Annotated in this window: 40 protein-coding genes and 1 pseudogene; 29 read left to right on the top strand and 12 right to left on the bottom strand. The window is 51.5% G+C overall.

All coding sequences use genetic code 11. The annotated features are described in order from the left end of the window. Nucleotides 1-201 precede the first annotated feature (201 nt). Nucleotides 202-498, bottom strand: a complete 297-nt coding sequence (locus AB5Z09_RS17695) for a hypothetical protein (protein WP_368195867.1) — start codon at nt 496-498, stop codon at nt 202-204. A gap of 18 nt (nt 499-516) precedes the next feature. After that, nucleotides 517-930 carry a hypothetical protein gene (locus AB5Z09_RS17690; protein WP_368195866.1) on the bottom strand — a complete coding sequence of 138 codons (414 nt, stop codon included), beginning with the start codon at nt 928-930 and terminating at the stop codon, nt 517-519. Between the two features lie 190 nt (nt 931-1120). Here AB5Z09_RS17690 and tesB point away from each other — a divergent pair, with 190 nt between their 5' ends. Then, on the top strand, nt 1121-1987 hold the full coding sequence (gene tesB / locus AB5Z09_RS17685) for an acyl-CoA thioesterase II (RefSeq protein WP_167564773.1): 867 nt from the start codon (nt 1121-1123) through the stop codon (nt 1985-1987). A 78-nt stretch (nt 1988-2065) separates the two neighbouring features. Here tesB and aceK read toward each other — a convergent pair whose 3' ends face one another. After that, on the bottom strand, nt 2066-3793 hold the full coding sequence (gene aceK, locus AB5Z09_RS17680; RefSeq protein WP_111901738.1) for a bifunctional isocitrate dehydrogenase kinase/phosphatase: 1728 nt from the start codon (nt 3791-3793) through the stop codon (nt 2066-2068). Nucleotides 3794-3999: 206 nt separating this feature from the next. Between aceK and AB5Z09_RS17675 the strand changes: the two genes are divergently transcribed. The 4 genes from AB5Z09_RS17675 to thrC all read left to right on the top strand — a co-directional run bounded on the left by AB5Z09_RS17675 (nt 4000) and on the right by thrC (nt 9719). Continuing rightward, on the top strand, nt 4000-4707 hold the full coding sequence (locus AB5Z09_RS17675; RefSeq protein WP_368195865.1) for a tRNA/rRNA methyltransferase: 708 nt from the start codon (nt 4000-4002) through the stop codon (nt 4705-4707). Between the two features lie 250 nt (nt 4708-4957). Then, entirely contained in the window at nt 4958-7450 is a 2493-nt protein-coding gene (gene thrA / locus AB5Z09_RS17670; RefSeq protein ID WP_368195864.1) for a bifunctional aspartate kinase/homoserine dehydrogenase I, read from the top strand. A gap of 2 nt (nt 7451-7452) precedes the next feature. Beyond that, nucleotides 7453-8448: a homoserine kinase gene (thrB, locus tag AB5Z09_RS17665; RefSeq protein ID WP_368195863.1), complete on the top strand. Its 996-nt coding sequence runs from the start codon at nt 7453-7455 to the stop codon at nt 8446-8448. Then, nucleotides 8445-9719 carry a threonine synthase gene (gene thrC, locus AB5Z09_RS17660; protein ID WP_368195862.1) on the top strand — a complete coding sequence of 425 codons (1275 nt, stop codon included), beginning with the start codon at nt 8445-8447 and terminating at the stop codon, nt 9717-9719. Before thrB ends, thrC begins: the two co-directional genes overlap by 4 nt. A gap of 187 nt (nt 9720-9906) precedes the next feature. Here thrC and AB5Z09_RS17655 read toward each other — a convergent pair whose 3' ends face one another. After that, complete coding sequence (locus AB5Z09_RS17655; protein ID WP_368195861.1) at nt 9907-12222, bottom strand: glycoside hydrolase family 3 N-terminal domain-containing protein; 2316 nt, start codon at nt 12220-12222, stop codon at nt 9907-9909. Nucleotides 12223-12771: 549 nt separating this feature from the next. On the opposite strand from AB5Z09_RS17655, the gene AB5Z09_RS17650 reads away from it, so the two are divergent. Beyond that, nucleotides 12772-13149 carry a hypothetical protein gene (locus tag AB5Z09_RS17650; protein WP_368195860.1) on the top strand — a complete coding sequence of 126 codons (378 nt, stop codon included), beginning with the start codon at nt 12772-12774 and terminating at the stop codon, nt 13147-13149. 227 nt (nt 13150-13376) lie between these two features. Beyond that, entirely contained in the window at nt 13377-13958 is a 582-nt protein-coding gene (locus tag AB5Z09_RS17645; RefSeq protein ID WP_368195859.1) for a DUF1349 domain-containing protein, read from the top strand. A gap of 107 nt (nt 13959-14065) precedes the next feature. Here the strand turns inward: AB5Z09_RS17645 and rimO are convergent, their stop codons facing one another. After that, entirely contained in the window at nt 14066-15394 is a 1329-nt protein-coding gene (rimO, locus tag AB5Z09_RS17640) for a 30S ribosomal protein S12 methylthiotransferase RimO (RefSeq protein WP_368195858.1), read from the bottom strand. A gap of 292 nt (nt 15395-15686) precedes the next feature. Here rimO and AB5Z09_RS17635 point away from each other — a divergent pair, with 292 nt between their 5' ends. Beyond that, nucleotides 15687-16811 carry an HD-GYP domain-containing protein gene (locus AB5Z09_RS17635; RefSeq protein ID WP_368195857.1) on the top strand — a complete coding sequence of 375 codons (1125 nt, stop codon included), beginning with the start codon at nt 15687-15689 and terminating at the stop codon, nt 16809-16811. A 165-nt stretch (nt 16812-16976) separates the two neighbouring features. Here AB5Z09_RS17635 and AB5Z09_RS17630 read toward each other — a convergent pair whose 3' ends face one another. The 6 genes from AB5Z09_RS17630 to AB5Z09_RS17605 form a co-directional block, all read right to left on the bottom strand. Further along, entirely contained in the window at nt 16977-17162 is a 186-nt protein-coding gene (locus AB5Z09_RS17630; RefSeq protein WP_005338109.1) for a hypothetical protein, read from the bottom strand. A 42-nt stretch (nt 17163-17204) separates the two neighbouring features. Further along, nucleotides 17205-17786 carry a NifB/NifX family molybdenum-iron cluster-binding protein gene (locus tag AB5Z09_RS17625; protein ID WP_368195856.1) on the bottom strand — a complete coding sequence of 194 codons (582 nt, stop codon included), beginning with the start codon at nt 17784-17786 and terminating at the stop codon, nt 17205-17207. Further along, nucleotides 17783-18097 carry a DUF134 domain-containing protein gene (locus AB5Z09_RS17620; RefSeq protein WP_368195855.1) on the bottom strand — a complete coding sequence of 105 codons (315 nt, stop codon included), beginning with the start codon at nt 18095-18097 and terminating at the stop codon, nt 17783-17785. The genes AB5Z09_RS17625 and AB5Z09_RS17620 overlap by 4 nt, the downstream gene beginning before the upstream one ends. Before the next feature lie 223 nt (nt 18098-18320). Further along, nucleotides 18321-19502, bottom strand: a complete 1182-nt coding sequence (locus tag AB5Z09_RS17615) for a dicarboxylate/amino acid:cation symporter (protein ID WP_005359180.1) — start codon at nt 19500-19502, stop codon at nt 18321-18323. A gap of 192 nt (nt 19503-19694) precedes the next feature. Further along, nucleotides 19695-20246 (bottom strand): hypothetical protein, encoded by a 552-nt coding sequence (locus AB5Z09_RS17610; protein WP_368195854.1) that lies wholly within the window; start codon nt 20244-20246, stop codon nt 19695-19697. A 105-nt stretch (nt 20247-20351) separates the two neighbouring features. After that, nucleotides 20352-20990: a TetR family transcriptional regulator gene (locus AB5Z09_RS17605; RefSeq protein ID WP_279485872.1), complete on the bottom strand. Its 639-nt coding sequence runs from the start codon at nt 20988-20990 to the stop codon at nt 20352-20354. Nucleotides 20991-21130: 140 nt separating this feature from the next. Between AB5Z09_RS17605 and AB5Z09_RS17600 the strand changes: the two genes are divergently transcribed. The 21 genes and pseudogenes from AB5Z09_RS17600 to AB5Z09_RS17500 form a co-directional block, all read left to right on the top strand. Beyond that, nucleotides 21131-22324, top strand: coding sequence for an efflux RND transporter periplasmic adaptor subunit (locus AB5Z09_RS17600; protein ID WP_021231193.1), 1194 nt, complete (start codon nt 21131-21133; stop codon nt 22322-22324). A 17-nt stretch (nt 22325-22341) separates the two neighbouring features. Continuing rightward, complete coding sequence (locus AB5Z09_RS17595) at nt 22342-25491, top strand: efflux RND transporter permease subunit (RefSeq protein ID WP_058059856.1); 3150 nt, start codon at nt 22342-22344, stop codon at nt 25489-25491. A gap of 575 nt (nt 25492-26066) precedes the next feature. Next, nucleotides 26067-27173: a dTDP-glucose 4,6-dehydratase gene (gene rfbB / locus AB5Z09_RS17590; protein ID WP_368195853.1), complete on the top strand. Its 1107-nt coding sequence runs from the start codon at nt 26067-26069 to the stop codon at nt 27171-27173. Beyond that, the gene (gene rfbD / locus AB5Z09_RS17585) at nt 27173-28060 is read left to right on the top strand and encodes a dTDP-4-dehydrorhamnose reductase (RefSeq protein WP_139406178.1); all 888 of its coding nucleotides are present in this window, start codon (nt 27173-27175) and stop codon (nt 28058-28060) included. Before rfbB ends, rfbD begins: the two co-directional genes overlap by 1 nt. Before the next feature lie 113 nt (nt 28061-28173). After that, nucleotides 28174-29052 carry a glucose-1-phosphate thymidylyltransferase RfbA gene (rfbA, locus tag AB5Z09_RS17580; RefSeq protein ID WP_368195852.1) on the top strand — a complete coding sequence of 293 codons (879 nt, stop codon included), beginning with the start codon at nt 28174-28176 and terminating at the stop codon, nt 29050-29052. Between the two features lie 60 nt (nt 29053-29112). Further along, entirely contained in the window at nt 29113-29658 is a 546-nt protein-coding gene (gene rfbC / locus AB5Z09_RS17575) for a dTDP-4-dehydrorhamnose 3,5-epimerase (RefSeq protein ID WP_194495876.1), read from the top strand. A gap of 38 nt (nt 29659-29696) precedes the next feature. Then, the gene (locus tag AB5Z09_RS17570; protein WP_368195851.1) at nt 29697-31100 is read left to right on the top strand and encodes a mannose-1-phosphate guanylyltransferase/mannose-6-phosphate isomerase; all 1404 of its coding nucleotides are present in this window, start codon (nt 29697-29699) and stop codon (nt 31098-31100) included. 21 nt (nt 31101-31121) lie between these two features. Continuing rightward, complete coding sequence (locus AB5Z09_RS17565; RefSeq protein WP_368195850.1) at nt 31122-32483, top strand: phosphomannomutase CpsG; 1362 nt, start codon at nt 31122-31124, stop codon at nt 32481-32483. Between the two features lie 4 nt (nt 32484-32487). After that, nucleotides 32488-33285: an ABC transporter permease gene (locus AB5Z09_RS17560; protein ID WP_368195849.1), complete on the top strand. Its 798-nt coding sequence runs from the start codon at nt 32488-32490 to the stop codon at nt 33283-33285. Further along, a complete protein-coding gene (locus tag AB5Z09_RS17555; RefSeq protein ID WP_368195848.1) occupies nt 33285-34592 on the top strand; it encodes an ABC transporter ATP-binding protein in 1308 nt (435 codons plus the stop codon). The genes AB5Z09_RS17560 and AB5Z09_RS17555 overlap by 1 nt, the downstream gene beginning before the upstream one ends. Before the next feature lie 2 nt (nt 34593-34594). Beyond that, nucleotides 34595-36772 carry a methyltransferase domain-containing protein gene (locus tag AB5Z09_RS17550; RefSeq protein WP_368195847.1) on the top strand — a complete coding sequence of 726 codons (2178 nt, stop codon included), beginning with the start codon at nt 34595-34597 and terminating at the stop codon, nt 36770-36772. Beyond that, complete coding sequence (locus AB5Z09_RS17545) at nt 36772-40521, top strand: glycosyltransferase (RefSeq protein WP_368195846.1); 3750 nt, start codon at nt 36772-36774, stop codon at nt 40519-40521. The genes AB5Z09_RS17550 and AB5Z09_RS17545 overlap by 1 nt, the downstream gene beginning before the upstream one ends. Before the next feature lie 25 nt (nt 40522-40546). Continuing rightward, nucleotides 40547-41584 carry a GDP-mannose 4,6-dehydratase gene (gene gmd / locus AB5Z09_RS17540; RefSeq protein ID WP_368195845.1) on the top strand — a complete coding sequence of 346 codons (1038 nt, stop codon included), beginning with the start codon at nt 40547-40549 and terminating at the stop codon, nt 41582-41584. A 60-nt stretch (nt 41585-41644) separates the two neighbouring features. Further along, nucleotides 41645-43687 (top strand): DUF6311 domain-containing protein, encoded by a 2043-nt coding sequence (locus tag AB5Z09_RS17535; RefSeq protein ID WP_368195844.1) that lies wholly within the window; start codon nt 41645-41647, stop codon nt 43685-43687. Nucleotides 43688-43732: 45 nt separating this feature from the next. Beyond that, nucleotides 43733-44623 (top strand): GDP-mannose 4,6-dehydratase, encoded by an 891-nt coding sequence (locus AB5Z09_RS17530; RefSeq protein ID WP_368195843.1) that lies wholly within the window; start codon nt 43733-43735, stop codon nt 44621-44623. Beyond that, nucleotides 44620-45762: a glycosyltransferase family 4 protein gene (locus AB5Z09_RS17525; protein ID WP_368195842.1), complete on the top strand. Its 1143-nt coding sequence runs from the start codon at nt 44620-44622 to the stop codon at nt 45760-45762. The genes AB5Z09_RS17530 and AB5Z09_RS17525 overlap by 4 nt, the downstream gene beginning before the upstream one ends. Continuing rightward, nucleotides 45762-46886: a glycosyltransferase family 4 protein gene (locus AB5Z09_RS17520; protein ID WP_368195841.1), complete on the top strand. Its 1125-nt coding sequence runs from the start codon at nt 45762-45764 to the stop codon at nt 46884-46886. The genes AB5Z09_RS17525 and AB5Z09_RS17520 overlap by 1 nt, the downstream gene beginning before the upstream one ends. A gap of 19 nt (nt 46887-46905) precedes the next feature. Beyond that, nucleotides 46906-47856: an NAD-dependent epimerase/dehydratase family protein gene (locus AB5Z09_RS17515; protein WP_368195868.1), complete on the top strand. Its 951-nt coding sequence runs from the start codon at nt 46906-46908 to the stop codon at nt 47854-47856. Continuing rightward, nucleotides 47856-48881, top strand: coding sequence for a glycosyltransferase family 4 protein (locus AB5Z09_RS17510; protein WP_368195840.1), 1026 nt, complete (start codon nt 47856-47858; stop codon nt 48879-48881). The genes AB5Z09_RS17515 and AB5Z09_RS17510 overlap by 1 nt, the downstream gene beginning before the upstream one ends. Continuing rightward, on the top strand, nt 48878-50863 hold the full coding sequence (locus AB5Z09_RS17505) for a polysaccharide biosynthesis protein (protein ID WP_368195839.1): 1986 nt from the start codon (nt 48878-48880) through the stop codon (nt 50861-50863). Before AB5Z09_RS17510 ends, AB5Z09_RS17505 begins: the two co-directional genes overlap by 4 nt. Before the next feature lie 306 nt (nt 50864-51169). Next, a pseudogene (locus tag AB5Z09_RS17500) lies at nt 51170-51946 on the top strand (IS5-like element IS5 family transposase); the annotation flags it as partial. Between the two features lie 32 nt (nt 51947-51978). On the opposite strand, the gene AB5Z09_RS17495 reads toward AB5Z09_RS17500, so the two are convergent. Next, the gene (locus tag AB5Z09_RS17495) at nt 51979-52926 is read right to left on the bottom strand and encodes an IS30-like element ISAeca1 family transposase (RefSeq protein ID WP_012564931.1); all 948 of its coding nucleotides are present in this window, start codon (nt 52924-52926) and stop codon (nt 51979-51981) included. Between the last annotated feature and the right edge of the window lie 105 nt (nt 52927-53031).

The raw sequence follows: 53031 nt of genomic DNA, 5'->3' as shown, positions 1-53031 counted from the left end.
CAAGCCGCAAGCCTCTACCCGCAACTCCGGTACCGGCAGCAAGTAAGCCGACAACCCGTTGCGAACTGCGCGCCGTCAAATAGCGCACAGTCGGCCAAGCAAAGGCCCGCACCAACTGGTGCGGGCCTTTTTCATCTCTAGCGGGTGACCTCCAGCTGCCGGCTGGCTCCGGTCATATGGCAATGATTGCTCTCACACTCCTCAGTTGGCTGGTGTCATCCACTCTTTGTTGAAGTCGCGGATAAACATCTCTCCCTCTTCATTGCGGGCGGTGACCAGATAGAAGGTGACGTTCTGGCGAAACAACGAGAGGCGGTAGAGGGCGGCGTTGTCCTCCTCCGAGAGGTTCTTTTTCGAGGTGTCGTTGATGGGCACCAGATCGACTTTGCCCTTTTTCAGCAGTTCGACACACTGGTTGAGGCGGTTGGTGGTTCTGACGACCAGCTTCTGCTCGATGGTCACCCGCTCGATAGCATCGGAGAACCACCCCTTGGGCACGCAGGCGGTTTTCTGCTGCTAGGGCGGGGATTCCAGCCCCTTCTTGTCGGGCGTGGTGTACCAGGACTGGATATCGAAGGCGATGGGGGTACTGAACAGCAGGCTGTTGCTGCGCTCGTTGGTCCAGGTAAAGGGGAAGGCGGCGATAGCGTTGCCTAGCTCGATGTTTTTAAGTCCTCTCGGCCAGGGCTGGTAGGAGACCCTCAGATCCGGGTGGCCTGCCGCTTTGAGAGTGGTGAGCACCTTGCTTGCCAGCTCGCCGCCATTGGCCAGCGTCGCTGAAGAGTAGGGGGGCAATTCGCCGGTGATAATTACCGCGCTCTGCACAGTGGCGGCCGGGAGCAGCGAAAGAGCAAACAGGGTGGCACGAAGGCGAAGGGACGAGCGGAGTCGATAAATGGCAGAGGGCGTTACCGGATAACGGATGTGCATGGCGGGTGACCTCACCTCTATCGATTGCTGACAGCGTAGCGGTTCTGGCAAGGAAAAAACAGACTCGATAAATGCTGCTGGTCGCGGTGTATGGCCCTTGAAGTTCCCTTTGGCGGGCGGAAGGGGTTGTGGCGGTTGCTCTGCTCCGGTGAGCTTGTTAGCCTGTGCGGCTCTGATAGAGGAGTGAACGATGAGCAAGGTACTTGATGAGCTGCTGGCGTTGCTGGCGCTGGAAAAAATCGAGGAGGGCCTGTTTCGGGGCCAGAGCCAGGATCTCGGTCTGCGGGCCGTGTTTGGCGGACAGGTAATGGGGCAGGCCTTGTCAGCCGCCAAGCAGACGGTCGAGACCGGCCGTCAGGTTCACAGTTTTCACTCCTACTTCCTGCGTCCGGGGGATGTGACCCGTCCCATCGTCTATGACGTGGAGAATATCCGCGACGGCCAGACCGTCTCCACCCGCCGGGTCAAGGCGATTCAGGGCGGCAAGCCCATCTTCTATCTCAACGCCTCGTTTCAGGTGCCGGCCGATGGTTTCGAGCATCAGGCGCAGATGCCCACCGGCATCACTCCGCCGGAGGAGCTCAAGAGCGAGCTCGAGCTGGTGCGCCCCTACGAGAACCTGATCCCGGCCTCCCTGCGCGATAAAATCCTCTGCGAGCAGCCCATCGAGATGCGCCCGGTGACCCTGGTCGATCCTATTCGTCCGACGGTGCAGGATCCGGTGCGCCACGTCTGGTTCAAGGTCAACGGTCAGATGCCGGACGATCTGCGGGTGCACAAATACCTGCTGGCCTACGCCTCCGACTTCAACTTCCTGCTCACCTCGCTGCAGCCCCACGGGGTGTCCTACTGGGAGCCGGATATGCAGGTGGCGACCATCGATCACTCCATGTGGTTCCACCGGGATTTCCGCTTCGACGACTGGCTGCTCTACGTGGTAGACAGCCCGAGCGCCAGCAGCGGTCGCGGTCTGGTACGCGGTCAGTTCTTCACCCGCGATGGAGTGCTGGTGGCGAGCACCATGCAGGAGGGGGTGATCCGCCGTCGCGGCAGTTAAGGCGCAAAGCGGATAGCAAAACGGGGTGGCTTGGGCCACCCCGTTTTCGTAGCTGCGATGTGCGCGGACTCTGTGGGATCAGCCGCCGCGCTGGTATTTGAAGCGCTTCTTGCGCCGGTAGGGATAGACATCCTCGAACACCCCCACCTTGATGTTGCTCTGCAGCATCTTCCAGTAGTTGGCGTCGAACATCTCCTTGTGCAGTTGCAACATGATCTCCCGCACCTGCGGTTTTTGCAGCAGGAAGGTGGCGAACTCTTCCGGGAAGATGTCGTTGGGGGCCACCGAGTACCAGGGTTCGGCGCTCCACTCATCCTCGGGGTAGCGCGGCGGCGGGATCTGGCGGAAGTTGCACTCCGTCATGTAGCAGATCTCGTCGTAGTCGTAGAAGACCACCCGGCCGTGACGGGTGACGCCAAAGTTCTTGAACAGCATGTCCCCCGGGAAGATGTTGGCCGCCGCCAGCTGCTTGATGGCGTTGCCGTACTCCTCCAGCGCGAGGCGGGTCTGCTGCTCGTCCGCCTTGTCCAGATAAAGGTTGAGGGGGATCATTTTGCGCTCGGTATAGAGGTGCTTGATCACCAGCTTGTCGTCTGTGATGGTGAGCGCCGACGGTGCCACCGTCTTGAGCTCGGCAAGGAGTTCGGGCGAGATGCGATCCAGCGGAAACTCGAAGTTGGTGAACTCCTGGGTATCGGCCATCCGGCCAACCCGGTCGTGCTGTTTAACCAGCCGGTATTTTGCCTTCACCTGCTCATGGCTCACATCCTTGGGGGGCGTGAACTCGTCTTTTATCACCTTGAACACCACATCGTAGGAGGGGAGGGTGAACACGCTCATCACCATCCCCTTGATGCCGGGCGCGATGATGAACTGATCCCGGCTCTGGGCCAGATGGTGACGGTAGTGGCGATAGAGCTCGGTCTTGCCGTGCTTCTGGCAGCCGATGGCGTTGTAGATCTCGTAATCGGGCTTGTGGGGCATGATCTGGCGTAGGAAGGCGACAAACAGCGCCGGTTCACGGGCATAGACCATAAAGTAGGCGCGGGCGAAGCCAAAGACGATGGAGGCGAGATCCGGCTCGAAGATGACGGTATCCACATAGATGCTATGGCCTGTGCTGAGCAGGGGCAGGATAAAGGGGAATACCTGCTCCCGGGCCCGGATCAGCCCCACCAGATAGGCCCCCTTGTTGCGGTAGAACACCTCTTTGAGCAGCTCGATGGCAAACGGCTCGTCATGGAGGATTTGCGGGCCGTTCTCGGCAAGATGGCGGTGGATGTCGACAATATCACGCTGCTTGTCCTCGTAGGGGAGGGTGAAGCTGTAATCCCCCAAAAGCTGGCTCAACGTCTGTGGCAGGTGGGCTAGATCGGTGCGATAGATGCGCAGCAGGGCGCTCAGGTCCGGTTTTTCGCCACGGCTGACAAAGGGGTGGATATAGAGGTTCTCGTCGCGGATATTGCGATGGCGAAAGATCCGGCGATAGACGGAGTTGAAGAAGGACTCCGCCACCTCGAAGTTGTCACAACGGGGCAGCAGATCGCTGAAGGCGCTTTTGACCCGTTTGAGCAGCTCCTGAGTGGCGTGGTGCTCCCCCATCATCTGGCGGATGGAGCTGGCGGTGGCCCCCACATGGTGGTCATAGAGGCGAATTCGCTCGCGCCCGGCGAGCTGCACCCCCAGCCAGTCACTGTTCTCGAAGCGGCTCTTGCTGCCCTGGGTTATCTCGAGAAACCGGCTGTAAAACGACTCGAAGCGTTGCAAGATAGTCTCGGCGACGGCCTGTTCCAATGGCTGCTGCATCTCTCTCTTCCTTGTGATCTGTCGGGCCGATAGCGCGAAGGATTGGGTGTAATTTGTTCACACGTCTGGCCACTATCGCAACATTCAAACGTCTGTTCAAGTGGCAATTTTCGGGGATAAACGGTAGATTGCGCCCCTGTTTTGGTGATGGTTTAGCGACTGTTTGCTGTCTGTTTGAGAGGCCGTCCGGCCTGTGAGGAAACCCGATGAAGCTCTATTTTGTCCTGGTGGCACCTGCCCGTCCTGCGAACGTGGGGGCGGCGGCCCGCGCCATGAAAACCATGGGATTCGATGCCATGCGACTGGTGGCGAGCCGGGTACACGAAGAGGAGGAGGCGAGCTGGGTAGCTCACGGCGCTCAGGAGATCCTGACTCAGGCCGAGGCGTTCGACACCCTGCCCGAGGCGCTGGCGGACATGGATCTGGTGATCGCCACCACTGCCCGTGAGCGCGGTCGCTACCAGCACTACCTCACCCCGGGGGAGATCCGCGAGCAGATCCGCAGCAAGCCTTCACTCAACAAGGTGGCCATCGTCTTTGGCTGCGAGGAGTCGGGGCTTTCCAACGAGCAGCTGGCCGAGGTCGATCTCATCAGCTATCTGCCCCTCAAGGTGAGCTACCCGTCCCTCAATCTGGGGCAGGCGATCATGCTCTACGCCTACGAGATGAGTCAGCTGATGGATGAGCTGAATACCGACGGCGCCGCTGCGGTAGCAGAAAATTTTGATAACGCCGGGCAGGTTCGGGTGCTGAAAAGCAAAACAGCAGAATTGCTGGGTGAACTCGGAGTTTCGCAGGATGAAAAACTGCATCAATGGGTGATGGACCGGGTGCCCATGCTGCCGCAGCGGGATTTGAACATGCTCCACCTGCTCTGCAAAGACCTTGCGCGCAAACTTGGCAAAGAGGTTTAAGTTGACAGCCCAAGGCCAGCCGCGGTATTGCTAAAAGCCAGCTTCGTCAACGAGTGTTCGTCATGCAGTTATTCACCAACGTCATCACCACCACCATTATTACCGGTACCACCACAGGTGGCACTGGGGCCGGTTGATGCGCTGACGAACAAGCACAGAAATCAAAAAAGGCCCGTACCCACCCAGTACGGGCCTTTTTGTTGGATTGGTTTTTAGATTGAATTTCATAGATTTACAGGGAGAGAAAGCGATGAGAGTGTTGAAATTTGGCGGGTCTTCACTGGCCGATGCAGAACGTTTTTTACGGGTGGCCGATATCGCGGTCAACACCCACGGCCAATCTCAGGTAGCCCTGGTGCTCTCTGCCCCTGCCAAGGTGACCAATCATCTGGTTGCGCTGGTGGAACAGACCAGTCGCGGCATGGATGCCAGTTCCACCCTGTTTGAAGTCAACGGTATCTTCTCCCGACTGCTGGCCGGGTTGAAGGCGGCCTATCCGGCGCTCGATGACAAGGCGCTGCTGGCCCGCCTCACCGCCGAGCTGGATCAGGTGGAGCGGCTGATGCAGGGCATTCGTCTGCTGGGCCTCTGCCCGGACAACGTGCAGGCGCGCATTCTGAGCCGTGGCGAGAACCTCTCCATCGCCTTTATGCACGAACTGCTGCGGGTGCGCGGTCTGGATCTGGAGCTGATCGTACCGGAAGAGCTGTTGGTGACCGACGGCGGCTATCTGGAAGCCCATGTCGATATCGAAGCCTCCCGCCTGCGCTTTGCCGCCAAGGGGCTGCGTCCAGCTGTAGAGGGGCAGGGCCCCTCTGGAAAAGAGTCATGTCTTTACCTGATGCCGGGCTTTACCGGTGGCAGCGACAAGGGTGAGACCGTGCTGCTGGGTCGCAACGGTTCCGACTACTCCGCAGCCGTATTGGCCGCCTGCGTCGATGCCGAGTGCTGCGAGATCTGGACTGACGTCGAAGGCTGCTACAGCTGCGATCCCCGTCTGGTGCCGGATGCCTATCTGCTGAAAACCCTCTCCTACAAGGAGGCGATGGAGCTCTCCTACTTCGGCGCCAAGGTGCTGCACCCGAAAACCATCGCGCCGGTGGCCCAGTTCCATATTCCCTGCCTCATCAAGAACAGCTTCAACCCGCAAGGGCCGGGCACCCTGATCGGCCCCGAGAGCGGCGACGATGACCTGAAAGTGAAGGCCATCTCGGATCTCTCCGGCATGTGCATGTTCAACGTCTCCGGTCCCGGCATGAAGGGGATGGTCGGCATGGCCGGTCGCATCTTCTCCGCCGTCTCCCGCGCCGGGGTCAGTATCGTGCTGATCACCCAGTCATCTTCCGAGTACAGCGTCAGCTTCTGTATCCACAGCTACGACAGTGAGAAGACCCGCAAGGTGCTGGAGCGTGAGTTCGAGCTGGAATTCAAAAACCAGCTGCTGGAGCCGCTGGATATCATCAGCGATCTGGCGATCATCTCCCTGATCGGTGACGGCATGCGCACCAGCAAGGGGATGGCGGCCCGCTTCTTCACCTCGCTGGCGCAAGCCTCCATCAACATCGTCGCCATTGCGCAGGGCTCTAGCGAGCGCTCTATCTCGGCGGTGGTGCGGGATCGCAAGGTGGCGGAAGCCATCAAGGCGTGCCACCAGAACTTCTTTGGCAGCCAGCAGTTTATCGATCTCTTTGTGGTCGGAGTCGGCGGCGTCGGTGCCGCGCTGGTGGATCAGATTGCCCGCCAGCAACCGGTACTGGCCGAGCAGGGCACTGGCCTGCGGGTAGTGGGCATCGCCAACAGCCGCCAGATGGCGGTCAACAAGGATGGCCTGAACCTCGCCAACTGGCGCGAACAGCTGGTGGAAGCCCGCGACAGCTTCTCGCTGGAAGGGGTGAAAAAGCTGGTGGAAGATAGCCACATCATCAACCCGGTGATCGTTGACTGCACCTCCTCCGAGGCGGTTGCCGTCCAGTATGCCGACTTCCTCGCCGCCGGTTTCCATGTGGTGACTCCGAACAAGAAGGCCAACACCGGCTCGCTCGATTACTACAAGGCGCTGCGTCGCACTGCCCGCCAGACTCGCCGCAAGTTCCTGTACGAGACTAACGTCGGCGCAGGTCTGCCGGTTATCGAGAACCTGCAAAATCTGATCAAGGCCGGTGACAAGCTGCGTGCTTTCGACGGGATTCTGTCCGGTTCCCTCTCCTTTATCTTCGGCAAGCTGGATGAAGGGATGGCGTTCTCTGAAGCCACCAAGATCGCTCGCAGCAACGGCTTTACCGAGCCGGATCCCCGCGACGATCTCAACGGCATGGATGTGGCGCGCAAGCTGCTCATTCTGGCTCGCGAGGCGGGCATGGCGCTGGAGCTCTCCGATGTGGAAGTCGAGCAGGCGCTGCCGCCCGGCTTTGATGTGAGCGGCGACGTGGAAGCCTTTATGGCCCGCCTGCCCGAAGCCGACGGCTGGTTCCGCGACCAGTTCGCCGCCGCCCAGCGTGAAGGCAAGGTTCTGCGCTATGTGGGTTCCATCGAGGGTGGCAAGTGCAAGGTGGCCATCAAGGCGGTCGGTGGCGACGAGCCGCTGTTCAAGGTCAAAGACGGGGAAAACGCGCTCGCCTTCTTCTCCACCTACTACCAGCCGATCCCGCTGGTGCTGCGCGGCTACGGTGCCGGTACCGAAGTGACCGCGGCGGGCGTCTTTGCCGACGTGCTGCGCACCCAGAACTGGAAGCAGGAGTTGTAAGCATGAGTTCAGACATGTACCCCTCTTATATGACTGAAGGCGGCAGCGTAGTCGCCTACGCCCCCGCCTCCAGCGCCAACCTGAGCGTGGGATTCGATGTACTGGGGGCGGCGCTCGCCCCCGTTGATGGCTCTCTGCTCGGTGATCGGGTGCAGGTAAAAGCCGCTGACGTGCCTTTTGCCCTGTCCTCTGTGGGCCGTTACGCCCACAAGCTGCCGGATGATCCGAAAAAGAATATCCTCCATGACTGCTGGGTCGCCTATGGCGAGGCGCTGGAAAAGCGCGGCCTTAAACTCAAGCCCCTCGAAATGGTGCTGGAGAAGAACCTGCCGGTGGGCTCGGGTCTGGGTTCCAGCGCCTGTAGCGTGGTGGCGGCCCTTGAAGGGCTCAATGCCTTCCACGGCGAGCCGCTTGATGAGCACGACATGCTGCTGCTGATGGGGGAGATGGAAGGCAAGATCTCCGGCTCCGTTCACTACGACAACGTGGCCCCCTGTTATCTGGGCGGCATGCAGCTGGTGCTGGAAGAGCACGGCGTTATCAGCCAGGGCATTCCGGTGTTCGATCAGTGGTACTGGGTGGTCTGCTATCCGGGTACCGTGGTCTCTACCGCCGCGGCCCGCGCCATTCTGCCGGCCCAATATCGTCGTCAGGATTGTCTCACCTATGGTCGCCGTCTGGCTGCCTTTGTCCACGCCAGCTACACCGGGCAGGAGCCGCTGGCGGCGAGCGTATTAAAAGACGTGATTGCCGAACCCTACCGCGCGGCGCTGATCGAAGGCTTTGCCGAGGTGCGGGCGCAGGCGGCCCAGAACGGGGCGCTGGCCACCGGCATCTCCGGCTCCGGCCCCACCGTGTTTGTGGTGATGAAGGAGTTGGCGCAGGCCGAGCGGATGAAGGATTGGATGGAAGCACATTTCGTGCAGAACGAAGATGGATTTGCCCGGGTCTGCAAACTGGACATGGCCGGGGCACGGGTAACAGGAAGCGAGCTATGAATCTCTACAACATCAAGGACAACAGCGAACAGGTGAGCTTCGCGCAGGCGGTGCGTCAGGGCTTGGGTCGCGAACAGGGGCTCTTCTTCCCCGAACAACTCGAACCGCTCGCCGATGTGGATGCCCTGCTCGATCTGCCGCTGGCCGAACGCTCTGCCCGCATCCTGAGCCACCTGCTGGGGGACGAAGTGCATGCCGCCAAGGTGAGCGAGCTTGTTAACGCCGCCTTCACCTTCCCGGCGCCGCTGGTGAAACTCAAAGACGGTACTTATGCCCTTGAGCTGTTCCACGGCCCGACCCTGGCGTTCAAGGATTTCGGCGGCCGCTTTATGGCCCAGTGCCTCGCGGCGTTTCGCACCAACGACAAGATCACCATCCTCACCGCCACCTCCGGCGACACCGGCGCCGCCGTGGCCCACGCCTTCTATGGGCTGGAGGGGATCGAGGTGGTGATCCTCTATCCCAAGGGCAAGATCAGCCCCTTGCAGGAGAAGCTCTTCTGCACCCTCGGCGGCAATATCCGCACCATCGCCATCGATGGCGACTTCGATGCCTGTCAGGCGCTGGTAAAACAGGCCTTTGACGACGAGGCGCTGAAAAAGGCCATTGGCCTCAACTCCGCCAACTCCATCAATATCAGCCGCCTGCTGGCGCAGGTTTGCTACTACTTCGAAGCGGTGGCCCAGCTGCCGAAAGCCGACCGCGCCAAGGCGGTGATCAGCGTGCCGTCCGGCAACTTTGGCAACCTCACCGCAGGTCTTATCGCCAAGGCGCTGGGGCTGCCGGTGAAGCGCTTTATCGCCGCTACCAACGCCAACGACACCGTGCCGCGCTACCTGAAAACCGGTCAGTGGGAGCCACACCAGACAGTGGCAACCCTGTCGAACGCCATGGATGTCAGCCGCCCCAACAACTGGCCGCGGGTAGAAGAGCTCTGCCGCCGCAAGGGCTGGGCACTGGAGACCTTAGGCTCCGGCATGCGTGACGATGCCGAGACCCGCGATGCCCTTAAACGGCTGCACCAGCTGGATTACCTGTGCGAACCCCACGGCGCCATTGCCTGGGATCTGCTGGGGGAACAGCTGGCTGAGGACGAAGTGGGAGTGTTCCTCTGCACCGCCCATCCTGCCAAGTTCAAGGAGTCAGTAGACGAGATCCTGAATCTGGATGTGCCGCTGCCCGGCCCGCTGGCCAAGCACGCCGAGCTGCCGCTGCTCTCCGTTAATTTGCCTGCGGAGTTTGCCCGGTTAAGGGCGTTTTTGGTGGGGTAAGCCGCTGAGCTGAGATAACCGATAGAAATAAAAATCCCCCGGTAATGGGGGATTTTTGTTCTAATTATCTAGTGAGGTACTGTATGGAGGTGATTGGGAGAGTAATAGTAAAATTCCAATATTGATACAGCTTACTTAGAAGAATGTGAAGATATTAAGTGTTATTTCATAAAGTGAAAGCGTGTATCTATATTTCTATGCCGTTTTTATTAAATATGAATTTCGAGATTATTTTGACGAACTGAACATTTGCATACATTTTACTATAGTAATATGTGACCATTAATAATGGCACGATATAAATTAAGTATGATAATGTTGACTTAATAGCTTCTTGGGGAACGGAAGAAAATTGATTTCTGATTATTGAGGATATCCATCTAGTGATGGAAATGAAATAGATAAATAAAATGATAATGGGGGTGATGATTACAATCGTATCGCTGCTTATTGCGTCTCTTTTATCCACTTCACTCGAAAGAAACTTTATTTTCTCCTCTGCATGTTTCAGTCGCAACTTATACCCATCTAGTTCATGGCTAAGTTTTTTTTCATCATTTGTTTTATATATGACAATTGGTCTGCTTTTAATTCCACTCATTTGTGGAGGAATTGTGTTGACTGCATCATGAATGCCTCTATCACCTAGTGACATAGGCAGGTGAGTATACTCTTTTGCTTCTATTTCATGCTTTATTATTTTAATGTCAGACTTGTATGAAAGTGGGTCCTTTGTGAAATTGCCATATACCCAAATACTGTTCATAAGCTTTACATTCAAAATACTAGGTGTGTCATGTAGAAAGACGACTATCCTATCAAGCAAATGTGGGGCCTTTATTCGCACGTGATCTAATAAATTTCGATGATCTAGGCTATCTACACTCATTATTATTAATTGATGACTTTCAAGTTGCTTTATGAACTTATCTTTTTCGTTTTGAAAATCTTTCTTGTTATAGTTTTTCTTAATTTTGTACGTTGAAAATGATAGTTCACCACCGAGTTCATTAGAATATGTGGCGATAGCATCTTCTGTTCCTATTAATATTTTCTTAGGAAGATCTAAATTATATAATGGGTTATTACCTTTTCCCTTGCTTATTAGAATTACTCCATTGTCATATGTGGATGTTAGATATCTGGTCAGCGTAGATAACTCGCTTTCAGTATCCAATACCTCTATTGCCTCATAGTCTAAAGGATACATTGATTTCATTTTTGAGATATCATTTTTTAAAATGAGGATTTTATTAAGGCTGTTTTTTAATTGCTCCTCATACCTATTGTCACTGGTAATTAAATCTTCTATTAATGAAATGCTAGCTTTTATATCTGCACAGGTTAAATCACTATGTTTTTTCGTTCCTATGCCAGTGATGTGGGAAAAAAGTAATTGGTCATGTCCTGCTTTAAATGCATTTAATGAGGACAAAGCATAAGAAAACTTGACAAATCTTTCTTGTATATATTGTTTAGATGATATCATGTTAGATAAATCATCCGTTATTATAATTTTATTGGATAATCTAGGGACATTTTTAATATGCTTTTCTATGAATTTTTTATTGTATGTGACTGGGGTGTATGCATCTTCATTTTTTACTGTCAAATGAGAGGTCATTATCCCTCTAAACTTATCCCCTAAATCACTGAATGATTTCAACTCTTCTTTAATCGCTGATGAGGATGCAGAATAAACAGATGGTTCTTTATGTGCATTTGCATAAACATGGCTATATGAAGGAAAGTGTTTTGTAAAAGCAAGGATATTACCTTCACTTAGTCCATCCAGATAGGCTTGAGCATATGGAATCATTATTGCTCTATTTTCAGAAAAGGCCCTGAGTGATATTGAGGAGTTTGGAAAGCCTTGTGTAGAATGTTCGAGGTCCAGTACTGGGCCAAAAATTACGTCGACCCCAATGGATTTTAATTGATAGCCAGCTAATCGACCTGCTAAATAAGCGTATCTAGTGTCGCCAGTTGACGCGAGAACTAATGGGTTAGGTAGAGTTGTTAATGGGTATTTTATTGATGAAAATTCATACCCCTCAAAGTCAGCATACAAGATTACAGGGTAAGATGTATTTTTACTGGCTCTATGAACGATATTTTGAATGAAGTTGCTTGTATATCTAAATGCAATATCTTTATCATTTTCTTTCTTTAATTCAAATGATGGTAGGTTGTAATTATTTATCATTACACCACCAATGCCAATATTGGATAACAACTCTTTGAATTCGGCGCTATCAATATGGTTTTTATAGTCAGCAGGAACACCAACAACAAATAACTGTGCGATGGCCTTTTTGTAACCATATTTTTTAATGAAATCTTCAGCCAAATCCTCTGCGAATAGTTTTGCTGGGGTTAATAACAATAAAAGGACGAGTGTTTTTATATTCATTATATAATATCTAGTCGGAGTGAAGATAAACGATAAAATATCGTGGAGTGATGTATCCGATGTTATGGATACGCCTTGATAAGTAGACATTATGTCTTCCACGAAGGGGGGGCTTGTTAAACAAAATCTGGGACACCCACCTTTTTGGGTGGGGCGTAACGCCATCAAAACCCACGCTACCGCCCGTGGATTACAGCTTCCAATATGCTCCATTAACCAGCGGGGGCAGCAGCCCATCGCAGATGAATAGGCATCGGATGGCTATGATAGGCCAATCGAATCTGGTCGTGCCAGTCAAAAAATGACGTAACTATCAGAAAAATCGCCTTTTTTGCGCTGGCTCAACAAATCGCACGAACCGCAGGCAGGATTCCCATGGCCCTTGATTTTATTGGGGTTGGTGGGTGTGGCGTGGAAGAGTGGGATTGGCTTGCCGTTGCGGAGGGACTGGCTGGGCGCAATCCTGCTCTGCCAATCGGCGCTATAGTGCGGGCGATGGTTGCCCTCTGCTCCGCTCCCAAGCTGGCGAGGCGGGGGATCTGCGGCAACAATCAGCTGTTGCAATCACAACCATTTGCAACACATCGTCATGCCAATATGACCATGCAAACACATCACCAGATAGTGAGGAGATCTCCCATGAAGCGTACCATCCTGTTCGGCCTGCTCTGCGGCAGCGTGCTGCTGGCCAACCCGGTTTTTGCCAACGACGCAGCCCAGTTACAGTGCGAGGCGCAGGCCGCGGCCAAAAAGCTTAACGGCGCCGCCAAGACCAGCTTTATCGGCAAGTGTGTGAAAGATGCCGCTGGCGCCGCAACTGGCGAGTGCGAGAAGGCGGCCGCCGACAAGAAGCTGGCTGGAGCGGCCAAGAACAGCTTTATCCAGAAGTGCGTGAAGACGGGCGCGGCGGTGGATCCGGCGGCCAAGTGCGAGAAGGCGGCGGCCGACAAGAAGCTGGCTGGCGCGGCCAAGAACAGCTTTGTCCAGAAGTGCGTGAGGGATAGCGCCGCCAAGTAAGGCATTTTCTCATCCGGTGTGTTTGCGGGGGGCCATCAGGCCCCCCGCGCTTTTTGGGGCGCACTGATGGCGCAACGCACAAGCCTTGTATCGGGGCGGCAATAGCGACACTATTGACTCCTTTTATGGGTTCCGCAAAGGTGCAGCCATGACCAGTCGTGACCGGACGAGGCGTTGGCGAGCCCTGTTTGTGCGGGATTACGCGGGATAAAAGGGAGCAAAGCAGGATGATGGAAGGAATGGAATGGCGCTGGCTCAATGAACCGGCAGAGTGGCACCAGACAGAGGGCGGTTTGCAGGTGGTGACAGACCAGCAGACCGATTTTTGGCGCAGCACCTGGTATGGCTTCGAGCGCCACAGCGGCCATGTCTATGGTTGTGATGTTTCAGGGGAATTTACCTTTCAGGTCTGCGTCGAGGGGGAGTTCACCACCCTCTACGATCAGGCGGGGCTGATGCTGCTGCAAGACGACGCGCACTGGCTCAAGGCGGGGATCGAGTACAACGACGATCAGCCGATGATCGGCAGCGTACTGACCAATCCGCGCTCTGACTGGGCCACCGGCATTTTCCCCGGCAATCCGCGCCGCTTCTGGCTGCGGCTGACCCGGCTGGCGGACTGTCTGCGCCTGCAATACTCCACCGATGGCAAGGTGTGGCCGTTGCTGCGTCTAGCCCCGTTTCCGCCAAGCGAACGTTGCTTTATCGGGGTGATGTGCTGCACACCGGAGCGGCAGGGACTGGCGGTGCGTTTCTCTGATTTGCGCCTCACAGCGCCCCTTGGCAAGGCACTGCACGACCTCGGCTAGCGGTTTATCGCCAGTAGTTGTTAAACAAAAAGCGCCATCAGGCGCTTTTTGTTTAGTTACGTTGAACGCTATCGGCTCAACGCGCGGCGTGTTTACCCATGGCAGGGTTAGCCAATCAGGCTGGCCCACAGGTCATATTCGTCGGATTCGTCGATCCGCACCTTGACCATGTCCCCCGGCTTGAGGCCGGTTTCGCCGTTGAGGTAGACCAGACCATCGATCTCCGGTGCATCGGCGAAGGAGCGGCCAGTGGCGCCCTCTTCGTCCACTTCGTCGATGATAACGGTCATCTCCTGACCCACTTTGCGGGCCAGCTTGCGGATGGAGACCTGCTGTTGCAGCTCCATAAAGCGCTGGAAGCGCTCTTCCTGTACGGCTTCCGGTACCGGGTCCGGCAGCTCGTTGGCCAGCGCCCCTTCGACCGGGCTGTATTTGAAGCAGCCGACGCGATCCAGCTCCGCCTTGTCGATAAAGTCCAGCAGCATCTGGAAATCTTCCTCGGTCTCGCCCGGGAAGCCGACGATAAAGGTGGAACGCAGGGTGATCTGCGGGCAGATCTCGCGCCACTTCTGGATCCGCTCCAGGGTGCGCTCGACGGTACCCGGGCGCTTCATCAGTTTGAGGATGCGCGGGCTGGCGTGCTGCAGCGGAATATCGAGGTAGGGCAGTACCTTGCCATCGCGCATCAGCGGGATGACGTCATCTACGTGCGGGTAGGGGTAGACGTAGTGCAGACGTACCCAGATATCGAGCTTGGCCAGCTCTTCGCACAGGGCGACCATGCTGGTCTTGACCGGCATACCGTCGTAGAAACCGGTGCGGTGCTTCACATCGACGCCGTAGGCGGAGGTATCCTGGGAGATCACCAGCAGCTCCTTCACGCCCGCCTCTTTCAGGCGCTTGGCTTCTGCCAGCACGTCGCCGATGGGGCGGCTCACCAGATCCCCGCGCATGGAGGGGATGATGCAGAAGGTGCAGCGGTGGTTGCACCCTTCGGAAATCTTCAGATAGGCATAGTGGCGCGGGGTCAGCTTGACGCCGTGGGCCGGAACCAGACTGGTGAAGGGGTTGTGCTGCGGCTTCTCCACATATTTGTGGACGTGACCCAGCACCTCTTCATAGGCGTGGGGGCCGGTGATCTCGAGCACCTTGGGGTGGATCTCGCGGATCTGGTTCTCTTTGGCGCCGAGGCAACCGGTGACGATCACCTTGCCGTTCTCGGCCAGCGCTTCGCCGATCGCTTCCAGCGACTCTTGCACCGCGCTGTCGATAAAGCCGCAGGTGTTGACGACGACCAGCTCGGCATCGTCATAGCTGGGCACCACATCGTACCCTTCGGTACGCAGCTGGGTCAGGATGCGTTCTGAATCGACCAGGTTTTTGGGGCAACCCAAGGAGACGAATCCTACTTTGGGGGCCTGTTTTGTGTTGGACATCGCTCAATCACTCTTAGGTGGCTTCTCTTTAAGGGCGCGGATTTTACCTAAATGGCTAACCAAAAACTATACAGCCAGCATGGCAGAACCGAACAATATCTCCGACCAGGCAAGATTGGGCCGCACCAGCAGCCGCTGATGGCTCGCCCTTGGTAGGGCTATTGCCTCTGCCATGCGGGTTGGTTGTGGGGAAGTTGCTTTGTTGATTTTTCTGTCAATTTTGACGCTGTGGCGTGGAGATCGTCAAAGGGAGTCACTATACTTCCATCACGGGGTCCCGTTGGAGAAGGCGATGGAAAGTTCATTTGGCGAAAAAATGCAGAGCGTACATGCCACGCTCAGGCAGCGCTTTGACAAGCTGAGTCGGGTGGCCATCGCGATTTACGATCCCCATACCGATCAGCTCAAGACCTTTGCCCACAGCACCGAGGGGCCCTCGCCACTGGTGCAGTATGAGGTGAAGCTGAGCGATGTTCCCTCCCTGAGTTATCTGGCGGAGCACAAGCAGCCCAGGGTGCTCGGCAATCTTGATGCCCTGCGTGGCTCTGCGTCGGAGCACAGCCGCAAGGTACTGGAGGCCGGTTATGCCTCCAGCTATACCGAGCCGCTGCTGTTCAACAGCAAGCTGTTTGGTTTTCTGTTTTGCGATGCCATGGAGCCGGGATATTTCGAGGAGCCGATCCGCAGCGAGCTGTCGGCCTATGCCCAGGCGCTCTCGGCCATCATTGCGGTGGAGTTTTTCTCTATCCAGACCCTTGGCGGCGCGCTGACCACGGCGCGGGAGTTCAGCCGTTATCGGGATGAGGAGACCGCCAACCATCTGCACCGGATGTCGGCCTACTCCCGGCTGATTGCCAAGACGCTGGCCCCGACTTGCGGGCTGAGCGATGAGGAGGTTGAGTTTATCTACCTCTTCTCCGAGCTGCACGACATCGGCAAGATCGCGGTGCCGGATGCCATTTTGCTCAAGCCGGGCAAGCTGACGCCGGAAGAGTTCGAGATCATGAAGATCCACCCAGGCAAGGGGCGGGAGATGATCAGTCTGATGATCAACGAGTTTGGTCTCGATGGCATTCACCACACCGATATGCTGACCAATATCATCGCCAGCCATCACGAACGCTTTGACGGCACCGGCTATCCGCTGGGGCTGGCGGGGGAGGCGATCCCGCTGGCGGCGCGCATCGTGACGGTGGCCGATGTGTTTGATGCCCTGACCAGCGAGCGCCCCTACAAGAAGGCCTGGCCGTTCGAGACGGCGTTTGCCTATCTGGAGGAGCATGCCGGCAGCCAGTTTGATCCCGCCTGTGTCGCCGCAGCCCTGCACAACAAGGCCGAGTTTTATGCCATCTATCAGCAGTATCAGGATCCGGCCTGCTCTGCGAGCGAGGCGGCCAGCGGCGCAGAGCCGGGTTGAGCGCGTGTGATGAGCGTAAGGGGGAAAGAGGCGGTTCAAGCATGACGAGGAATAAATAGAGAGGGGGCACCAGCAGGTGCCCCCTCTCTATTTATGCGCCTTTCTATTTCATGCTCCCTTATTTTACCGACCTTCTATCTGCGGCTAGGGCGGCTTGCGGTCAGGTTACTTTTTGGGCGTCGGCTCGCTGATTTGATAGAGGTGATCCGCGCAGGCGCTGGAGCAGCCACAGGGGCGCACCTCTTTATCTTCCCGCTTCTGGGCAAGCTGGTATTGGCGCCACCAGATGATGGTGCCCATGGCCAGGATCAGTACGAACGAGGCGAGCAGGCTCAACAACCAGATGGACATGATCTCTTCTCCTTGATGGTGATGACATGCACAGCGATGGCATCAGTGATGATGGCAGCAACCGCCCTGCTGGTTGGCACCTTCACTGCCGTGGCAACAAGTATGGCCTTGCAGTGGGCTCTCTGCCTGATTGCCACTACTGGCGCAACAGTGATCGGAGCCACTGTTGCAACCACCGTGACAATTCGCATGGCTGTGGTCTGCGCCGACGGGCTGGATGGCACGGATCGCAGATTTGCTCTGATGACGGCGAGACGGACGCCCCTGACTGGCCTCGGTGAGAGGTTGCAGATTGGCGGGGGCCAGCAGAGCGGGCAGCGGCAGGCGGGCAGAGCGGCACTGCAGCACCCGGATATTGACCGCCAGCAGGCGACCCAGCATCCGCTCGCCGATATTGCGCACCACCACCTGACCCACCTGATGATGGGTGAGGGCGTCGAGCAGCGCTTGCTTGCCGTGGCAGCCTTCGGCGGCGGCCGGGTTAGCCAGGGTGGCGATAACGTTCCCTTCGGGGTTAAGAATTTGCAGCTGCTCGGCACGGGTAAAGTGGCCAGCCAGCAACCCCTGACTCAGCATCAGGGCGCTGTTGCTGGGGCTGGTGGTCATGGTTGTGACAGCATTCATGTCGGCTCTTCTCCACTGGTTTGGTGGTCGGGCTCGGCGGGTTGCATCATCAATGCCTTGCCCAGACTCAGACACTCCACCACCTTGTAGCGCCCTTTTTTCAGGATATTGCCCAGGGTCTGGCGGGAGACCCCCATCACCAGGGCGGCCTCCTGCTGCTGCATTCCTTGAAGGTCGACGAGGCGCAGTGCCTCGAACTCGTCAGGGGCCAGCGTGACCTGTTCCAGCTGATGTATGGGGCGGCCGTTGGGTTTGAAGCAGCTGTTGGCGGGGCGGCCACAGATCTGGCGGGCAATCTTGGGTCTTGGCATGGTGGCTCCTAATTGGCATAAGCCATTTATACGCTCATATGTAGCATATGCCAATAATTTTGTCGGGTGTAGAGAGCTGCGCGAATGCTGTTTACGGCAGAGGGGGGTAAAGAGAGGGAGGAGGAATACGCACAAACACTGTGAAGGTGGCAGAAACGACGCAGGCCCGAACATGGTTCGGGCCTGCGGTTTTGCAGAGGATGGTCGGGCTATCCCGGCGAGCTTACGCCTGTTCGGCCTCGGCCACGGGGGCTGCGCTCTCGCTACCGTTGGCGAAGCGATCCGCCCACAGGGCAATCACGCCGTCACCGGTGACGTTGCAGGCGGTGCCGAAGCTGTCCTGCGCCAGATAGAGGGCGATCATCAGGGCGATAGAGGCTTCACCGAAACCGAGCATGGAGGTGAGCAGGCCCAGCGCCGACATCACGCCACCACCCGGGGCGCCCGGGGCGGCGATCATGATCACCCCCAGCATCATGATGAAGGGGAGCATGGTCTCGATGCCCGGAATGGCCAGATGCTCGGAGAGGAACATCACCGCGGTGGCACAGGTGACCAGGGTAATGGTGGAGCCACAGAGGTGAATGGTGGCACACAGCGGCACGGTGAAGTTGGCGATACCGTCGCTCACGCCGTTGTTCTTGCTCGATTGCAGAGCGACCGGAATGGTGGCGGCGCTCGACATGGTCCCCAGCGCGGTGAAGTAGGCGGGCAGCATGTTCTTGATGAGCTGCGCCGGTGAGCGGCCAAGGGCCAGACCTGTACCCACGAACAGTACGGAGAGCCAGATCCAGTGCATCAGGATCGCCATCACCAGCACCACGCCGAAAGTTTTCAGGGTAGCGAATACGGTGCCTTCTACCGTCATCTCGACAAAGACGCCCGCGATATAGAACGGCAGCAGCGGGATGATCACCTTGGCCAGCAGGCGGTCGATGATGTCACGACCCTGATCGGCGACCCGGCGCAGATCGGTGGCCTGGGTGGCGCTGATGCCAATGCCGAACACGAAGGCGGCGGCCAGAGCCGACATCACGCCAAACAGCGGCGGGATCTCCAGATTGACGTAGGAGGCCAGCTTGATAGCCGTGGCCGTGGTGGGCTCGGCGGCGGTGGTGAACTGCGGGATCAGGTGGCTCGCCACGGTAAAGGCGAACAGCCCCGCCAGAATGGTGGAGCAGTAAGAGAGGGCCACGGTTTTGCCCAGCAGCTTGCCGGAGTTTTTCGGCAGGCTGGCGATGCCGCTCATGATAAAGAACAGAATGATGAGCGGAATGGTGAAGGTGATGAGCTGACCTATCACTGTCTTGGCCGTAAACAGCACGCGCGCCACCCACTCAGGGGCGTAGAGACCGAGCAAGAGACCGGCAAGGATGCCAGCAATGAGTTTCAGGACAAGTTTCATAAGGAAATCCGGAGTTGGTTGTATTGTCTGTTTTGTTATTAAATTTTGATATTAATCACACTTTTTAACACGTAAGCCGTGTTATGTCTGCCTTTTCTGCGTTAACGCCGAGTTAAATATTGTCGAAGGTCAAGATCGCCGACTAGCTGTCGACTTGGCGTTGAACTGGAAAATTCGTGATGAATTAGCCCGTTAGGTGGCCTGATGATCGCCACGCAGCAACATGACGTACTGGGTGGCGTGTTGACCTGTGCATGATGGCGTGTTGGTCGAGGCGGTTTCCATCGGCGCCAGTTGCAGCGCTATCCCGGATGTGGTGACCAGTTGTTGTAGCTCATCGTGACTAATCTTGCCGCTTGGCGGCAGGGGGAAGCAGAGCGGAGCACCCGCTTTGAGCAGGGTCGCCAGCTGTTGCAACTGGGGAACAAGGGTGGCCACGTCGCTATCAAGCGGGCGGCTCAGCCAGATGCCATCGTAAGGGAGCACCGAGTGCATCTTTGCCAGCGGGCAGACCCGCACCGCTTGCCCGGATTGCTGTGAGGCAACTCTGGCGTCGGCCAGCACAGCTTCACAGGCAGTGACTATATACCCTTCTGCACGCAGCCAGCACAGATCCTCCCCCATACCGCATTGACCATTGAGCAGGTGAGCACCGGGTTTGAGACTTGCCACAAAGGCAGTTCGAACGTGGGCGTGCTGGTCGTTAAATGGCCGGGAAGCGGGGATGGCGTCAGAGTGTGGCACAGGGGTTACCTCAAGCAGGGGGCGCACAGGGTAACAAATCGGGGCCTGACTGCCAAAGCGCGCGGTCAGGCCCCGATTTGGATGGGTGGGAGTTGCCGGAGCCGGTTAGTGGCCGCAGGCTGGCCCGTGGGGCTGGGCCAGCATGGTGAACATGCTCTCTATCAGGAAGGCGGATTCGCCCTGCAGGTCTATCCGCCCCGGAAAGTGGAGCCAGTTGATGATGTAGCCATCCAGAGTGCAGTGGAGCAGGGTGGCGGCGCGCTGCAGGTTGAGGTTGGCGGGCAGTTGGCCCCGCCGTACCGCATTGGCCAGGGTGGTCTCCAGGTCCCGAAAGAAGTTGGCGGACTGGCTGCGGATATGCTCGCGCAGTGAGATGGCTTCCCCCTCCAGCGATTCGAGATTGAACAGGATGGTAAACATCTGCCGCTGGGCCGGATTGTGAATGAAGCTGTGGAGCACCCCTTCGAAGAAGAGGCGCAGTTGCCCCAGCGGATCCGGCTCATCTGGATTGAGGCAGGCATCGAGCTGGTGGGCGAGGGGGCTGCAGAGCTCCTGCCAGAGCGAAATGAAGAGTTCATCCTTGTTCTTGAAGTGCCAATAGATGGCCCCGCGGGTCAGGTCTGCCGCCCTGGCGATGTCGGTCAGGCTGGTCTTGGCCAGGCCCTGGGAGCAGAACAGATCTAGCGCCGTGCTCATGATGTGGCAGCGGGTTTGCTGCGCCTCTTCTTTGGTTCGTCTGGCCATCGAAATTTGTGCCTCATGCAAGCAAAAAGTCACTTACATACATTTATGAATGTATGTATATTGCCTCATCTTTCGACTATTTACCAACAGGGCCCATGTAGCCCTGATTGTTCATTGACTGGCAAAGGCTCAGGTGTTTCATGCATAAACATATTCTTGCTCGTTCAGTTGGTCTTGCCTTGCTGGCTACAGGCTTGCTGGCAGGTTGTGGTGACAAGGGGGGCGCACCCCAGGGACAGGGCGGCATGCCCCCCGCGGCGGTCAACGTGGTGACCCTGCAGAGCGGCCCGTTGATGTTGACCACCGAGTTGACCGGTCGCAGCGCCCCGTTACGGGTGGCCGAAGTGCGTCCGCAGGTGAGCGGCATCATCCTCAAGCGCCTCTTTACCGAGGGAAGCGATGTGAAGGCGGGCGATCTGCTCTATCAGATCGACCCGGCTGTCTATCAGGCGGCAGTTGCCAGCGCCAAGGCCAATCTGGCCAAGGCCGAGGCCAACGAGCAGAGTGCCCGCCTCAAGGCGCAGCGCTATCAGGAGCTGCTCAAGGTCAAATCCATCAGCCGTCAGGACTATGACGACGCCGACGCCAGCTGGAAGCAGGCCAAGGCGGAGATCATGGCGAGTAAGGCAGCTTTGCGTACTGCCGAGATCAATCTCGGTTACACCCGCATCACTGCCCCCATCAGTGGCCGCATCGGTAAATCCGCGGTGACCGAGGGGGCGCTGGTGACTGCCCAGCAGGCTGACAGCCTGACCGCCATTCAGCAGCTCGATCCCATGTATGTGGATGTGCGTCAGTCCACCGCCGATCTGCTGCGCCTCAAGCGACTGGTCGCCGAGGGCAAGCTGACCCAGGACGAGCAGAAAGGGGCCAAGGTGACCTTCCAGCTGGAAGATGGCTCCACTTACGGCGAAGAGGGCTCGTTGCAGTTCTCCGATGTGACCGTGGATGAGACCTCCGGCATGGTGACCCTGCGGGTGATTGTGCCCAACCCTCACCAGCTGCTGCTGCCCGGCATGTTTATGCGCGCCACCCTGCAAGAGGGTGAGAGGGCGCAAGGGCTGCTGGTGCCGCAAACTGCCGTGACTCGCACTCCCAACGGCGGCGCCACCGTGATGGTGGTAACCGCTGACAACAAGGTGGAGCTGCGCAACGTGCAACTGAGCCGGGTCGTCGGCAGCAACTGGGTGGTGGAGTCAGGGCTCACCTCCGGCGAGCGGGTGATCGTGGCTGGCTTGCAGAAAGTACGACCGGGCGCCGTGGTCAATCCCGCCGAGCAGGGTGCTGATGCACCGTCTGCTCAAGCTGCGTCCAACACCCCGGCCAACAAGTAGGATGGAGTAGTCGCTTCATGGCTCGATTTTTTATAGACAGACCCATTTTTGCCTGGGTGATCGCGCTGGTGATCATGCTGGCGGGTAGCCTGGCCATCATCAAATTGCCGGTCGCCCAGTACCCGAGTATTGCGCCGCCCGCTGTCGGTATTTCTGCCAGCTATCCGGGCGCATCCGCCAAAACGGTGGAAGACTCGGTGACTCAGATCATCGAACAGAACATGACCGGGCTGGATCACTTGCTCTACATGTCCTCCCAGTCTGACTCCGCGGGGCGGGTGTCGGTGACCCTCACCTTCCAGCCGGGGACCGATCCCGACATTGCCCAGGTGCAGGTGCAGAACAAGCTGCAACAAGCGATGTCGCTGCTGCCGCAAGAGGTGCAGCAGCAGGGGATCCGGGTACAGAAGACCTCCAGCAGCTTCCTGATGGTCGCGGCCTTCATCTCCAGCGATGGCTCGATGAACAACGACGATCTGGCGGACTATGTGGTCTCCAATATCAAGGAGCCCCTGAGCCGTCTGGACGGGGTAGGGGACATCACCTTGTTCGGCAGCCAGTACTCCATGCGGGTGTGGCTCGATCCCAACAAGCTCAACCGGGTGCAGATGACTCCTGGTGATGTGCAGGCAGCCATCAAGGCGCAGAACGCCCAGGTCGCGTTCGGCAAGCTGGGTGGTACTCCGTCGGTGGAAGATCAGCAGTTCACCGCCACCATCATGGGGCAGACCCGTCTCTCTACCGTGGAGCAGTTCAACGATATCCTGCTGCGGGTGAATCAGGATGGCTCCAAGGTGCGGCTGAAAGATGTGGCCCGGGTCGAGCTGGCGGGCGAAAGCTATGACGCCGATGCGCTCTACAACGGCCAGTCTACCGCCGCGGTCGCCATCAAGCTGGCCACCGGTGCCAACGCGCTGGATACTGCCGAGAAGGTGCGAGCCAAGCTCAATGAGCTGTCGGATTACTTCCCGGCCAATATGGAGATCGTCTACCCCTACGACACCACGCCGTTTGTGAAGATCTCCATCGAGGAGGTGGTGCAGACCCTGATCGAGGCGATCTTCCTGGTGTTCTGCGTCATGTATCTGTTCTTGCAGAACTTCCGCGCCACCCTGATCCCGACCATCGCGGTGCCTGTGGTGCTGCTCGGTACCTTCGGGGTGATGGCGGCGTTCGGCTTCTCCATCAACACCCTCACCATGTTCGGTATGGTGCTGGCCATCGGCCTGCTGGTGGATGACGCCATCGTGGTGGTGGAGAACGTGGAGCGTCTGATGAGTGAGGAGGATCTCTCCCCGCTGGAAGCGACCCGCAAGTCGATGACCCAGATCACCGGCGCGCTGGTGGGGATTGCCCTGGTGCTCTCCGCCGTGTTCGTGCCGATGGCCTTCTTCGGCGGCTCGACCGGCGCCATCTATCGCCAGTTCTCATTGACCATCGTCTCGGCCATGGTGCTGTCGGTGCTGGTGGCGTTGATCCTGACACCGGCCCTTTGTGCCACCCTGCTCAAACCGATGAAACATGGCGAGTTTGGTGCCAAGCGCGGCTTCTTTGGCTGGTTCAACCGCGCCTTTGATGCGGGTACCAATCGCTATCAGAGCGGCGTGCGCAAGGTGATCAAGCAGGGTGTGCGCTACAGCCTGATCTACGGCGCCATGCTGGCGGTGTTGGCCGTGCTCTTTATGCGGATGCCCACCTCCTTCCTGCCGGAAGAGGATCAGGGAGTCATCATGTCCATGGTGCAACTGCCGGTGGGGGCCACCAAGCAGCGTACCGAGGTGGTGCTGGCGGACATGCGCGACTACTTCCTGAAAAACGAGAAGGATAACGTTGACTCTGTACTGACCGTATCCGGCTTCAGCTTCGCCGGTAGTGGCCAGAACGCGGGGATGGCCTTTATCAAGCTCAAGGACTGGAGCGAGCGCAAGAGCCCGGATCGCAGCGCCAATGCCATTATCGGCCGCGCCATGGGCTATCTGTTCAGCATCAAGGAGGCGCAAGTGTTCGCCTTCAACCTGCCTCCGATCCCGGAGCTGGGGACGGCGACCGGTTTTGACTTCTTCCTGCAGGATCGCGGTGGTATCGGTCACGACAAGCTGATGGCGGCGCGTAACCAGCTGCTCGGTATGGCGGCGCAGGATCCCACCCTGGTGCGGGTACGCCCGAACGGGATGGAAGATACGCCGCAACTCGACATCAAGATTGACTACGAGAAGGCGCTGGCGCAGGGGCTCTCCATCGCGGATATCAACAACACCCTGGCCACTGCCTGGGGCTCGTCCTACGTCAATGACTTCGTTGATCGTGGCCGGATCAAGAAGGTCTACATGCAGGCGGATGCCCCCTTCCGGATGAACCCGGAAGATCTGAAACTCTGGTATGTGCGCAACAGTGCCGGTCAGATGGTGCCCTTCTCCGCCTTTGCCAGCACCGAGTGGAGCTTCGGCTCACCCCGTCTTGAGCGTTACAACGGTGTACCGGCGATGGAGATCGTCGGTGAGGCGGCGCCCGGCAAGAGTACCGGTGATGCGATGGCCGCCATCGAACAGATGGTGAAACAGCTGCCGGAAGGGGTGGGCATCGAGTGGACCGGGCTCTCCTTCCAGGAGCGTCAGGCCGGTTCACAGGCACCCGCGCTCTACGCCATCTCCTTGCTGGTGGTGTTCCTCTGTCTGGCGGCCCTCTACGAGAGCTGGAGCATTCCGTTCTCGGTGATGTTGGTGGTGCCGCTCGGGGTACTGGGGGCCATTGTGGCTGCCACCCTGCGCGGGCTGGAGAACGACGTCTACTTCCAGGTCGGCCTGCTCACCACCATAGGTCTGTCGGCGAAGAACGCTATTTTGATCGTGGAATTTGCCAAAGAGCTCTACGACAAAGGGATGGGCTTGGGTGAAGCCGTGGTGGAGGCGGCGCGCCTGCGTCTGCGTCCGATCCTGATGACCTCGCTCGCCTTTATCCTCGGGGTGCTGCCGCTGGTGATCAGCTCCGGCGCGGGCGCCAGCAGCCGTAACGCCATCGGTACCGGCGTGATGGGGGGGATGATCAGTGCCACCGTGCTGGCCATCTTCTTCGTACCGCTCTTCTTCGTGCTGGTGATGCGTTACTTCACCAGCCACAAGAGTAAAGAGGCGCGCATGGCTGCAGCAGTTGAGTCAAAAGGTGACTGATGGCATGCAGGTTTAGCTAATTTGAACAGAGTTCAATAAATCGCCAGCCAGCTTTGGTCTGGCTGACAATCAGACAGGGCAACCCCATGGGTTGCCCTGTTTTTTTGTTCAAAAGAGCAACAGACGAAACTAAGTAACAACTTGAAGCTGATGCAATGAAACAGGCATTGTTCATTGAATGGCCTCAATTTGCTCCCTATCAAAACACTTTTAGCTGTTCATCTTCGGGGGAAACGGGATAGAATTCGGCATCAAATCGGGCTGACTCGGTGTGGCAAGCAGTTTCAATTAGCAACTGTTTACTTTATCCACACCGCCAAAAACACAATAATGCTGGAGGACATGATGACCAACAGCGTGAGCAATGTGGTGAAAAGCAGCAAACTGGGGGCTGTAACTCAGTGCGGTAGCCATAGCCTTTATCGATAACTGCATGAGTTTTGAGCGTTGCGATATATGTATCTCATTATTGCTAATATTTATGCTTCTCATTAAGTTCCAAGTCGTATTATCCCCGATTAGTTAGTTCTACCCTATTTAATTGAACTCCAACTTATCGTAAGAGCATAATTAATATGAAATTTCTCGTTACTGGTGGCGCAGGCTTTATCGGCTCTGCTGTGGTGCGCCATATCATCCGTGATACCCAGGATGCCGTTATCAATCTCGATAAACTCACCTATGCCGGCAATCTGGAATCCCTAGCCGATGTATCGTCAAGTGAGCGTTATGTGTTTGAGCAGGTGGATATCTGCAATCGCGCCGAGCTGGATCGGGTGTTTGCCCTGCACCAGCCGGATGCCGTGATGCATCTGGCCGCCGAGAGCCATGTGGATCGCTCCATCACAGGCCCGGCTGACTTTATCGAGACCAATATTGTCGGCACCTATATGTTGCTGGAAGCGGCTCGCGCTTACTGGAACGGTCTGGATGATGTGCGCAAGGCGGCTTTCCGCTTCCACCATATCTCCACTGACGAGGTATATGGTGATCTGCCTCATCCGGATGAAGTAGCCGTCGGTGAACCATTGCCGCTCTTTACCGAGACCACCCCCTACGCCCCCAGCAGCCCCTATTCCGCCTCCAAGGCCTCCAGCGACCATCTGGTGCGCGCCTGGCGCCGTACTTACGGCCTGCCAACCATCGTCACCAACTGCTCCAATAACTACGGCCCGTACCACTTCCCCGAGAAGCTGATCCCGCTGGTCATTCTTAACGCGCTGGATGGCAAGCCGTTGCCGGTCTATGGCAAGGGTGACCAGATCCGTGACTGGCTCTATGTGGAAGACCACGCGCGCGCGCTCTACAAGGTGGTGACCACTGGCTTGGTCGGAGAGACCTACAACATTGGCGGTCACAACGAGAAGCAGAATCTGGAGGTGGTATACACCATCTGCGATTTGCTGGACGAGATGGTGCCGAAAGCGGGCTCTTATCGCGATCAAATCACCTATGTGGCGGATCGCCCTGGTCACGATCGCCGCTATGCCATCGATGCGACCAAGATGGGCAGTGAGCTTGCTTGGCAACCGCAAGAGACCTTTGAATCCGGTATTCGCAAAACCGTGCAGTGGTATCTGGATAACCAGCAGTGGGTCAACAACGTCAAGAGCGGTGCCTACCAATCCTGGATTGAGCAACACTATTCCGCGATTGAACAGAAAGATGGGGAGCGTGCCTGATGCATATTCTGCTGTTTGGCAAAAACGGCCAGGTAGGCTGGGAGCTGCAGCGTGCACTGGCCCCCCTCGGGCGCATCACTGCCGTTGATTTTGACTCCAGCGATTATTGTGGCGATTTCAGCAACCCGGCAGGGGTGGCCGATACGGTACGTCTGGTCAAGCCGGACGTGATTGTCAACGCCGCGGCCCATACCGCAGTCGACAAGGCGGAGAGCGAGCGGGAGTTTGCCGAGCTGCTCAACGCGACCAGTGTAGCGGCGATCGCCAAAGAAGCGGAAGCATTGGGTGCCTGGTTGGTGCATTACTCCACCGACTATGTGTTCGATGGTAGCGGCGAGCGTCCGTGGGTGGAAACCGATGCAACTGCACCGCTCAACGTCTACGGTGAAACCAAGCTGGCGGGTGAGCAAGGTGCGTCCCTCTGCACCCGTCATCTGATCTTCCGTACCAGCTGGGTCTATGCCGCCCGCGGCGCCAACTTTGCCAAGACCATGTTGCGCTTTGGCAAAGAGCGTAGCGAGATGTCAGTCATCAATGACCAGTTCGGCGCACCGACCGGTGCCGAGTTACTGGCTGATTGCACCGCCCATGCGATCCGTGTTGCGCAGAGTAAACCCGAGGTCGCCGGGCTGTACCATCTGATTGCCTCTGGTACAACAACATGGTTTGACTACGCCCAGCTGGTGTTTGCCAAAGCCAGAGAAGCCGGCGTTGAACTGGCTGTGACACAGCTCAATGCGGTGCCGACCAGTGCCTTCCCGACCCCGGCCAAACGCCCCCATAACTCCCGCCTTGATACCGGTAAATTCCAGCGCACCTTCGATCTGGTGCTGCCGGACTGGACCGTCGGTGTGGAGCGGATGTTGACCGAGATCCTGGGCAAATAAATCACTGGTCAGGGATGTGTTGAGCGTATCCTTGGCTGGCAAGGGATAAAACAGAAAGGTGTGGCTTCAAGCAACCCTTTTCTTTTGCATTTTTAAAATAAGAAACAAGCATCATGGCCAAACGTAAAGGCATTATTCTGGCTGGTGGCTCAGGCACCAGCCTCTATCCAGTCACCATGGCGGTAAGCAAGCAGTTGCTGCCCATTTATGACAAGCCGATGATCTACTACCCGCTCAGCACCCTGATGCTAGCCGGTATTCGAGATATTTTGATCATTAGCACGCCGCAAGATACTCCTCGCTTTAAGCAATTGCTGGGTGATGGCAGCCAGTGGGGCTTGAGTTTGCAGTACAAGGTACAACCAAGTCCGGACGGGTTGGCACAAGCCTTTATTCTGGGTGAAGAGTTTATCGGGTCAGACCCCTGTGCACTGGTGTTGGGCGACAACATCTTCTACGGCCACGACCTGCAGAAACAGTTGGAGGCGGCAGCGGTCAAAGAGAGTGGCGCCACTGTCTTTACCTACCACGTGCACGACCCCGAGCGCTATGGAGTGGTGGAATTTGATAAAAAAGGAACCGCGATCTCTCTGGAAGAGAAGCCGTTGGAGCCCAAGAGCAACTATGCGGTCACCGGCCTCTATTTCTACGACAACAGCGTGGTGGATATCGCCAAGAGCCTGAAGCCGTCGCCCCGTGGTGAGCTGGAAATTACGGATGTGAACCGCATCTACCTGGAGCAAGGCAATCTGTCGGTGGCCATGATGGGTCGTGGTTATGCTTGGCTGGATACCGGTACCCATGAAAGCATGGTAGATGCGAGCAACTTTATTCAGACCATCGAGACGCGTCAGGGGTTGAAAGTCGCTTGTCCTGAAGAGATCGCCTATCGCAAGAAATTCATTACTGCCGACCAGGTCCGTGTTCTTGCTGCACCGTTGGCAAAGAATGCGTATGGCCAATATTTGCTAAGAATGGTTGCCAAAGCCTGATGTGATTGGGGGGAGGGAAGTTGCTCCCCCATAAAAATTGAATCAAATGTGGATAGACAGATGAATGTAATCAAGACTGCGATTCCTGATGTGCTTATTTTTGAGCCCAAAGTATTTGGTGATGAGCGTGGTTTTTTCTTTGAGAGTTTCAACCACAAGCTGTTTGAAGAGGCGGTAGGATATCCGGTTAAATTTGTGCAGGATAATCATTCCAAATCGTCGAAAGGGGTATTGCGTGGCTTGCATTATCAATTGCCTCCCCATGCTCAGGGAAAGCTGGTGCGATGTGTAGTGGGAGAGGTATTTGATGTGGTAGTGGATATTCGTGAAAGTTCGCCAACCTTTGGAAAATGGGACGGTGTTCATCTATCAGCTGAGAATAAGCGGCAATTGTGGATCCCGAAAGGGTTTGCCCATGGCTTTATAACTAAAACAGAAACAGCAGAAGTTTTATATAAAGCAACGAATTATTATAGATCTGACTTTGAACACACAATATGTTGGAATGATCAGCAACTAGGAATAGAGTGGGAGTGTGATATGCTCCCTATATTATCTCTTAAAGATAAAAATGCGAAGCCATTTATGGTAGCTAAACATTTCTAAAAATAACATTAACACATTAAATATATTATGGTGTATCTATGACTGTCTTAATTCCTGCAATTATGTGTGGTGGAAGCGGTTCAAGGTTGTGGCCTGTTTCGCGTGAACAACATCCCAAGCCATTCATTAAACTATCGGATAATCAAAGTTTTTTACAAAAAGCTTTTTTACGTGGTGCAAAATTAGCCGATATTAGTGATATTTTAACAGTTACAAATAGAGAATTGTATTTCAAAACACTGGATTCATTCAAAGAGGTCAACGAAAGTTCTATTCAAACCTCATTTATTCTTGAGCCGTATGGGCGTAATACAGCCGCCGCAGTGGCCTCTGCTGCTATTTATGCGTGTGATACATATGGTGATGATGCGATCGTGCTGGTGTTAGCTGCGGATCACTTGATCACTGAGCAGGCTGCTTTTGCTGATGCCGTTGCCTGTGCGATTGATTTAGCTAAAAAAGGGCGTTTGGTAACATTCGGTATAAAACCTAATACTCCCGAAACCGGTTATGGTTACATTGAAGCGCAAGGTTCTGATGTCCTGCGTTTTGTTGAAAAACCAACGTTGAGTAAAGCCAAAGAGTATCTGGAAAGTGGGCGATTTTTTTGGAATTCTGGTATGTTTTGCTTCAAAGCGAGTACGATGATCGCAGAAATGGAAGTGCACTGTCCAGAGGTGATTGCTGCCACAAAATCCTGCCTCAATAAATCTGAAGTAATTCAGAATAAAAAGGTCAAACATATCGATTTGGATGCCGACACATTTAGTCACGTTCCTGATATTTCTATTGATTATGCAGTGATGGAAAAATCGCAAAACGTGTCGGTGGTACCCTGTGATATTGGTTGGAGTGATATCGGTTCCTGGTCAGCGATTAGTGACCTACACCAGCCAGATGATAATGGAAATACAGTCCAAGGCCATGCTATTTTACAGAGTACCAAAAATTGTTATGTTACAAGTGAAGAACGAGTCATTGGTGCTGTAGGTGTAGAAAATTTGGTGATTGTTGACACTGCTGATGCATTACTGGTGGCTAATAAAAACAATAGCCAAGATGTTAAAGTGATTTATAATCAACTTAAAAAAATCAATCACGATGCATTCAAGACTCACCGTACGGTTTACTGCCCCTGGGGGCGTTATACGCTTCTTGAAATTGGCGAGCGTTTTAAAATTAAACGTCTAGAAGTTAAACCAGGCGCGAGCCTGACGATGCAAATGCATCATCATCGAAATGAACACTGGGTCGTTTTATCTGGTGTTGCAGAAGTAAATTATGATGGTCAAGAAGAGCTATTGACAGCAAATCAATCTACCTATATTCCTGCAGGCCATCGTCATCAGTTAAAAAATCCTGGTTTGATAGACTTAGTCATGCTTGAGGTGCAAACCGGTGATTATCTTGGCGAAGATGATATTATCGATTTTAAAAAATAACAGTTATTGAGAGACATAATAATGAATTTAACCTGTTTTAAAGCGTACGATATTCGTGGGAAATTAGGCGAAGAACTCAACACCGACATTGCCTACCGCATAGGTCGTGCGGCAGCACAACATTTGAATGCAAAAACAATGGCAATCGGTGGCGATGTCAGACTCACCAGTGAAGAGTTGAAACAGGCCTTGGCCAAAGGGATCATGGATGCTGGCTGTGATGTGATTGACCTAGGCATGACGGGTACAGAAGAGACCTATTTCGCAGCGTTTACGCTAGATATTGATGGTGCTATTGAGGTGACAGCCAGTCATAACCCAATGGACTATAACGGTATGAAATTGGTAGGGCGGGGCGCATCCCCAATTAGTGGTGATAGTGGTTTGAATGATATCCGAGCATTGGCTGAATCGGGGGAGTTTTCTGCCACGCCACAACTCGGCTCTCTGACCAAATTGTCGATTCTCGATGATTATGTTGAACATTTGTTGACTTATATTGAGCCATCGAAATTGCGACCACTAAAATTGGTTGTGAATGCCGGTAATGGTGCCGCGGGCCATGTTATCGATGCTATTGAGCAGCGATTTAATACACTTAATGTCCCCGTCGAATTCATAAAAATCCATCACGAAGAAGATGGCAACTTCCCTAATGGTATTCCTAATCCATTGCTACCAGAGAATCGTTCCGCAACAGCAGATGCGGTAAAGGAGCATGGCGCAGATATGGGGATAGCGTGGGATGGCGATTTTGACCGCTGTTTCCTGTTTGATGAGAATGGCGAGTTTATCGAAGGATACTACATCGTTGGATTGTTGGCTGAGGCATTTTTGGCCAGTCATCCTGGTGAGAAAATAATTCATGATCCACGACTGACTTGGAATACTATCGATGTGGTCAAACAGGCGAGTGGCGTTCCTGTGCTGAGTAAAACCGGCCATGCCTTTATCAAGGAACGTATGCGCTTGGAAAATGCTATATATGGTGGTGAAATGAGTGCGCATCACTATTTCCGTGATTTTGGTTATTGTGATAGTGGTATGATCCCCTGGTTATTGGTCGCTCAATTGTTGACAGTCAAGCAAGCCTGCTTGTCGAGCTTGGTCAATGAACGTGTGGCTGCTTATCCATGTAGCGGTGAGATTAATTACCGAGTTAGTGACTCGGCTAAGGTTATCTCGCGTATTGAAGCTAAATATGCACCGCAAGCCTTGGCGGTTGATCGCACTGATGGATTGAGTATTGAACTGAATGATTGGCGTTTGAATGTACGTACTTCAAACACAGAACCATTATTACGTTTAAATATCGAGAGCCGAGCTGATGAAGCAAAAGTATGGCAAGCTGTAACTGAAGTAGAAGCATTGATCAAGGAATAATTTGATGTCAGTTGCGATGGTAAAAGCGCTGTGGACTTACCGAGGATTTATCCTCGGTAATGTCAAACGCGAATTTCAAGTCAAGTATCAAAACACATTATTGGGTGCTGCGTGGAACATCATCAACCCACTGGCGATGATCATTGTTTATACGGTGATTTTTTCAAATGTGATGCGCGCCAAGTTGCCAGGCGTGGATCACACCTTTGCCTATAGTATTTACTTGTGTGCCGGGGTATTAACGTGGGGGTTGTTTGCCGAGATTGTAGGCCGTAGCCAGAATGTGTTTTTAGAAAATGCCAATTTATTGAAAAAAATTAGCTTCCCACGTTTGTGTTTGCCGGTTACGGTAATTTTGAATGCGTTGCTAAATTTTTCAATTGTGTTTGGTTTGTTTTCGCTTTTTTTATTAGTGGTGGGGATGTTCCCCGGTGTGCAGTATTTAGCGTTGTTACCCGTTTTGGCGATCTTGATTTTGTTTGCCATTGGTTTGGGCATGACACTGGGTGTGCTAAATGTTTTTTTTCGTGATATTGGCCAGTTTTTTGGTATCGCCTTGCAGTTCTGGTTCTGGCTTACCCCGATAGTTTACCCCGCGGATATTTTGCCTGAGGCGATTAAGCCCTATATGGCGCTGAACCCGGTGGCACCGATAGTCGCTGCTTGCCAGCAGATCTTGGTGCAGGGGGCTTGGCCGCAGTGGCAAAGTTTGTGGCCAGTGGCGTTAATCGGTGCCTTCTTGACGATGCTCGGTTTTTCTTTATTCCGCAAACATGCGGGTGAAATGGTGGATGAACTGTAATGGGGATGATCAAGGTTAATCAGTTGGGTAAGGCGTATAAGCAATACCCGACGCGCTGGGCGCGTTTGGCGGAGTGGATGTTGCCGGGCAAAAAGCCCAGGCACAGTTTGAAGTGGGTCATGCAAGATGTGAGTTTTTCTATTCAGCCTGGTGAGTCGGTCGGCATTATGGGAGTCAATGGTGCAGGTAAAAGCACTCTGCTTAAGATGATAACCGGCACCACTCAGCCAACAACTGGCAATATTGAAACAACAGGGCGGGTTGCAGCTATGTTAGAGCTAGGGATGGGGTTCCATCCCGATTTTACTGGCCGACAGAATGTGTTCATGGCTGGGCAGCTGCTTGGTTATTCAATAAATGACTTGCATAACCTTATGCCAGAAATAGAAGCTTTTGCTGAAATTGGTAATTATATAGATCAGCCACTGCGCATGTACTCTAGTGGTATGCAAATGCGCTTGGCCTTCAGTTTGGCTACAGCACGTCGGCCAGATATATTGATTGTAGATGAAGCTCTTTCTGTTGGTGATGCATATTTTCAGGCAAAGTGCTACCAGCGAATTAATCAATATAAGGAAGCAGGGACTACTTTGCTTCTTGTTTCACATAGCGCTGGCGATATAGTTAAGCATTGCGAACGAGCCATTTTGCTTAAAAATGGTCATGTTGAACTCGATGGTGCTTCTCGCGATGTTAGTAATCGCTATCTTGACGAGATGTTTGGTAAAAAAATAAATAATACTGTAAGCGACAATAAAAACCCTGACTCATTGATGTCGCGGGATTTTTCTGAAGGTGTAGCTGATATATTTAGTACTAGACCAGGATATCGCAAGGAGGAGCATCGTTGGGGAAAAGGAGGAGCAGAGATCATTGATTATCTTATAATCGCAGATAATCAATGTTATCCTCCTAGAATCGAGGGGAATGAGAAAACTGACTTTTATTTTAAAGTAAAATTTGATGCTGATTTTAAAAGTGTGGTGCCTGGTCTTTTAATAAAGACAATTGAGGGGGTTTTCTTATATGGAACCAATTCTTTTATTTCGACTCAAGGAAGTGAGTATATTTATGCTTCGGAAGGTGAGGTGAAAACGTTTCGTTTTTCATTGCCATTAACTCTCAATGAGGGGCATTACCTTATATCATTTGGAATTTCATCGGGTGATCCATTAAAAGAACTGGTGCCATTAGATCGTCGATATGATTCTATTTTGTTGTATGTTGGAAAAATAGTCCAGTTTTGGGGGATTGTAGACCTAGAAGCTTCATTTGCCTGCGTCCAAAATTTAACAGAGGAAAAATGATCATGATTGAGGAACTGGTATCCGCATTGCCGGAAGTGTATCAGCCCATCTATCGCCACCAGGAGCTTTCTGGACAAGTTTCTCGATCGTGCGAAGATCGCCTTAAACATATTTTTCGCGTTCATGATGCCTTGCGAAATTTGCTTGGTCGGCCAATAAGAGTAATTGACCTTGGCTGTGCGCAGGGTTTTTTTAGTCTCAATCTAGCTAAGCGTGGTGCAGTTGTTCATGGTGTCGATTTTCTCGACAAAAATGTGGCTGTATGCAGAGCGCTGGCTGAAGAAAATCCCGATCTGAATACAAATTTTGAAACAGGTCGTATTGAAAATGTCATCGATACTTTAGAACCCAATAAATACGATCTGGTGCTTGGTCTAAGTGTTTTCCATCATATTGTTCATGAACATGGTGTTAGTTCCGTAAAAGAAATGCTCAATCGTTTAGCAAGTCAATGTGGTGTTTTAATCCTTGAATTGGCATTGCGTGAGGAGCCTTTATATTGGGGGCCGAGTCAGCCAGAGACACCGATGGTGTTGTTAGACGATTTAGCATTTGTGCATAAGATTGCAAGCCATTCAACTCATCTTGCTGATCTACCTAGACCATTTTTTATCGCTAGTAATCGCTATTGGGTAATTGATACCGTAGCTGATGAGTTCTATCGTTGGTCAGAAAACCCACATGCGTTGGCTGGTGGTTGTCATGCAGGTAGTCGGCGTTATTTTTTTGGTCAAAATTATATTCTTAAAAAATATTCATTTAATAATGATAATGCTGTTATCAATAAGGCAGAGTTTAAAAATGAGGTCAATTTTTTTAAGAATCCGCCACCAGATTTTCATACGCCTAGGGCCATTTTTTCGGAGGGAAATGAGCAACTTGAGCAAGAAGCATTAATTGCTATAGAAAAACTACCTGGTCGTTTGCTGCTTGAACTTTTGCAGGAAGGGCAAGATTTGGATAGTTATGCGATTATAATATCAGTGCTTGATAAACTTGTAATTCTAGAGAATGCTGGCTTTTATCATAATGATGTTCGCACATGGAATATACTCGTATCAGATAGCGGAGAAATCAATTTAATTGACTTTGGTTCAATCTCTAAAATAGCTGAGGATTGTGTATGGCCAAAAAATATTTTCCTTTCATTTTTTATATTTATTCGAGAGCTCTTAACTGGTGTTGTTGATAATCCTGTTCCACTAAGAACAATATCAATCAGTCCTTTCAGATTGCCTAGCCCTTATGATAATGTTGCGTTAAAGTTATGGAACCGCCCACTTAATGAGTGGTCTTTTAAATTATTACGTAAAGCATTAATCGATATTAATCCAAATGATGCATATGAATCATTGGTTGATCCACATGATGCTTGGATGAAAGCAATTGAAGAGGCAATACAGGTACAAAAAAAAGAACATAATTATGTGAATAATGTAAACATCCACTTCCAAAAAATAGTATTGGAAACACAAGAAAAGGCAAGGGAATTGCAGGAGCAGTTAATAAGTAAACAAGATCAAATACGGGAATTGCTGGAGCAGCTAATAAGTAAACAAGATCAAACTCGGGAATTGCAAGAGCAGCTAATAAGTGAACAAGAGCAAACACGGGAATTGCAAGAGCAGCTAATAGGTGAACAAGAGCAAACACGGGAATTGCAAGAGCAGCTAATAAGTGAACAAGAGCAAACACGGGAATTGCAAGTGCGGCTAATAAGTGAACAAGAGCAAGCACGAGAAGCGCAAGAGCAGGTGCGTGAATCGCAAGCGTTTGCAGAAGAATTTCATCAGCGCTTATTAGCGGTCTATGCCAGCACTTCTTGGCGGCTAACTCGGCCGATACGTGGTATAAAACGCGTACTAGGCGGCGATATGTCATTTTTCAAGCAGGCATTCGCGGTTTTAGTTTTAAAAATAAAAATACTTATGCGACCTTGGCTAATCAACGCGATTCATTATATTAATCGCAAGCCGTCAGTCGCATTGCATTTGAAGAGTAATCTGGCACGTTTCCCTTGGTTAAAACAGCGGTTGATGCGGATTGTTATCAATCAGCAACCCTGCAGTAAAATTTCAGTTGCAGTGCCAACCGAAATTTCAAATTTAACACCCAGAGCCCAACAAATATATAAAGAACTGCAACGGGCGATTGAATTAAAAAATAAAGGTGGAAAATAATGCGTATTGTTATTGATATGCAGGGGGCGCAAAGCGAAAGCCGCTTTAGAGGGATTGGACGTTACACCATGGACTTCGCGCGTGCGGTGGTGCGTAACCGTGGTGAGCATGAAGTTATTTTGGCGCTATCCGGTCTGTTGCCGGATTCGATCGAGCCGATTCGCGCAGCTTTTAATGACATCTTGCCGCAAGAAAATATTCGGGTGTGGTATGCGCCGGGACCAGTCAAGGAAGTCGAGCCAGCTAATGGCACTCGACGAGAGGTGGCCGAACTGGTGCGCGAGGCATTTCTGGCAAGTCTTTGTCCAGATGTAATTCATGTCACAAGTCTGTTCGAAGGCTACGTGGATGATGCGGTGACAAGCATCGGAAGGCTCGATTCTCGCACTCCGGTAAGTGTCAGCCTTTACGACCTGATTCCGTTGCTCAATCCAGACCAGTACCTGAAACCGAACCAGAATTACGCAACCTATTACGATCGAAAACTTAAATCGCTAAAACAAGCTGCTGTGTATTTAGCCATCTCGGCACATGCAAGGCAGGAGGGTTTGGATTGTCTCGGTGTGGACGCAGAACGCTTTGAAAACATTTCGACAGCGATTGCGCCGGAGTTTCAGGTGGTCGAGATAGATGCTTCGACTTCCGCCACGCTATGCAACAGACTAGGTCTTAACCGTCCGTTCGTCCTATATACGGGCGGCGCTGACGAGCGCAAGAACCTCCCTCGCCTGATCGAAGCCTGGGCAAAGTTACCTGCTGTTCTGCGGGAATCTCACCAGTTGCTTTTGGCCGGTAAAATGCCGGACGGAAATGTCGAGGATCTACAGCACATCGCCAAGCGAAACGGCCTGCAAAATGACGAACTGCTCTTTAGTGGCTATGTCAGTGATGACGAGCTAGTCCAGCTTTATAATCTGTGCAAACTCTACGTATTCCCGTCTTGGCACGAAGGATTCGGTTTGCCTGCATTGGAGGCAATGGCTTGCGGCGCACCTGTCATCGGTTCTAATACCTCCAGCTTACCTGAAGTTATCGGTTGGCCAGACGCTCTTTTTGACCCCTTCGATGTTGCTTCCATATCTAACAAGATGGCTCAATCTCTCGGTGACGAAGCATTCTGTGTTCGACTCAGGGATAACGGTTTTCAACAAGCTAAAAAATTCTCTTGGGAAAAAACGGCCAAACTGGCCATTGCTGCATGGGAAGGCTTGAAGAAAAATAATTTGAAGCAATCTTTTTTGCCATCAAACTATAGTAAAAAGCCTCGGCTTGCATTTGTTTCCCCTATGCCACCAGAACGAACGGGAATAGCTGACTACAGCGCAGAGCTACTTACTGTATTAGCTGACTATTATGACATTGAATTGATTGTTGACCAACATGACGTTGAACTAACGTTTGCAGACACTTTTAATGTTCGAGATGTTAAGTGGCTTATCGACAATGTCCAATCTATTGATCGAGTTATTTATCAGATGGGAAACTCACCATTTCATAAGCATATGCTAGAGCTTATGAAATGTATTCCAGGGGTTGTCGTTTTGCATGATTTTTACTCCAGTGGATTGATCTCTTGGTCTGAACAGCATTGGGGAATATATAATGCGTGGTCAAAAGGACTGTACTTGTCGCATGGATACCAAGCGGTATATGAAAAGATTTTCTCTCCAGAATTAACCAAGCTCAAATACCCAACTAATTGGGAAGTAATACAGCATGCGCTAGGGATTATTGTTCATTCTGAATATAGCAAAACTTTAGCAAAAACATGGTATGGCATTCATTTTGATGAAAGATGGAGTGTTATCCCTCTTTTGAGGTCTTCAAGTGAAGACATTAATAAATTGGATGCTCGAAATCAGTTGAGCATCAATTCAGATGATTTTGTTGTGTGTAGTTTTGGTTTTATCGATTCCACAAAACTTAGCCATAGGTTGCTTGATGCATGGTTAAAGAGTTCACTTTGTAAAAAAAGTAACTGCTTTCTCATTTTTGTAGGAGATAACCATGGCGGAGATTATGGAGAAGAATTAAATAAAAAAATAAAATCAAGCCAACTATCATCTAATATCAAAATTACTGGGTTTGCTTCTAAATTTGATTTTGAACACTACCTTAGTGCGGCAGATGTAGCAGTACAGTTGAGGACTCATTCTCGTGGGGAGACTTCTGCCGCTGTGCTTGATAGTATGAATCATGAATTACCGGTGATTGTTAATGCAAATGGTTCTATGGCTGAACTAGAATCTAAATCTGTTTATTTATTACCTGACGAATTTACGGATGAGGATTTAGTCTCAGCCCTTGAGGATCTATGGGCTGATAATGAGCGCCGATCTGAAATGGGTAAGCGTGCTAAGTCTGTGATTAGAGAGAAACATGATCCGATAAAGTGTGCTAGGTTATATGCGGATGCAATTGAACAATTTTATTTAAAACAGGAAGGTTCACTTTCTACTTTAATAAATCACCTAAGCTGTCATGATGGATTAGATTCACTCGAACTGATGGACTTATCTGATGCATTAGCAAAGAATTATCCCTTAGCTTCCTCCAAAAAACGTCTTTTCTTGGATATAACAGCTACGCATACTAATGATCTTAAAACCGGAATAGAACGAGTTGTTAGATCCCTAGTGCAAACACTTCTTAGAGAAAACATAGACAATTATCGAGTTGAACCAGTATACCTATCTAGAATAAGTGGTCAATGGCGGTATGTATATGCAAGAAAGTATACTTGCAGATTATTAAATATACCAGAAGACACATTAGAAGATGAAGTTATAGATGCATGCGCAGGTGATATTATACTTGGTTTGGATCTATCTGGTTCAGCAATCATAGATAGTTCAGATGCTGGGTATATTCAAAGCCTTAGGGAACTTGGTGTTTTATTCTATTTTATTGTGTATGATCTTATTCCTGTTAGATTACCTGAAGTATTTCCACCTGATGCAAGTATAAACCATGCAAAATGGTTGGAAAGAGTATCATTATTGGATGGTGTAATTGGTATATCGAAACATGTTTCCGAAGATTTTTCGAAGTGGGTCAGCGAAAATGGATTGCATTATGGTAGAAAGCGATCATTTAAGTTAGACTATTTTCATCTTGGAGCTGATATAGAAAACTCCGTTCCGTCTAAAGGTCTACCTTCGAATTATTCAGACGTAATAGAACGGATGAAAGAACGTGTTTCATTCTTGATGGTTGGAACTATAGAACCTCGCAAAGCATATGCCGATATACTTAAAGCTTTCGAAGATCTATGGAATGCTGGTACTGATGTAAATTTAGTTATAGTTGGTAAAGAAGGTTGGATCGGGTTACCTGATGAAATGAGAAGAGATATCCCTAGGACTATAGCTAAACTGAAAGGTCACCCAGAGAATGGCAATAGACTGTTCTTTCTTGATGGTATTAGCGATGAGTTTTTGAATTTAATTTACTCCAGTTGTGATTGTTTGGTTGCAGCTTCGTATGACGAAGGTTTTGGTTTGCCCCTGATCGAAGCCGCTCAGAAAAAGTTGCCAATCATGGCGCGAGACATTCCGGTGTTCCGAGAGGTGGCTGGTGAATATGCAGAATATTTTAATGCGGATACGCCAGGACAACTTGCACAAGCTATCCAAATTTGGTTGTTAAGATATGAGCAGGGTATAATTCGTTCATCTGAAAATATGCCTTGGCTAACTTGGCAGCAAAGTGCACAACAATTATTAAGTAAAATTTTGCCATCAACTTAAATGGCGTTGTTAAGAGGACGTTAAATTGAATAGAAATGCAATTATCACCGGTATCACAGGGCAAGACGGCGCTTATCTGGCCGAGTTATTGTTAGAAAAAGGCTATACCGTTTATGGTACCTATCGTCGCACCAGTTCAGTGAACTTTTGGCGGATTGAAGAGTTGGGCATTGCCAAGCACCCTAACCTGCATTTGGTTGAATATGATCTGACTGATTTGTCTGCCAGCATTCGCTTGTTGCAAACCACCCACGCGACCGAGGTGTATAACCTGGCAGCACAAAGCTTTGTGGGGGTTTCTTTTGACCAACCCGCGACTACGGCCGAGATAACCGGTATTGGCCCGCTCAATTTACTGGAAGCTATTCGTATCGTTAACCCGAAGATCCGTTTCTACCAGGCATCAACCTCTGAGATGTTCGGCAAAGTGCAGGCTATCCCACAGGTGGAAGATACGCCCTTCTACCCGCGCAGTCCTTATGGGGTTGCCAAGCTGTATGCTCACTGGATCACCATTAACTATCGTGAGAGCTATGGTATTTTCGGTTGCAGCGGTATTTTGTTTAACCACGAATCGCCACTGCGTGGTCAGGAGTTTGTAACTCGTAAGATCACCGACTCAGTTGCCAAGATCAAACTCGGCAAGCTGGATGTGCTCGAGTTGGGCAATCTCGATGCCAAGCGCGATTGGGGCTTTGCCAAAGAGTACGTTGAAGGTATGTGGCGTATGCTGCAAGCTGACGAGCCAGATACCTTTGTGCTGGCCACCAACCGCACCGAAACCGTGCGAGATTTTGTTGCTATGGCATTTAAAGCGGCGGGTTTTACTCTGCGCTTTGAGGGTGAAGCGGAACAGGAAGTGGGCATTGACGTTGCTACTGGCAAGGTGTTGGTAAAGGTTAACCCGAAGTTCTATCGCCCAGCTGAAGTTGAATTGCTAATTGGCAATCCAGCCAAAGCCAAAGAAGTGTTAGGTTGGGAGCCCAAAACCACGCTGGAGGAATTGTGCCAGATGATGGTAAATGAAGATCTGCGCCGCAATCAACAGGGATTTAGCTTCTAATATATTTGGTCGATGAGTTTTTTCTCATCGACCATTTTTATTATTTTAAGGTAGAAAATAGTGTATTCATATTTCAATAAAATGATGTTATCCGAGCGTGGAGCATTTCTTTCTTATAGTATTGCAATATTAATTTCAATTTTTATTGTTTTTAATTTGTATACTCTAGATTTTGTTTTAGGTGATAGCACATATTTTACATCGGGCGATGCCGCTCAGCATGCTGCTGGCGCATTATTTTATTTGCATGACAGTTGGCACTTTCCGCTTTTATTAACAAGAAATATGAATTGGCCAGAAGGTATAAATATTGCCTATATGGATAGCATTCCGTTAGCGGGTCTTTTTTTTAAATTATTAAAATATTTTTTGCCTGCAAATTTTCATTATATTGGCTTGTGGCATGTTATTGTGTTTTTGTCACAAGCGATCGCTGTTACTTATCTGTTTAGAGCGCTAAATTTCAAAAGTATCTTTTCGATTGTCATTGCTGTTATCTTCTGTTTGGTTAGCCCCCCATTATTATTTAGATTGGGGCATACAGCACTGATGACTCATAGCTTATTAATATTCTCCTTTTCATTTTATATTAATTATATTAAAGGGTGCTGGAGCGAAACATCACTTATTTCTGCTTTTTCATCCATATTGGTTCTGGGATTGCTCATTCACCCATATTTTGTACCGATGATATATCCTATTTTCATCGCTGCAATATGGAGAGGGCGCAATGTAAAATATGGTTTTTTAAATAAAGTTTACAAATCAATAATTCCTGTTGTGATATTTTTATTTTTTTCCTGGTTTTTTGGCTATATAGGTACGGGCATAAGCGCTAGTACTGGTGGATTTGGAATATATTCATTTAATCTTTCTTCACCATTTTGTGGTGGACGTTTAATTCAGTGTGATTTTCCAAGCCAGCAATATGAAGGGTTTTCATATTTTGGACTGGGATTGATTTTTTTGTTATTTTATTCACTCTTAGTGCATTTTACAAAATGCATGGTCTTAATAAGAAATAATATTTTGTTTTCAATTATTATGTTGTTGTTTGTGTTGTATGCAGCATCCAATAATGTTTATATTGAAAACCATAATGTTCTAAGTTATCCACTGCCAAATTTCTTTGATAAAATAACGAGTGTTTTTAGGGCGAGTGGACGTTTTATATGGCCACCATTCTATGCTGTTCTTTTTTTATCTCTTTTTGTCGTTTTAAAAGATAGTTCTAAGTTTAGCCGTTTTTTTTTGGTTCTAGTTACCCTGTTACAAATATGGGATACTGCTGAAATTCGGGAGCGTGTGATTAATGTGACACACCAGAAAAACGATCCCAGTGAAGTTGATAGTAACCTTAAAAACATTGCATTCCAATTTGACCATATAATAGTTTTACCTGATTTTGGCTGTAAGGACACCCCTCTGGATTATTATTTAAGCATGCAGCGCCTTGCTGCGGCAGAAAATAAGACAATTAACACCGGTTATACGGCACGTTCAAATCCAAATTGTATGACAATGCAGGGTTACCTAGATACTATCCTTCCTAAACGGATTTTGCTGGTCATGGAACCAGAAATGTCATTAAATCTATCTTCGACAGTAAGGGATAACTGTGTTGTTCAAGATAATCGATTAATCTGTTTGGATGAGTATTCATTTGAAAGATGGTTAGAGATATTCCCATCGGGTAAATTGCCAATGTTACCCAAGCCTATAAAATATAATCATGAGTATGACCATCGTTCTAATGAGATTCTTTTCAAGACTGGGTGGTCGTTAGCAGAACAAAATCACAGGTGGTCAAATGGATATCGTTCAGAGTTTTCGCTCATGCTTGATAAGCATTCTGAAGACTGTAGACTTTTTATAAAAGGATTTACTTTTCATAATCAAAATGTCAAATTATTAATCAATGGTAAAGTTGAATTTGAGGGTTTTCTCGATGGTCCCTTTGAATTAAAAGCTAATATTGACTCAAATGTTCAAGGTAAACAGTTAGATGCGATAATTTTCTTACCAGATGCGCGCAAGCCTGATGGTGACAATCGACATGTAGCATTAGCGGTTCAGTTTATTGGGGTAAACTGTGGCATATAATACTATCAATGACTTGTTTAAATTGGTGATGTCTAAAGGTTTGATATGAAAAAACAACGTGTGCTAATTACTGGTATCCAGGGTTTCACTGGTCACTATATGTCTGCGGAAATGACTGATGCCGGTTATGAGGTTTTTGGTGTAGGAGTTATTCCTAGTGATGCTTCCAATTATTATCAAGCAGATTTAAATGATAAAACCACTTTGGCTAAGGTGATCGACCAAATAAAACCAGATGTGGTCATTCATTTGGCAGCCTTGGCTTTTGTTGGCCATGGCGATGCCAATGGTTTTTATCAGGTCAATTTGCTTGGCACCCGAAATTTACTTGACGTGTTGGCCAGTGCTCACCATCAACCGCAAGCCGTTTTGTTAGCCAGCAGTGCCAATATTTACGGAAATCGCTCCGAAGGGATGCTTTCTGAACAAACCTTGCCTGACCCTGCCAATGATTATGCGGTGAGTAAATTAGCCATGGAGCATATGGCCAAGCTGTGGATGGATCGCTTACCGATTATCATTACTCGCCCGTTTAACTACACTGGCGTCGGGCAAACGGATAACTTCTTGTTGCCTAAAATCGTCTCGCACTTTAAGAAAAATGCCGATGTCATTGAACTGGGTAACCTTGATGTGTGGCGAGATTTTAGTGATGTTCGTACCTTGGTTAACGCATACCGCCGTTTAATTGAAGCCAAGGCATTTGGCCAAACCGTGAACGTGTGCTCTGGTAAAACCCACAGCCTTCGAGAAGTGATGGCCATGTGCGAGATGATCACCGGCCAAAAGATGAGCATTGAAGTTAACCCTGCCTTTGTGCGCGCCAATGAAGTAAAAACACTGTGTGGTGATGCCAGTTTATTACGCTCTTTAATTGGTGATTGGCAGACACATGATTTAACAGACACGTTGCGCTGGATGTTAGCCCAAGCATGAAGGTGATTTTATCTGTCGAGCCGATCCGCTTTCCGTTGACCGGTATCGGCCGTTACACATGGGAGCTGGCGTCAGCACTGCAACAAACCTCTGCGATAGACCATCTGGCGTTTTTTTCTGGTCGGCGATTTATTTCCAAATTGCCAACAGCACAAGAAAAGGCGGCCAATAGCCATTCGCTAAAACGTTGGGTGCAATCTAGCCATCTCGCATCTGAAGCCTATCGGTTATTGATGCCTTTTTTACGTAAGCAGCTATTAAAAGGACATGAAGACTTTCTCTATCATGGTCCTAATTTCTTTTTGCCCCCCTTTGCGGGCAAAAAAGTCGCCACCTTCCATGATCTTTCTCCATTCACCTGGTCGCAATGCAATACCCCTCAGCGGATCAGGTTCATTCAAAAGGAGTGTTTAAATACCCTGGCCACTGCCGATGCCCTGATCACCGATTCGCTTTACAACCGACAAGAGTTAGCTAATTACTTTAACTGGCCAATCGAGCGTATTTTCGCCGTTCCGTTGGCCTGCTCGGCTGATTTTCAACCCAGGAGTTCGGCGCTATGCCAAGCAGTGTTGCAACGATATAACCTGAGTTATCAAGGCTATTCGCTCTATGTGGGTACTATAGAGCCGCGTAAAAACTTATCGGTATTGCTGGATGCCTATTCCAGATTGCCGTTAGCCACTCGGCAGCGTTATCCCTTGGTATTGACCGGCTATCAGGGGTGGCAAAATGAACAGATTATGGAGAAAATTAGCCAAGCGCAGCAACAGGGATGGGCACGTTATCTTGGATTTTTACCTGCTGCCGATTTGCCTATTCTATTTTCTGGCGCTAAAGCATTCTGTTTCCCCTCTCTCTATGAAGGGTTCGGCCTGCCGGTATTAGAGGCGATGGCTTCTGGTGTTCCGGTGGTTTGCTCGAATTCCTCTTCATTACCTGAAGTGGTTGGTGAGGCCGGTTTGATGTGCGCCCCGCAAGATACGGTCACGTTCAGTGAGTTATTGCTCACCAGTTTGGAAGATGACATTTGGCGCAGCCAAGCGATCACTAATGGATTGCTACAATCACAGCAATTTTCTTGGCAAAGGTGTGCTGAGCAAACGCTGGCGGTTTATCAAAAGGTATTAGAAAGCTAATGCGGATCCTTCATTTTTTTAAAACATATTACCCAGATGCCTTTGGTGGTATTCAGCAAGTTATTTATCAATTAGCCGAAGGGGCAGTGCAAGCGGGTGCCCATGTTGATGTATTAACCTTAAGTGCTAAACATCCTAAGCAAACATATTCCATTGCCAACCACACAGTGCACACAGCAAAACAAGATTTTTATATCGCCTCAACCGGCTTATCGTGGTCTGCGATAACGCAGTTTAAAGCACTCGTAGCGCAGGCTGATGTGATCCATTACCACTTTCCATGGCCTTATATGGATATGGTTCACCAGCTGGTTCGCCCGAATAAACCCTGCGTAGTGAGCTACCATTCCGATATCGTAAAACAAAAGTATCTGTTGCAGCTTTATCAACCGCTGATGATGCACTTCCTTAAGAATGTGGATGCCGTAGTTGCTGCAGCACCAAATTACGTACAAACCAGCTCGGTGCTGCAATCACTTGATCGAGAAATTGAAGTTATTCCATATGGTTTAGATGAAAAGTCATATAGCCAACCCGCTTTGAGTACCTTAAGCAAGTGGAAAACCCAACTGCCAGAAAAGTTTTATTTATTTATTGGCTTTTTGCGTTATTATAAGGGGTTGTCTTTTCTGTTGGAAGCACTGAAAGAGCTAGATTATCCCTTGGTGGTCATCGGTGAGGGGCCGTGTGAGCTGGAGTTAAAACAGCAGGCGGAAAAACTGCAACTTAAAAATATTCATTTTGTCGGGCCTGTGCCCGACGAAGATAAAAATGCGTTATTGACCTTGTGTTACGCTGTGGTATTTCCATCTCATCTGCGCTCTGAAGCATTTGGTATGACTTTGTTAGAGGCATCAATGTATGGTAAACCAATGATTACTTGCGAAATTGGTACAGGCACTACATATATCAATCTGCATGGTGAAACCGGCTTGGCAGTTGAGCCAGCAAATAGTGAGGCTCTCTCATCTGCAATGAAAAAGTTATGGGATGATCAAGATGAAGCCGAGCGTATGGGGAAAAATGCAAAGGCTAGATTTGAACATAACTTTACTGCCGATGTCATGATTGATAAATATATGACATTATATGAAAAAGTTATCTCAAATTATTATTCATCTTGAAATGCCTATCTCAAACTGTATGTCCATACCTAGAATTCTTGTCACAGGTGCCAACGGATTTGTAGGCAAGGCGGTCTGTGAACACTTGCTGGCGCTGGGGGCGAATGTTAGAGGAGCGGTGCGAAGTCACCCGCTGGCTTCTTACCATCTTCATGCTCCCTCTCTGACTGCGGATGCCAACTGGACAGCCCAATTACAACAGGTGGATGTGGTTGTTCACTGTGCTGCCAGGGTGCACGTGATGTCGGATACCGCGACAGATCCCCTGGCAGCATTTCGAGCGGTGAATACAGAGGGCACCCTCGCTCTTGCCCGGCAGGCTGCTGAGGCTGGGGTGAAGCGCTTCATCTTTATCAGTTCGATTAAAGTGAATGGCGAGCAGACCGAGCCAGGCAAGCCATTTGATGAGCATGTGCAGAGTCTGCCAGAAGATCCCTATGGACGCTCTAAGTATGAGGCGGAGCTGGGTCTCATGGCGCTCGCGAAAGAGTGCGATATGGCTGTTACCATTATTCGTCCTCCTCTTATTTATGGGGAAGGGGTGAAGGCTAACTTTGCCAGTATGATGACGTGGGTGCGCAAAGGGATCCCGCTCCCTTTTGCCCGTTTGACCAATGCGCGTAGCCTGTTAGCGTTGCCGAATCTGTGTGACTTCATTGCCCATGCGATGGAGCACCCTGCCGCAGTGAACCAGGTCTTTTTAGTCGCAGATCCTGTCGCAGTGTCGACGTCTCAGTTGTTGGCGGCGATTGCAGAAGCAGAAGGAGTTAGCTGTCGGCTCTTTTATCTCCCACCAGGAGTAATAAGAGGGCTTGGACGCTGTTTGGGGATTGATGCCAAGCTACAACGGATTTATGGCTCTCTGGAAATGAATACCCGCAAGGCTCAGAGCCGATTACAATGGTCGGCACCCTGTTCGCTCTCTCAGACCTTATCTCTGATGGCGTCAATCCATAGTGAGTCGTCTTGATGCTGGCATTTGTTTTGTTGTCGATATTTTGTCTTTTTCTTTCAATTACCATGACCGGCCTGCTCAGGCGCTACGCCCAGACCCGCTTGCTTGACCAACCCAATCATCGCAGTTCGCATCAGGTGCCTACCCCGAGAGGCGGTGGCATGGCTATCGTGGCGACCTTTCTGCTGGCAGCCCCGTTGTTTGTTACCCTGATCCCACTGCCCGCCGGCATATCCCAGAGCAGCTTTGCATTGATATGGGCTGCGGCGCTGGGCATTGCATTGGTTGGTTTTATCGATGACCACATCTCTCTCAAGCCTCGAACCCGCCTGATTGTGCAGAGCATGGCGGCCGCTTTGGTGGTTTCTGCGGTTAATGGTTTGCCAGCGCTGACCTTCTTTGGTTGGCAGCTCGATCTGGCCTGGTTTGGTTACCTGCTGGTCTGGCTGGGGGTGATCTGGTTTATCAATCTCTACAACTTTATGGATGGCATCGATGGCTTGGCGGCAGGTGAAGGCGTTGTCGTCTGTCTATTCATGACGTTATTTCACTATCTGGTTGGGGGGGAGTGGTCGTCTGCCAGTTTGATCCTGCTACTGGGGATTTCGGCGGCTGGCTTCTTGTGCTGGAATTTTCCGCCCGCCAGGATCTTTATGGGTGATGGTGGCAGCGGATTTCTTGGCTTGATGCTGGCTTCCCTGATGCTGCTGGATGCCGCTTCTGCGCCTCAATTCCTGTGGGCATGGCTCGTCATGCTCGGAGTCTTTGTGGTTGATGCGACTTGGACGTTACTGAATCGCTATCGTCTGAAATGTCGTCTGAGCGAGGCGCATCGTACTCATGGCTATCAATATCTGGCGAGGCGTTGGCAGAGCCATCGAAACGTAACCTTGGCTGTGCTTCTTATAAATAGCCTCTGGCTTGCGCCGATCGCTGTCATGATTGTATTGGGCCAGCTCGATGGTGTGAGCGGTCTGGTCATTGCCTACTTGCCGTTAGCTTTTCTTGCGTATCACCTGAATGCAGGAGTACCAGAATGAGAAATGAGCTTTTACCCGGTGGGAGCTGGCTACTGACTTGCCTGGGCTCCCTGTCACGAGCCAGCAAGCGTGTCATCTCTGTCGCCGTTGATATGCTCTTGATCACCATGACCTATTGGGGTGCGTACTGGATCCGGCTTGAACACAACTGGCCCATCGATAGCCCGCATCACTGGGCACTGCTTGGCGCAATTATCATTGTCAGCATCAGTTTGTTTGTAAGGCTGGGGCTTTATCGCGCAGTGCTGCGATACGTCAGCTTTCGGGTGCTATGGACAATCTCGCTAGGGGCATTTCTTTCAACCTGTTTCTTTGTTCTCTCTGCGTTTTACTTTGATATCTTTCTGCCGAGAACGGTCTCGGTTATCTATCTCTCCTTTTTGGTGTTACTGGTCGGCGGTGTGCGGCTGTTTTTCCGGGCGCTCCTTAATACCACCCGTTTGGCTCGTACCCAGGTGTTGATCTATGGCGCGGGTTCTTCGGGTCGACAGCTTCAAATGGCCTTGTTGCAAGGTAATGAGTTTTATCCCGTCGCCTTTATTGATGACGATCCCGCCAAACAGGGATGCGTGATCCAGGGCTGTACCGTTTATCACAGTGCTCAGTTGCCAGCCCTGATTGACCACCATGGGGTACAGAAGATCTTGCTGGCTATGCCGAGCAGCACCAGAGCGCGTCGTCAGGAGGTGATCAATGCACTTGAGCCCCTCTCTTGCGAAGTACTCTCTATCCCGGGAATGGCCGATCTGGTCAATGGCTCGGCTCGCATAGATCAGCTCAATGAGGTTTCCATCGACGATCTGTTGGGCAGAGATCCGGTAGAGCCTGTGACCACCTTGATGGAAGCCAATATCAAGGGCAAAGCGGTCATGGTGACAGGTGCCGGTGGCTCCATTGGTTCTGAGCTCTGTCGCCAAATCTTGCGGTGCCGGCCATCCACTCTGGTTCTGTTCGAACTATCCGAATACGCCCTCTATGTCCTGCACAAAAACCTGCGGGAGCAGTGTCAGCGTGAAGAAATCGAAACGGATCTGGTGCCGTTACTGGGCTCAGTGCAGCGCCAGCATCGTCTCAAGACTGTGATGCAGAGCTTCAGGATCCAGACCGTCTACCATACGGCTGCTTACAAACATGTCCCGCTGGTTGAGTTCAACATCATTGAAGGGGTACGTAACAACGTATTCGGCACTCTTTATGCGGCACAGGCGGCCATTGAGGCAGGGGTGGAAACATTCGTGCTTATCTCTACCGATAAAGCCGTGCGGCCAACCAACACCATGGGGGCCAGCAAGCGTCTGGCCGAGTTGATCTTGCAAGCCTTGACCCGCGAGAAGCATAGCACCCGTTTTTGTATGGTGCGTTTTGGCAATGTTCTCGGATCTTCCGGCTCAGTGGTGCCGTTATTCAGACAGCAGATAGATAAAGGGGGGCCCATCACCCTGACTCACCCCGATATCATCCGTTACTTTATGACGATACCTGAGGCTGCCCAGCTGGTGATCCAGGCTGGCGCCATGGGGGAGGGGGGCGATGTCTTTGTGCTCGATATGGGTCAACCGGTACGGATCATGGAACTGGCCAAACGCATGATACGCCTCAGCGGTCTGACACTGCGTGATGAGCAGCGGCCCGATGGGGATATTGCCATCGAGGTGACGGGGTTGCGGCCGGGTGAAAAGCTCTACGAAGAGTTACTGATTGGTGATGATGCCAGAGGAACCGAGCATCCCCGGATCATGGTGGCACAAGAGAGCTGGCTGCCCTGGTCGCGACTGCGCCCCTTGCTGGCCTCACTGGATGATGCTTGTCAGCGTTTTGACCAACAGCAAGTGCGCGACATCCTGATGCATGCTCCGGCAGCCTTTGAACCGACGGATGGTATTTGTGATCTGGTGTGGCTGGCCAAGCAGCAGCTACCGCCAAGCGATAATGTTGTTAAATTGCCCTCACATAGCATAGATTTCTTGCTTGCCAATCAATAGCTTTTATTCAATTGACCATCCTTGGGCAGTTTTGTTTGACGCAGGCCCAACTACGCGTTGAGAGTTGCGTTAACAAGTTGAATCTACAGCGATGTACTTGATTGAATCGAGATGTTTTACAACCAAATCCGGTGCCATGGTTCCAATAATGGGCTGTCGCCGGTAGAGTTTGAAAAGCAGTTCAATGTTCAACGGCGTTGTTTCCCAAATCGATGCAGTTTGAAGGGAACTTACCGAGGGAAGGTGCGAACAAGTCCCTGATATGAGATCATGTTTGTCATCTGGAGCCATGAAAAAGGGTTCATCATGAGTCATCAGCTCACCTTCGCCGACAGTGAATTCAGCAGTAAGCGCCGTCAGACCAGAAAAGAGATTTTCTTGTCCCGCATGGAGCAGATTCTGCCATGGCAAAACATGGTGGAAGTCATCGAGCCGTTTTACCCCAAGGCTGGTAATGGCCGGCGACCTTATCCGCTGGAAACCATGCTACGCATTCACTGCATGCAGCATTGGTACAACCTGAGCGATGGCGCGATGGAAGATGCTCTGTACGAAATCGCCTCCATGCGTCTGTTTGCCCGGTTATCCCTGGATAGCGCCTTGCCGGACCGCACCACCATCATGAATTTCCGCCACCTGCTGGAGCAGCATCAACTGGCCCGCCAATTGTTCAAGACCATCAATCGCTGGCTGGCCGAAGCAGGCGTCATGATGACCCAAGGCACCTTGGTCGATGCCACCATCATTGAGGCACCCAGCTCGACCAAGAACAAAGAGCAGCAACGCGATCCGGAGATGCATCAGACCAAGAAAGGCAATCAGTGGCACTTTGGCATGAAGGCCCACATTGGTGTCGATGCCAAGAGTGGCATGACCCACAGCCTAGTCACCACCGCGGCCAACGAGCATGACCTCAATCAGCTGGGTAATCTGCTGCATGGAGAGGAGCAATTTGTCTCAGCCGATGCCGGCTACCAAGGGGCGCCACAGCGCAAGGAGCTGGCCGAGGTGGATGTGGACTGGCTGATCGCCGAGCGCCCCGGCAAGGTAAGAACCTTGAAACAGCATCCACGCAAGCGCGAATTCAACTTCGAAGTGCAATTCCCGATTAAAAATCAGGCTGCTTTCAGAAGTTCGTCAAAAACCACCTGTGGCTGTTTGAATCCCAAGCATTTGCGCGGCCTGAAGTTCAGCCGCTTTTCGACGGCTGACAGTGCCTCTGCTGTCACCACACTCAAATCACTGCCTTTGGGCACATATTGCCGCAGCAGACCATTGCTATTCTCATTCTGTCCCCGTTCCCATGCACTGTATGGATGCGCAAAGTACACCTGCGCTTCCAGCTCTGCTGCAACACGTTCATGTTCGACAAACTCGCTACCATTGTCAGCTGTGATGGTATGGACATGTGCCTGGTAGGGTTTCAGCATGCTGATAATGGTGTCCGCCACCGCGCTGGCTGTTTTGCTGGGAACGTATTGAACCAGGTAGAGCCGGCTCTTACGCTCCAACAGACTCACTATTGCACCGCTGCCTTGCTTACCCAACACGGTATCGACTTCCCAATCTCCCACACGGCTCCGCTCATTGACTATCGCAGGGCGTTCATCAATCGATACCGGATTGGGAATGACACTGCGTTTGCTGTTCTTACCCTTGCGATAGCGTTTGTGACCCTGACGCAGATGCCGGTATAGCGTGCCACCGTTGGCCTTGTCGCGTGCCACATAGCGGTATATCCACTCGTGGCTAACCGGGCAGTTAATCATGTCTCCAACGCCACTGATTTGCTCGGGACTCCAGTCCGCGACCAGCGCCATGCAAACAAAGTCGATGGTATCAGACGGGACAGTACGCTTCTGACTCGTCAGCCGTCGTGCCGTGGCAAGTTGGTGAGCCTGCTGCGGCTGATAGGCCTGCCCAGCACAATTACGACGAAGCTCACGACTGATAGTCGATGGATGAACCCCGAGCTGTTTGGCAATGCGGGCCTGTGACAGGCCATGGTCACGGAGGCAGGCAATCTGGTATCGTAGCCCCTCGGTCAACTGCTGGTATTTCATGGTGTATCGCTTTGTTTCTTTGGCGAGAAGAAGCGTACCCTAACTGGTAGTTGACCGCCTCTCTCCTATGCACCATGGGCATTGCACTTATTATCTGAATTCACG

It is taken from the genome of Aeromonas sp. R2-2, assembly GCF_040908355.1.
GTDB lineage: Bacteria > Pseudomonadota > Gammaproteobacteria > Enterobacterales > Aeromonadaceae > Aeromonas > Aeromonas veronii.
This window is presented reverse-complemented; position numbering and strand designations above follow the sequence as displayed.

Bases quoted from the DNA above. Each gene is read 5' to 3' on its own strand.
- AB5Z09_RS17690 (WP_368195866.1), bottom strand. From the start codon at position 930: ATGCACATCCGTTATCCGGTAACGCCCTCTGCCATTTATCGACTCCGC.
- tesB (WP_167564773.1), top strand. From the start codon at position 1,121: ATGAGCAAGGTACTTGATGAGCTGCTGGCGTTGCTGGCGCTGGAAAAA.
- aceK (WP_111901738.1), bottom strand. From the start codon at position 3,793: ATGCAGCAGCCATTGGAACAGGCCGTCGCCGAGACTATCTTGCAACGC.
- AB5Z09_RS17675 (WP_368195865.1), top strand. From the start codon at position 4,000: ATGAAGCTCTATTTTGTCCTGGTGGCACCTGCCCGTCCTGCGAACGTG.
- thrA (WP_368195864.1), top strand. From the start codon at position 4,958: ATGAGAGTGTTGAAATTTGGCGGGTCTTCACTGGCCGATGCAGAACGT.
- thrB (WP_368195863.1), top strand. From the start codon at position 7,453: ATGAGTTCAGACATGTACCCCTCTTATATGACTGAAGGCGGCAGCGTA.
- thrC (WP_368195862.1), top strand. From the start codon at position 8,445: ATGAATCTCTACAACATCAAGGACAACAGCGAACAGGTGAGCTTCGCG.
- AB5Z09_RS17655 (WP_368195861.1), bottom strand. From the start codon at position 12,222: ATGTCTACTTATCAAGGCGTATCCATAACATCGGATACATCACTCCAC.
- AB5Z09_RS17650 (WP_368195860.1), top strand. From the start codon at position 12,772: ATGAAGCGTACCATCCTGTTCGGCCTGCTCTGCGGCAGCGTGCTGCTG.
- AB5Z09_RS17645 (WP_368195859.1), top strand. From the start codon at position 13,377: ATGATGGAAGGAATGGAATGGCGCTGGCTCAATGAACCGGCAGAGTGG.
- rimO (WP_368195858.1), bottom strand. From the start codon at position 15,394: ATGTCCAACACAAAACAGGCCCCCAAAGTAGGATTCGTCTCCTTGGGT.
- AB5Z09_RS17635 (WP_368195857.1), top strand. From the start codon at position 15,687: ATGGAAAGTTCATTTGGCGAAAAAATGCAGAGCGTACATGCCACGCTC.
- AB5Z09_RS17630 (WP_005338109.1), bottom strand. From the start codon at position 17,162: ATGTCCATCTGGTTGTTGAGCCTGCTCGCCTCGTTCGTACTGATCCTG.
- AB5Z09_RS17625 (WP_368195856.1), bottom strand. From the start codon at position 17,786: ATGAATGCTGTCACAACCATGACCACCAGCCCCAGCAACAGCGCCCTG.
- AB5Z09_RS17620 (WP_368195855.1), bottom strand. From the start codon at position 18,097: ATGCCAAGACCCAAGATTGCCCGCCAGATCTGTGGCCGCCCCGCCAAC.
- AB5Z09_RS17615 (WP_005359180.1), bottom strand. From the start codon at position 19,502: ATGAAACTTGTCCTGAAACTCATTGCTGGCATCCTTGCCGGTCTCTTG.
- AB5Z09_RS17605 (WP_279485872.1), bottom strand. From the start codon at position 20,990: ATGGCCAGACGAACCAAAGAAGAGGCGCAGCAAACCCGCTGCCACATC.
- AB5Z09_RS17600 (WP_021231193.1), top strand. From the start codon at position 21,131: ATGCATAAACATATTCTTGCTCGTTCAGTTGGTCTTGCCTTGCTGGCT.
- AB5Z09_RS17595 (WP_058059856.1), top strand. From the start codon at position 22,342: ATGGCTCGATTTTTTATAGACAGACCCATTTTTGCCTGGGTGATCGCG.
- rfbB (WP_368195853.1), top strand. From the start codon at position 26,067: ATGAAATTTCTCGTTACTGGTGGCGCAGGCTTTATCGGCTCTGCTGTG.
- rfbD (WP_139406178.1), top strand. From the start codon at position 27,173: ATGCATATTCTGCTGTTTGGCAAAAACGGCCAGGTAGGCTGGGAGCTG.
- rfbA (WP_368195852.1), top strand. From the start codon at position 28,174: ATGGCCAAACGTAAAGGCATTATTCTGGCTGGTGGCTCAGGCACCAGC.
- rfbC (WP_194495876.1), top strand. From the start codon at position 29,113: ATGAATGTAATCAAGACTGCGATTCCTGATGTGCTTATTTTTGAGCCC.
- AB5Z09_RS17570 (WP_368195851.1), top strand. From the start codon at position 29,697: ATGACTGTCTTAATTCCTGCAATTATGTGTGGTGGAAGCGGTTCAAGG.
- AB5Z09_RS17565 (WP_368195850.1), top strand. From the start codon at position 31,122: ATGAATTTAACCTGTTTTAAAGCGTACGATATTCGTGGGAAATTAGGC.
- AB5Z09_RS17560 (WP_368195849.1), top strand. From the start codon at position 32,488: ATGTCAGTTGCGATGGTAAAAGCGCTGTGGACTTACCGAGGATTTATC.
- AB5Z09_RS17555 (WP_368195848.1), top strand. From the start codon at position 33,285: ATGGGGATGATCAAGGTTAATCAGTTGGGTAAGGCGTATAAGCAATAC.
- AB5Z09_RS17550 (WP_368195847.1), top strand. From the start codon at position 34,595: ATGATTGAGGAACTGGTATCCGCATTGCCGGAAGTGTATCAGCCCATC.
- AB5Z09_RS17545 (WP_368195846.1), top strand. From the start codon at position 36,772: ATGCGTATTGTTATTGATATGCAGGGGGCGCAAAGCGAAAGCCGCTTT.
- AB5Z09_RS17530 (WP_368195843.1), top strand. From the start codon at position 43,733: ATGAAAAAACAACGTGTGCTAATTACTGGTATCCAGGGTTTCACTGGT.
- AB5Z09_RS17525 (WP_368195842.1), top strand. From the start codon at position 44,620: ATGAAGGTGATTTTATCTGTCGAGCCGATCCGCTTTCCGTTGACCGGT.
- AB5Z09_RS17520 (WP_368195841.1), top strand. From the start codon at position 45,762: ATGCGGATCCTTCATTTTTTTAAAACATATTACCCAGATGCCTTTGGT.
- AB5Z09_RS17515 (WP_368195868.1), top strand. From the start codon at position 46,906: ATGTCCATACCTAGAATTCTTGTCACAGGTGCCAACGGATTTGTAGGC.
- AB5Z09_RS17510 (WP_368195840.1), top strand. From the start codon at position 47,856: ATGCTGGCATTTGTTTTGTTGTCGATATTTTGTCTTTTTCTTTCAATT.
- AB5Z09_RS17505 (WP_368195839.1), top strand. From the start codon at position 48,878: ATGAGAAATGAGCTTTTACCCGGTGGGAGCTGGCTACTGACTTGCCTG.
- AB5Z09_RS17495 (WP_012564931.1), bottom strand. From the start codon at position 52,926: ATGAAATACCAGCAGTTGACCGAGGGGCTACGATACCAGATTGCCTGC.